Consider the following 57,671-nt stretch of genomic DNA (forward strand, 5'->3'; position numbering starts at 1 on the left):
CCCTACTCCAAAAAGAAATCAAATTAATTAAGGAGGCACTATATGAATAAACCCACCCAAAAAGACCTTTGAAAAGCCAATATGTTGGAGTTTCTCCATAATTGCCATATCGGAATTTCTCACTTAGAATGCTCCAATCCTAACTGTCCCTTAGTTCTCAACTGGGGAAATCTAGAAAGAAAAAACAGTAAAAAAGGCTACGGAGCCTTAGTAAAAGTAACTAAGGATAAATTCTTAACTGTCAGCATCCAATCTTATGAACTAAACGGCTTAGAAGAACCCATCAACTTAACCATCAAATACCGTGACGGCAAAGAAGCCTTAGTGAGAACCAAAGCCGAACAGGAAGAATTAACCAAAAACTTAACCCCCGAAGAAAAAAGCCAATTATCCTTCATTGACCCCTCCGAAGTAGTCTGCTTTTTCAATAATCCCACCCACCGACCCAACCTTGAAGGAGCCGAAGAAATCTACCTTGAAGACCTTTGGGATATTAAAGAGAAAATTAAGTGAGACCGAGATAAGTCTAAAAAGAAAGTCTTTCTCCATGTGGAAAATGACCCTTCCAAAGAAACTCAAGCCCAAGAAATAGATGCTGCTGAAAAGGATTATCTTTTCTATATTGCTGACCCTTCCACCACCAATGAAATCAAGAAAATGGAAATCTACTCCCCTACCAAAGGCACTGAAGAAAGAAAACAACTCCACGAGGATTATTTAAAAGACTTTTCAGAATTAAGGAGAGTATTCGGTATCCGTCATCTCACCTCCAAAAAAGAAGACCGACAAAACAATCCTGAAATAGAACTCAATGAAGCCCAATTCGTAGCTTTGGAGAGGGATAAGTGAAGAGAAAGAATGAAGAGTATTAAAGAAGCCAAAGACAAACAATTCTGTTCCGGAGAACACAAGCTAACTTACGGAGCCTGACAGGAAAGACAAGAAGCTGAAATAGAGCAAGTTAAGGAAATCCAAGAGAACCAAAAAGAACCTGACCCAGCCCAAGAACTAGAACAAAAACTAGCCCAGTTGGAAAAAGAAAAAGGAGGAGGTAAATAATGAATATCGGTTGTTGCCACATTGCCCTAGCTTTGGTGATAGCTCTCGTTTTTGTGGTGGCTATGCTTACTAATCGAACCCTCAAAGCCGAAGCCAGAGTAACCAAACTAGAAAAGAAAAACGGCAGGGAGCAACGGGAAATTAAAGAATTAAAATTAGAGATTGAGAAAATGAAAGGAGGCAAACATGAATAAAACCAAATTACAAGAAGAATTATTAAAGAATGTGAAACCAGGAATTAAACCCTCTGACCTTAAAAAACAGAAAAAGAACAGCCAAACCAACAACCAATTACTAACTCCCCCACCAACACCACCTTTGAAACCAGTAAAAACTAACAATTCACCCTCCCCTATTGTCCAATATCCAACCCCTCCCGACAGCCCCCTCTTAAAACCAACTCAACCTAGCAAACCAGCCAATAATGTGAAAGATTTACAGCAACAGGTTAGTTATTGGAGTAAAACAGCTCAAAATCACCTTTTAAATCTCTCCAAAACCTCTGCTGAGTTATTCAATGCTGAAGAAAGAATAAAAGAACTAGAATCAAAACCAAAGTCCCAAACCCTCAGCCAAGAAGCCGAAAAAGCTTTGGTGGAAGCAAATCAAAGAATAAGAGAATTAGAGGAGAAGTTAAGTAAAACCACAGCCAGCCAAGAAAAGCCAGTAAAACCCGTCCAAAAACCAGAACAAACCATCTTCACCTGCTCCGACTGTAATCAAACCAAATCTCACCAAGAATTAAGCCGACAATTTGCCAATCATTCTTTCTGTCGTTCCTGCTCTGTAAAAGCCAGAAAAGCAGCCGAAAAACAAATCCAAGAACAACCCATCCAATTCACCTGCCACACCTGCCAAAAAAACCACCACCAAGTCCCTACTAAAATGAAACTAGACCAAACCCTCCAAGAATACTTAATCTGCTCTACTTGTCGTCCCAATGTCAAAGAATTTAATGAAGCCGACTTAATCACTGACGAACTTTGGCAAAAATACCCATATTCCTCAGCTAGTGAAATCCTGGAAAAAGAATTTGACCTAAAAAGGAGGAGTGAATAATGACTGAACCAAGAACAGTCCCTAAACAATCCCTAGCAAGATTATTCCCCAATGGCTTTCCAGAATTCTGAGCCAAAACCGAAATGAAACCAAGACTAGAATCCGTAGTCTATGATTTAGTGCCTGCCACTCTCACAGCTGAAGAAACCCGAAAAACCCTCATGAGTGGTTATGGCATGAATGCTGTTTTTATTGCCAAGCATTATTTTCTGAAATACCAATATCGAACTTTCGAACCCTACGAGGATGACTTTATGGCCCAATTCACAGCTGAACTTACTTTTGTGATTGCTGAAATCAGAAGGACAGAATGATTATGGCAAGATGTTTTTAGGAACATTAAGCAATGACTAAAACCTTTGAAACTAACCACGGACACTCGAACTTCCCAAAACTACGATAAAACCCAAACCCAAGGGGGAAGAACTACCACCCAAGGAAATGAAAACCAAAATTGAAGTGATCAAAAACAGAGTAATCAAAAGAACACTCCTACTTTTAGTAACGTAGATTTATCCTCAGGAACTTACGGAGGATTTAGCCGACAACAACAACTATCCACTCAAACCCAAGAGCAAGGACAAGGTAATCGAAACTCTAACCGAAAAAACACTACTGATAAAATCAACCATGTCAATAAAGAACACCACCGAAGCAAAAAAGATGAGAATGTCTCCACAGTAAAGCAAGATGTTTACGAACTAAACAGCCTGAGCCGACTATTAAACAATTTTGCCTTAACTATCCTGGATTTTAGCAAGTATTACCCAAGATTTAACCGGCTTTTTATTAAAATGTTCGGGGTCTCCGTAGTTCCCGTAATCGACCCAGTCACAGGCAGGAGAAAATACATCACAGAAGCTCAATATGAAGAAGAAATGACCGAAGAAACCGGAACCACTAAACCTCCCGAAGGAAATGAGTGAGATGAAACTATTCCATACCTAGAAAGATTAAAGATTTATCACGGCAAGATTGAGAAAGAATTAAAGAAATTGCCCGATACCTCTAATCGGAAGCCCAGAATTAGCAAAAGATTAGAAGTTGCTACGGGAGCTGTGAAAGCTTATGAAAAACTACAAGAAGGATTAGAATTCCCCACGGTAGCTGAATTTTTAGCTCGTTGTCGAGGAGAAAGAGAAGGCTATACTAGAATAATCGGCTATGAGAACATTATTGATATGATTTGTGACTATCTAGAAAGTTGAGAGTTTTACAAAGAATACGGAGGAGACGAACCTGATAATCTAATGCTTTTCTTATTAGGGGAACCAGGACTAGGAAAAAGTTATATCAGCCAAGCCCTAGCCAAAGCATTAGGTCGGCAATTCCATGTTGCTCTAATGAACGGTAAACAACAAGCTTCAATTATCCACGGAACTGGAATTGATAATCCTGGAGCTGAACCAGGAGAAATTGTGAAGGCTATTTCCCGGAGAGAAGATGTTGCTTGTGTGATTTTATTTGACGAGTTAGAGAAAGCTGGAAAAGATGCTAAAAGAGCTTTGGGAAATCCGACTGATAGAACTTTGGCTAAAGTTTTTAAAGATGACTTTTTTGACTTCCCTACTCCGTGTGATAACATTATTTTCATTGGCACAGGAAACTATCCTGAAGACTTACCAGACTTTGCTGAAGATAGATTTAGAGTGATTTTTGTTGAACCATTGAATTATCAGCAAAGGATTGAAGTTTTGAAGAATATTTTAGCTTATAAGTTGAAGAGTTATGAGGGTGCTTTCCAAAAAATCTATGGGAAGGGTTGAGAAGAAATTTATCAGAAGTTCGACCACGAGGAATTATATAAGAAAGCTTTGACTTGAACCATGAGTATTAGAGGAGCCAAGGACAATATTTTAATGAGTTTGATTCCGACTTTGAAAGCTAAATTCTTAGTTCCTAAAAAAGAATTGCCTGAGGATATTGTTAATTATGATTGGAAGTTTGTGAGGAAGGAACAGATTGATAAGGGTGATGCGGATAGAGGAAGAAGGGCTTGTCCGTATAGTGTGAATAGGAATAATGAACATAGAGAAGGTTGTGTTTGTTTTGTGGCTAATATGGGGAAAGTGGAAGGCTGAAGGGAGAATATGGAGGAGTATCATGGTTAGTATTGAACAAACCAATCAAATTCAAGAGATAGATATAAATACCCGAAAGGAATTATGGGACAGTTTATTCTTATTTGTGGATTTTAGCAGAATGAAAGACCAATACCCAAATATGTGGAATAAAGAGTATAAATTATTACCCCTACCCAAACCTTACCAAGAAATTAAGACTAAATTCACTACTTATTGCCAAGAATTAAACGGGAAAGTGGAAGGATTAATTAATTCTTTCTCTCCCTACTTCCAAGAAAATATTTACCCTGTCTTAGAAAGCTCCAAAGGAGACAAAACTCTTTTATTCCGATGTAAAAGACTACTCAACAACAAAATCATTGGTGAAAGCAGCAGTCTTTTCTTAGATTTACTTATTTTTGAAAGAGAATATCTCGGCAAATCCGAAGCCAAGAAAGTTTGAGAAGGATTTAATAATGTAGAATTCTTTGAGAAGGAAAGATTACAAGAATTAATTGAGGCTGATATTGAAAAACTAAAAGAGGGAAGAACTAACCTTAATATCTCTTGGGTGTTTTACCGAAAATGACTTAACCTCATCGAACAAAAAGGCACCGATACAGCCCGAGGCATCTGATTAGCCTTAAAGAAATTTCTTAAAGATTGAGAAGCCGGAAAGTTAGGAACCAGTGAATGAAAAGAAAGCTTAAAGATAATGGAAGAGGCTCGGGATAAATTGTTTGATTTAGGCTCAGAAAGTATTAGTGATGGCTTACCTTTCTTACAGTTAGGATTTATTAAGAAAGATACTCATGAAGGCTTGGAAATAACTTGCCAAAATAGAAAAGGTTTCAATCTTAATAATCCTTATTTATTTTGTGTTTGGTTTCATCAGAAAAGTGTGAAAGTTTATGTTGTGGACGGATTTAATTATTTGAACCCGAGAAACCTTTATGTTAGTGTTTATTTGAGAGAAGATTGAGTTTGGAGAGATTTGCCGTGGATTGTTAATGCTATGGGTAGTTTAGTTAGTGGGAATCATCCTATTTATTGGGGGAGGAATTTAGAATAATATGGAACATTTTACAGTTTGTCCTCATTGCAGAAATAAACATTTACATTACACATTTTGTCAAGATTTAGGCACTAAAAATATTTTTGATATTCCTTGACCAGAAGATGGCAAGATTAGTTTTGCCCTTTTTAAAATCAAACAAGTAATAGATGATGGGATTGGTGGCAGAGATATTCCTGATACAGAAATTTTCATACCAGGATTTTATAAAGTTAAAAAAGTAGGTCAAGACTTTTGAACTGTTCTTACCGAAAAAGAATATCAAACTTTTATTGCTCCTAGTGATTATAATGCTGATGGGGATTTGTTTTATGTTAGAGAAAAGATGCTAAAAATTCCTATTCCTGAAGAAGTTTGAAAACCACATCCACATAATTTGGCACATTCAACATTTCAATTCTATTTTCTTAATAATTCTTTGTTTACGGCTAACTTAGCTCATTTGAGGGTTAACAATGAACACCAAATACAAGTTGACTGAAAAATAAGAGCCACACCATCAGGCACTTATGTCTTTTTCCGTAGTGGTCACATTTTCTTTAAATGGAAAATAGAAGTTAGACAAGGAATAGTTAATATGTCCTTGGTAAAAGTAATGATTGACGGAGCAACAAAATTTATGAGTGGTCTTCAAAAAGCAGCAGGGAGTTTCTTTGGTGTCGATACTAGTGGCACAGATGAAGCAAAGAAAGAAATAGCAGGCAATTTAGTTGGCAAAGATAGAGGTAAGGATTTCATGAAGCGAGAAAAAGATAACCGAAACCAAGAATTACAGACCCAAAGATTATTCCAAAGCACCAGTTATCTTACCAGTGAAGCCATGTTAGAACCTTCTGTTTTTTATGCCAACACAGTGAAATTTCCTTATAATTTGTTTGATTATTGGTTGAGGAATGAATAAAATCCTTTTACTTGCCGTGTATATTGTAGCAATAACCTTTTAAATAACCTCAAACATAATAATAACGAAAATCCTATCACCTACCCTTTAAATATTACTTTCGAAAAATTAGGAAATATTCTCAAACCAGGGTTTTATCAAGGTAAATTAACCCCGGACTATGACCCAGACGGAAGAATGGTCGAATGTTTTGCTCGTGGGGTCACATTTTATGAAGACAAGAAGAAACATTTTGTTAATCCTGATTTGGGAGTTAGGGGAATAATAAGCCAAGTTCAATATTCACGAACAGGAGGCAACTCCTATATCGGACAAGCAATTCCAGGCTCCGAAGAATACATTAATAACATCGATAGAACCAAAGGCACTAACTTCCACCAAAGAGCTCACTTTTTCATAACTTTCGAGGATGGTAGCAAAGACCATTGATTAGTTTTATTCCCTCAAAGTTTCCAAGATAGTGATTTACACGAAGGACACACTCATAGAGGATTTGACTTGAAATTCAACAAACCCGTGAAAGAATTCATAGATGTTTATTCCTGTATCGGCTGTGGAGCCAAAGATCAAGGTTATACTGCTCTCCATTCTGGCTATGATAATGGCAGCAGTGATAGCCTAGATAGAATACATACCGGTTTGCCTTATGAACCCTGATTTACTCAATTCACAGGAGCTACTAAACAAGATGGCAGGTGAATGTGTCCTAATGGGAAATGTTTAGGTGGTTCAGGAGATGTTTGAGAATTCACGGGGCAATATATCCGAGGCAAAGATAACAAATCCTTCACAGAAGCCTATGGGTTTATTCCCCAAGGTGGCACCATAAGGTGAACAACCAAAGGAGGAAGTTCTAGGATAGAATGACAAAAAATCCCTAACCATGATGATTTTGAGGCTTTGGATTGAAGCCCACCAGCAGGCTCTGGTGGAAAGACAGAAATTCCTCTATCTGACCCTGAAATAAATGTTCCCGAACCTGGAGAAGGAGATATCGTCCCTGATAATGACTTTCCCGAAGTTGACCCCTTTGACCCAAGTGGAGGTGAACCAGAAATACCACCAATCGAGCCTGATATTCCTCCGGACATTGACCCAGCTGACCCAGATGATTTTCCAGACATTGACCCACCACCAATCGAACCTGACCCACCAGAGATAGACCCGAATGAACCTGATCCAGGACAAGACCCAGACCCGACAGATATCGACCCTGGTGATGTTGACCCCGGAGGAGATGATGAGGATGGAGATTAATTTTTTGGCATGTCATAATTAAAACTATAATTATCATGAGTGAAGAAATAAAATGTAGTAAAGAAAAATTGTGTAAAGTTTGCCAAAAGGCACTAGAAAAAACTTTGGCTAAACATGAAGATTGAGAAGTAAATTGTAAAAAATATATCGAAAAAAATCAAATGTATACCCATCATGTGGGAGATAGTATAATTCAATATTCTATTACAGGAGGATATAGTTATATTGCTTGTCCTCATAACTGTGGAAAAATGAGTATCAAAAAAAATGATTTTGGAGACCAAACCGAAATAGAGCATGAGTGCCAAACAAAATCTACTCAATTCTCAAATAAAGCAAAAACTAGTTCTAAACAACCTCACTTAACAGGAGAGAGAGAGAGCAATCCAGCCAAGCCAAAGAATTATCTCCCGTGGATTTTAGGAGGAATAGGACTAGTAGTAGTGATAGCAGGCTTAGTGTGATATTTTACGAGAAAGGAAAATAAATAATGACTAATTGAGAAAATATTCATAAGGATTTTGGGTATTCATGATTAAATCTGCAAAAAAACTGAGAAGAACAAAACTTCACTTACCAACAAACTAAATCCTGAATAGAAGTAGGATTAAAACCTGATGAATATAAATTTGCCTCTTACTTAAAACAAAATAATTATCAGCCATCTACAGTTAATTTAGAAAAGGCAAGTAAAGAATACAATCAAAACTGATTAAATATAAACTATCCTAATAAACCAGAAGCTAAAGAAATTACAATAAATTCTTCAGAACAACTTCATGGTTTCCTAACTATCTCTGATTATCCTAATTTAGAATCTATAGATATTGAAAAACAAAAAAACCTAAACCAACTTTATCTAAGTAATTGTCCTAATTTAAGAGGATTATCTGCTAAATTTTCTAAACTAATAAATATAGATTTAACTGAATTACCTAATTTAGAAGAACTTAATCTTTCTGGCAATTCCCTAACTAATTTAGATTTAACTAATAATAAAAAACTGAGAGAATTGGATATTTCTTGAAATGACTTAACCAACTTAAATATTAATCACTTAAAAAAGTTAGAATGATTGAATATTGATGATAATAACCTTATTGAATTAAATATTAAAAATTTAATTAATTTGAAGTGATTTTTTTTCTCTAATAATAATTTTGCTGAACAAGATTTAAGTTGGTTAAGTCATTTGGTTAATTTAAAGAAATTGGAATTAGTAAATTGAAATCAAGAAAAAATTAACCAAGGAATTTATAATCATTTTTATGGTAGTTTAGAGCCTTTAAAAAATATGAATAAATTAGAAGAACTTAATATTAGTAATACTGATATTGATAGTGGTTTAGAACATTTACCAGATAGTTTAAAGTATTTTAAGTGTTCAGCAGATAAAAGACCAGAAGCAAAAGTAAAAGTTCTTGAGAAAGAATTAAAAGAATTTGGTGAAGATTTTCCTAATAATCTAAACCTTTTGAAAAAAAATAAACAAGTCGAAGAAAAAAGAATTTTAAACATTTCTCTAGAAAAATTATATACTACTCGACGTGACTTAGAAAAATTTCTTGATAGATGAAAGAATGGGCTATCAGATTTACAGTGAGTTGAAAGATTTGAGTATGCAATTAAAACCGTTCGATGAGCCAACTGAGGAGTTCTAGTAACTAGTGGAGTTCAATTAATCAGAGGTGATTCGAGTATGAGTGATTGAACAACTTTAATTTCTCCTTTTATAGAGGTAGTTATTTCTAATCTAGAAGCAGGATATGAAAGAAATAAATCAGATAAAATTGCATTTGATGAAGGTTCAGAAAGAATTTGAGATAATTGTGATGAACTAACAAAAATGCTCGAACCTATTGACACATCTTTAATAAGAGATGAATCAACCAGCAGGGTATTCGAAGATTTAAAAAAAAATATTTATGACTTTTGAAAAAGGTATGACTATGACGATAACAACAAAATTAATGATGAAGAATGAAAGAGAGCTAAAGAAGAATTTCCTCAAAACTTACGAAAAAACTGAAAGAATTGAAAAAAGGAATTAGAGGAAATTAAAGAAACTGCTGAAAGATTACGAAAATTAATAATAGTTTATCTTAGTGATAAAGATTTAAAAGATGAGCAAAATGAAAATCAGCGAGAAATAGTAATTGATTTAGATAAATATTTCAAAGAAAAACAGCAAACACCAGCCTCCTCTAAAACTAATCTTTTACCTAAAAAAGAGAATGCTAATGAAGTAATTGAGATGCAAAATCTTGAACAGGAAGCAAAAATAATTCAATTTCCTTACGGAACTCCTGGTTCAAGTAAGAAATAACTTAATCATTCCTTTGTTTTTCCTTAGATTTCCTTATTTTATCAACCCTAAAAATCAATCCCGACTCCGATAATCTCTAAACCTCAACATTCCTTCTTTAAGCAGTTTCACTCATTTCTTAACAATCTCCTCTTTTTTCCTTAACCTACAATTCTTTAACTTACTTTTAGCTACTTCCTCTCAATCAAAGCAAAAGTTAATGAGAGTGCTATCAGTTTGCTTAGTGTTTTTGGTGAAATGCAGCAAAGCATATTTCTTGTGGACTTTCCTTTCTCCTAATTCACAAAAAAAGAAGTCTTGGATGGAGTAAACTATCCGATACTTTTTCATTTGGTCTTCATCAATCATAAAATCATCTCAATTAACTGTGCTAGGGTTGATTTTCTCTTCTAAGGCTCGGGAGTGAGCATCATATTCACCTTCAATTAAGTTGAGATATAACAATCATTCTACTCCTTGCTCGTCTTTGGCAATCTCTAATACTCCGGAGTTATCATTCTTGCTCTTTTTCTCTTCTGCCAACTTCCGTAACTTATGAATATTCTTATTAACCTTGTCTTTGTTTGTGTTTTGGATTAACTTTACAAATAACCCGCAAAACTCCTTTTCGGTGCACAAACTGACAACCTTTTTTACAAATTTTTTCGACGGAACTGCGCACTTTCATATATTTATGTTTTTAAGGATAAAAGACCAACAATTCTTCCTTTTGAGCCTCCTCCCAAAGGAATTTCAACTAGAACTTTGTCTCTTTCCATAATTGTTTTTCACTTTCTGTCCTTGGCTTTTAAGCGGTTGGCAACATCAGCAGTGATTAAAAGATTATTTTTAATTAATTTAACTTGAAAAGAATTAACATTATATTTCTTGACTATTTCTCCCTTTTCTTCTAAAAAAATTGTTTTTTTATTCATTATAATTAGTTAAAACCTCTACTTTTTCTTCGCCCACTCAAATAGTATGTTCAAAATGAGCATTGAGTTGACCTTGAGCAGAAAGTACGGTTCAATTATTTGGAGACAGTTTAATTTCAGCACTGCCAATTTGGACTAATGGTTCTACACAAATAGCAGTATTTTCTCGGATAACTACACTTCGTTCAGAAGAGATTTTATAATTAGGAATAAAAGGGCTTTCGTGCATAAATCTACCAATACCATGTCCACCGTATTCTTTTACTGGATGATAACCCTGGCTTTGAACATATTCTTCAATTATTTTGCCAATATCTTGGGTAGTAGTAATATTAGGCTTGATGTTTTCAATAACTTTTTGGAGAGCATTTTTGGTAATCAAAATTAATTTTTCTTTTTCTTCGCTGTCTTTTTCCTTTCCTTCACTAAGCAAAACAGTCATTGCGGCATCGGCATGGTAAGCAATACCTTTTTCATCCTTGAGATGGCAAGCTACGTCAAATGATATCAAGTCTCCTTCTTTAAATGGACGATGGTCCGGAATTCCGTGAGTTAATTCATTATTTAAAGAAACACAAATTGCAGCAGGGAATCCTAAATAGCCTTTGATTGAAGATTTGACTTTCTTTTCTTTCATTAACTGTTGGGCTCGTTGTGCTAAATCTTGACCGGTCATACCAATTTTTATTTCTTTTTTTAAGGTTTTTAAAATGTCAGCCACCACTTGACCTACTTTTCGCATTTTTAGTAATTCCTGGAGTTCCATTTTATTTAAATTTTATTGATTTGTTCTTGTAAGGATTTTTGGAGAATTTCAGATTCAAAATCGGTCGGGAGCGATAATTCTCGTTGAAATATTTTGTACTTATTTTTTTTGCCATACTCAACTATTTCAACACTTTTTTTTACGTGGTCATCAAGTAATCATTCAGTAAATTCCTCTACTTCTTTTTGGGAAAAAGTTATTTTGTCAAGAGGACAAAGAAAATTTCCGTCCTGGATAGTTGATTCTTTTTTTCAAGATTTTTCGCAGAGAGGGCAAACGATACTTGCGTTTTTCAATTCAACAAAAATTTTTTCCGTTTTTTCCGTAAAATTGACCAAAAGCAAAACTGGTGGACTTTGGTCAGCAAAACGAATTCATTTTTCTAATTCTTGTAAGTTTTCTTTGCTTCGCGGATAGTTAATAAAGATAAGTTTGCTTGCTTGGATTTCTAAAATTTGTTTAAGTTTTTCATTGTTGGCAATTTCTGAATTATTCAGTTTTTCTATGAAAGAAATTAAATCGTCGCTTTTCTGTTCTTTTCAAGCCATTAATTTTTCCCTGCGGTCAACAATAAGTTCATTGAGTGAATAATAATAAATGTTTGGCTCTTCTTTCCAAGTAATATAATTGAATATTGGGTTGATTAATAATAAAACAATTTTACTTTTTTTTCTGGCTAATAATGATTGTTTTTCGGTCATATGGTCTATTTAATTTTTAACTTTTTTTAATTTCTCTGACTATATTTGTATTTAGTTCTGATTTGTCGATAAAGATCAATGCCAATACCGATGCTTCCAAATCAATCTAAAAAGCGGGGGAAAAATTGGCCTGGTTTTTCAGAGGCTCCGGGAATTACTTTGCCTGCTTCTCTTATATTATACACTTCTTTTTTTTCTAAATTGGTAAAAATTTGGTCAAAGACGATATTGAAAAGCAAAATTATACAAAACCAAAAGAAAACCAAGCGGTTAACTATTTTTTTTAATAGTTCTCGGGTTCACTTACCGGAAGCCAGGTGATTAATGTAAACGCCTTTTTTTTTCAAATCATCACTAATTTTTTTGGTTCTTAAATTCATTTTGCGAATGCCAAATCAAACGGCAAGCCAACGAAAAATAATCAATAACAACAGAGCAAAAATGATTACTCCTTTCCAGCCCCCGATTCACTGAAATAAGTTGTCAAATAACCTTTTTTTATTGTTTAAGAGAAAAAAACTTTCACCAATGCCTTCTTTTCCTCCTCGTCAAACTACTGATTGACGACTTAAATTTTGGGGATTACGGTAATCACTACTTACTCACTGTCATTTTTGAACCATTCTAACGAAAAAATTATTACTCGGCTCAGGATGATTTGCTCCTCCTCATCCTCCCATTAGTTTAATAAGAATAAAAAATCAACCTAAGATTTGAGCCAGTTGATAGAGATGCATAAAACTAAAACTCATCCGAAAACCTAACTTAGAACGATGTTTTTTTACCAGCGGGTTATTAGTAAAATGAGTGGCATTGCTTTCAATTGGTACTTCTCATTTTAGGTTAATAATTCAAATAAAAAAAATAGTAATTGCTAAAACTAAGAGCATACAAAATCAAGGCTGTTGCCACAGGCCAGCGTTGGCTCAATTATTATTTTTCCCTTGTAAACTGGGTCAAAGAGTCTCCGAAATTCACTTAGTGGGTAAGAATTCCACAAAAAGTAACAAACTAAATCCGCTACAAACTCCGTATTTGTTCATTCACTGAATTAAAGCGTCAATTAAGCAATTAATTACTAGTAAAATCAGAGTTAATAAAGCAATTTTCCCCATACTGTCGCTGACAGAACTTCAATAACTAGTTAAACCAACAATAACAAAACCCAGAAAAGTAAAAATTTTACTGAGGCGATCTCTTCATTTTTTAATTTTTTCCCCATATTTTTCTTGGTCGAGGAACATAAAAAACATGCCCACAAATCAACTGACAGTTAAATGAATGGAAATTCCCAAAAAAAACAAACTCCGGTTGTCCGTAGCTCCCATTCATTTTTCCGGAAAAGGAATTACTTTCTTACCAATAATATAAAAAGTTAAGCCAAGGAGAGTACAAAGTAAAGCTTTGATAAAAGTAAAGGAGAAAATTTTTTTTCTTTGGCTTATTTTCTTTTTCATGTTTACTTAACTATTTTGATTTGACCATCGGCTTGGATAATTTTCTTTTGTGCGACTTGGGAAAAAGCTGCTGCTTGGATAGTCAAATTCTTAGTGAGTTCTCCGGTTCCCAAAATTTTTACTGGTTTTTTGCTTTGGGAAAAGTCAAGCATTTGCTTAGGCAAAATTTTTTGATCTTTCTCCAAGCGGGCAAGGTTAACGATAATAAATTCTTTTTTTGGGTGAAAAAAAACTCCTTGCTTTGGCACACGGCGATAAATAGGAGTTTGACCTCCTTCAAAACCGGGACGCACTCGACCACTTTTGCGAGCTTTTTGTCCTTTGGTGCCACGTCCGTGAGTTTTGCTCCCTCGTCAACTTTTTTTAGTTTTAGTTTTGATTTTAATTAAATATTCTTTCGTATTCATTATTAATTGTTCCTCCTTCTTGCAATTTTGTTAAGAGCTTTAAAAGTACATTTGACCACGTTTAATTTATTATTAGAGTCAATGATTTTAGCACTTACATCTTTGATACCTAAGTATTTGAAAATCGAATTAATTACTCCACCAGCAATAATTCCGCTTCCTGGCGGAGCAGGACGAAAGAGAATCTTTGTAGCACAGAATTTTACCTTAAAATCGTAAGGAATAGTGCGTGGTGTTTCATTAAAGTGAATGGCTTTGATAACTTTGTCTGTTGCTGCTTTGATAGTAACAAAATGAATGGCTTTGACGGCCTTATCTGTGGCTGCTTTGATAGCAGTAAATACATCCCTACCTCGTGCATAGCCAAAAGCAACGCTTTTTTCTTTTTTTACTAAAACCAGAGCCGTAAATCTTCGTTGTCTTCCTCCTTTGGTTACCTTATCAACTGGATTAACTGCAAGAATCATTTTCTCTACAGGTTCTTTTGGTTCTCTTCTTTGTGTTCGTTTGTAATTTCTGTCTCTCCTTGATATTTGTCGAGTTAAATCATTTTTTTCATTATTCATATTTATCATCTAAAATTCAATTCCTCCTTGTCTCATTATTTCACAAAAAGCGTGAATTTTTCCCTTTTTTTCTTTCTTTTTTCTGAACTTTTTTTCTATATAAGGATAAGGATAGCCATTACGGTCAAAAACAATTTTTTTGATTCCTTTTTCTTTTAATTTATTGGCCATTTCTTGTCCTAGTTTTTTTGCTCACTCTTGATTCTTGCGACATTGAGCCTCTTTTGCTTTCTCACTTAAGTAGGCAGTGCTGCAGTAAATCAGCGTGCGTCCTTTTTCATCATTAATTACTTGAGCGATTAAATAACGATTAGTTTTAGACAACACTACTCGGAGCCTTGTTAAGTTTCCTTTTATTAGCCCACTTCTAAATTTTCTTTGTTTTCTTTTTTTTTGTCTATTAATTAGTTTCATAGTTTAAATTCCTTTTAGTGACGTTTTAATCATTAAAGCATCCATAATATTAATTTTACTTATTAATGCCTGCTTTTCCTTCTTTCAATTTAACTTTTTCTTCTTTGTAGTAAACTCCTTTTAATTTGTAAGGACGGTGGGAACGGAGTTTTCTCATTTGAGCCGCAAACTGACCGACTTTTTCTTTGTTTATTCCTTGAATAATTATTTGAGTATTATCAGGACAATTTACTTCTAAACCCTCAGGAATAACTAATTCATCAGTATGAGATTTGCCTAAGGAAAACTCTAATTTTTTTGCCTTTGTCAGCACTTTGTAGCCTACTCCTTTGATAACTAATGGTTCAGAATGTCCATTTTTTACTCCTTCTAAAGCATTATAAAGTAAAGAATTCATAGTCCCGGTTAGAGCATATGCCTTTCTCACTATTGAATTTCTTTTGGTGTCTATTTTCTTAGTAAAAATTTTGTTTCCTTCTTGAACTACTTTTACTTCTGGAAACATTTTCAATTCCAATTTACCCCGGGGACCACTAACTTCAATTTTTTGCTCTTTTTCTTTAATAATTACCTGAACATTTTCGGGAATAACTAAAATACGATTAACAATTGTCATAATTAACTAATAAAACCAATCAATTCTCCTCCAATTTTTTTAGCCAGGGCTTCGTGGTGAGTTAATAAACCTTGGGAAGTGGAGATCAAATAAGTTCTTCTCCCTAAGCATTTTTTTTTAACTTGGGATAAACTTAGATAAATTTGCTGAGAAGGCTTGGAAACTCTTTTAACTTCGTGAAGTAAACTATCCTTATTAAAATATTTAATTTTTACTTTAATTACTCTTTTATTTTCATCTGCTCAATGCTCGGTTAAATAATTGTTTTCTTCTAATTTTTTACAAATGTCTAGTTTAAAGCGAGAATAGGGAAAACTAACAGCACGTTTTTGCCGCAAGTTAGCGTTTCGTAAACAAGTGAACATATCAGCAATAGGATCAGTCAACATAATTTTATCTACCAAGAAATTTTTGCAAAGCCTGGTATTAAACCATTGTAAATTCAATTGCGAATACTACGTCCACAAAGATTAAATTTTTTGTAAGAGACAAGCCCTCGTGCTCTACCACACGAGAAGCAACGATTACGCTTCCTTGTCTTAAACTTTGGTGTTTTTTTTGCTTTTTGAATTTGTGCTTCTGTAGCCATAATATATTTTTAATGATAAGTCAATAACAACCTAATTTCTAATGGCTCTATTTATTTCAAAATTTCTTTTTAATATTTGGTCGTTTTCTTTCTCTCCAAAAAATAATGCTAAAAGTTTCTTTTATAAAAAGATTAATAAATCCTAATTAAAACCAACGAACAAATTTCAAATCGTATTACTAACTGTAACAATAAATCACTAATTTAACTAATATATAGAAAAACAGACTTTACAAAGACCAATTAGCAACTAAATATCCTACTAATAAAAACTGGTGGACTTATATGATTATTTCCTCAGCAGTCGTTTTTTTCCTGATTAGTTATCTAACTAAAACACAATTTTTAATTAAAATTATTATTATAAAGAATAGATTGTTTTTTTAAGTGCTATGTATGTAGGAACAAATGAAAAATTAAAAAGAAAAATCCAAGAATTTAATAGCAATAACCCCGACTGGTTTATTTTTAGCCAAGGAGATTTAGAACCAGACTATAACGACATTTCAGAAAAAAGATATAACATTTCTTCGGCAGAATTACGGCAAAAATTAGGAGAAATTATTTCTCAACGAAAAACTGCTAATGACAATATCTATTCTTCTCTAAGTATCATTGAGATAGAAAACCATACTAGGTCAAAGCCCGGTCCTTGAAATTACTAATGGTGGTTGGTAGTCAAAAAAGAATATATTTACCAACAAGCCCGCCAAAGTGGGGGGAACATCATATCTCTCACTAACGACAGTCGAAAAAACCATTGAAAAGATGAAACTATCAAAGGATTAGCATACATTTTCGCCGACCGTAATTATTATTATTCGTCCGAGTGAGAGAAAGTTGTTGAAGAGGAAGAAAAAGAAATTGAAAAGTTAAAAGAAGTTATGACTTTTGCCTATCAAGAAATACGAGAAAGAGCAAAAAGAGGAAATATTGATTTAGAAGAAGCCTTGGAAAGTATGGAATATCTTCAATTACAACCCGACTACTGTTTTTGCAGCGGTGGTTCTCCGGAGGAACAAAGAGAGTATTATTTTTACCATATAGTTACGTGCCTTGGAACAGAGGAAAAAATCAACCAATTTAAAAACAAGATAATCGAAATCATTGAAAAAAGTATAGCCAATTTTAACCAACAAAAAAAGGAAATTATAGAAAAAACCGAGCAGGAAATTCAAACCAAAGGCATACGATTTTATGATTGAGGCTGATGAAAAAATTGAATTCGCAAAGAAAAAACTAAACTAGGATTGGAACAATGTAAAAATGGAATACAAAACCTAATTCAAAAACTTGCTAATTTATCCGAAGAACAAAGGAAAAATGAAGAAAAATTAGCCCAAGAGGAAATTGAAAATTTACAAAAAAACCAAGAACCAAAAAAAAAAGAGAAAACCGAAGAAAAATTTGAAGAAAACATTCGCGAAAAAATAGAAAAATCACAGAAAGAGCAAGAAGAAAAAATAAGAAGTGAAGATCACGAACTTTTACAAAAAAAAGCAGAAATAGATAAAAAAATAGATGACTTAAAAAATGACTTACAAAAACACTTTCAAGATAGTGAAAAGAGCAAAGATAAAGAAAAGGTAAACATTGATAATTCTTCGACAAAAAAATTAATAAAAGAATTAGAAGGTAAACTTGAAAAATGAAAAAAAGATAATTCTGCTAAAAAACCTTCTTCTGAAACTAATAATAATTCTTCAAACGCCGAAAAAAGTAAAAACCAGGAGAGTGAAAGCAATAATTCTCAACCGAAAGAGGAAAATACTTCTTCTAATTTTCAAAACACTCAAACTAGTCGTTCATCTTCTTATTTTAATTGAAAAGGAGCGGGAATTGTTTTAGGAGTAATTATTGTTATTTTATTATTAATTTTGATTGTAATTAATATTAGCCGCAAAAAAGAAAAATAGCGAAATTAATTTGCTGTTTTTATCTCTGATTTTCTAGTCTCATTTGAATAAATTCTTTGTCAATTTCTTCCAAAAAAGAGGAGCAACTATCTTTCTTGCTACTGATTAAAAATAATAGTCTTTTTGCTCGGGTAATACCAACATAAAAAAGACGCTTTTCTTCTGTTAAGTCTTTATTTTCTTTGTAGGGCAAGGTTCCTTCATCCAAATAAACAAAAAAAACAATCTCAAATTCTAATCCTTTGGCTTGATGAATAGATGAAAGAATAAGATTATTACGAGTCTTAATTAATTTTTTGTCTTCAAAAGCAATTAAAAAGTATTGTAAAAAAGCACTCAATATTTCCGTTAGATTATTATCAATAGTTCGGCGTCTTTTTTCCCAAGTTTGAGTCACGTTAAGGAATTGTTGAATATTTTTTTCTCTTTCACGAGGATTATTAGTTTTGGTCTCTAAATGCTTTCAATAAGCAAAGGCTTCCAAAATTTCTGAAATAAAAGGGGTTAAGGGCTTTCTTTGGTTAAGAGCATTTTTAAAATTATTGATTTTCAGCACAAACTCGCAAATTTTAGCGGTTTGTTTCGGGCTAAGTTTTAATTGTTGGATTTCTGTGTCATCTTTTTCATTATCCCCTGAGGAAAGGTTAATAATATTTTGGTAATTATTTAAATACTGATAAATGCTTGTTCCCTGCTTTTGGCTATTAACTTCAATTTTTTCAATGGTGCGGGCTCCGATACCCTCCATTAAACTTAAAACTCTTAACAAAGAAAGATTATCCTGATAAAGAATAGTCCGCAAAAAAGCCAAAACATCTTTAATTTCTCCTCTTTCAATAAATTTAAAGGCTCCCAGGATTTCATAAGGAATTTTTTGGGAAATTAATTCTTGTTCGATACGCATCGAAAGATAATTGTTTCGGTAAAGAAAAGCAATATCGCTAAATTGTAGTTTTTCTCTGGTTAACAATAAACGAAGGCGACGAATAATCAATTTTAAGGGAAAATAACTAAACTGGGTAATTTTGGCCCCTTCTTCTTTGGTGGGAACTAATAAATTTTTAATTAACAAGCCATTGTTTTTTTTGACAAAAGAATTAGCCAAGGAAAGAATATTATTTGTTGAACGGTAATTAATATTTAGGTAAACCACGGTTCATTCCTTATTTTCGGCCAAAGAAGAAATTAAATGCGGACTGGCTCCTTGAAAGCCATAAATAGCTTGGTTCGGGTCGCCGACTAGAAATAAATTTTGTTTTTTACTAGTTAACTGTTGAACGATTTCTCACTGAATATCATTAACATCTTGAAACTCATCAACGAGAACATGAAGAAACTGTTTTTGGTATTCTTTCTTTATTTCTGGGTGTAAATGAAAAAGTTTAATGGTATAAATTAGTAAGTCATTAAAATCCAAAGCTTGATTTTCTTGTAAATATTTTTGATATTCTTGATAAATTTGGTATCTTGGACGGTCAACTTCTGTTAAATCCAAGGGGTCAACACCAAAGTTATTTTTTCACTTGCTGATTAAAGAAAGAATGGTGCTAATTTCCTTTTTTTCAGCACTATAATTAAGTTCATAAATAATTTTTTTGATAATATTTTCTTGGTCGTGACGGTCATAAACAGGAAATTTGTTTTCGGGAAACCCTAATAAATAAACATGTTTACTTAAAAGAGCATAGCAAAATGAATGAAAATTATAAATATTTAACTCTGATTTTTGAGTGGGGTCAATATAAGGATAAATCCTTTTTTTAATCTCTTTAATGGCTTTTTTGGCAAAGGTTAAAACTAAAATTTGCCGAGACTCAATTTTTTTTGCGGCTAACAAATGAATAACTCGACTAATTAAAGTTTTGGTTTTTCCACAACCGGGTCCCGCAATCACACAAATTAATTTATGCTCTTCTAAAACGGCTTTTTTTTGCTGAGGATTTAACTCTTGTAAATATTCCATTACTATAAGAATTTTTGGTTTATTATTTCTCTTTTAGGAAAAAGTTGTATTTTGTTTATTATAATATAATGATAAAAAAATATCATAAAAATTAAAAAGTTGTTAACAATATATATATATATATGAAATTATGACAAAAACAGATATTAAGTTTACAGTAAAAAAAGTTTGACGAAGATTAGATGATTATTTCACTTTTACTTCGGAAGAACCTATTGAAATAAAAGGAAGACAAATAGAAAATCCTACTCTTGATATTCAAATTTCCGAAGCCATGACTGAAAGAAGATTTCAAGTTATCAAACCTGGAGACATTATAAATATTTTTGGATTAGATGAAGACAGAGTAGAAATAATAGGGATGAATAATAGTGATATAGTTATAAAATCTCGTGCTTATTACGATAAGATTACTATTCCTTCCAAGCAAGACAAAGTTTTATCTTGAATAAATGGTTCAGACGGTTTTTTGTTATGTGCTGCTTTTAATCACGAAAATATGCGGTTGGAATTTATCAATAGTCTTAGTGGAGAAGCCATCGGCATAAATGAAGTAGACCCCAATAATATTTTAGACGAATTAGAAAAATTTATTCGGCAAAGGAGAGGAGAATTTCACTTAAATGAATATAAGCACCAAAATATTGATAACGGAGGAGAATATTTTAATGGATTTAACCGCGGTGGTCGTTGGCAGGAAAGTTGGTGAAACTATATGACCGAGAAATAAAGTATGTTGAAGGAAATACTCTGCATCCAGCTATTTTCCTGAATGAAGAAAGATACCAACGAATATACGACTTATTGGTTAATAATTTTAGTGCTGAAGAGTATGTTAGAATTGATGATAATGATGAAACCAAGAACTATGATAATAATGCTCCTGCTTACTATCGAAGGCAAATTTGATACGGGCACAAAAGAACTCCTTTTAGGGATAGCCCTGAATGAGAAAAAGGAATGACCCAAGGAATAAGTGAAGAAAGAAATCGCATTTTAGTAATCAATCCACAATCGCTAGCAAACCATAATCAAAACATTGTTGAACGTTATAATAGAGTTAATAGTTCGAAAATAGGGAGAACTAATGCTTTATTTTTAGAATACTGAAATCGAATAAATGACCAACGAGAAAAAATACCACCTAGCAAACAAAAATTATTAGCCAAAATAGAAAGAAAAAGCCAGCAAAAATTAATTCAAGACGAAGAAATCACCGTTTTTACTGAATTACAAGAATTAACTTTGCTTAACCCTAATGCCGAAGCAGAGCAAATAATTCAGCAAGCCGAGCAGAATTTTAGGCAAATAGAATTAAATCAAATACTTTACGAGGCAAAATGACGACTAATTTGATTAATGGTTCAATTACTTAATGAAGAAAAGCCTGTTGCTCCGGAACAAGAACAAACTAAGGAACTATCTCTACCTGAACCAGAAAAAGAGCCAGAAAGCGAAGACAATGAAGAAAAAAATAAAGATGATGATAAGATTGCTGAAAAAAACGTTCCTGAAAAACCTCTAATAAATATAACCAATGTTAAAGTTAAAGAAAAAAAAGACAACAACCTATTTGAAGCCAAAAAATCGGCTCGGCAAAAAATCAAACAATTATTAAAAAAATTCTCCTTGACTGACCAAGATTTACCCTCAGAATGCCAAAATTGACGTGAACAACTCAACAATTTAAATTCTGAGCAAGCCCTTAACCAGTTTCTCCGACAAATGGAAGAAATTATTAATAAAAAAGCCCAATCTCTTAACCAAACTACTCCTCATTCCCAAGGCGGCAACAAAGATTATCATTTACTTTTTCTTGGCTTAGGAATAATTATTCTCTGTTTAGGAGGATTAATTATTTTGCTTATTTCTTCCTTACGAAAAAAGAAAGATTAATAATAAATTACAAAAGAAAAGCAGATAAAATTAGGCTGAAACTCTAATTCCTGGTCCCATGGTAGTAGAAAGAGTGGAATTGCGAATGTAATCACCTTTTCAGTTAGTTGGTTTTAAAGAAATGATAGTTTTATAAGCGTTTTCATAATTCTTTTCTAACTGCTCCAAAGAGAAAGAAGTTTTGCCTAATAAAAAGTGAATATTGCCCTGTTTATCAGTTTTGATTTCTACTTTGCCGGCTTGGATTTCTTTTACTGCTTTTTCTAAGTCATCAGTTAAAGTGCCATTTTTGCTATTCGGAAACAGCCCTTTTGGTCCCAAAACTTTGGCTAAGGGTTTAATTTTGTCCTGATAAGAAACATGAGCCAGCACTTTTATTTTTTTTTCCTTATTAACTAATTGAGGGATTTTTTCGGCACTTACCAGTTCTATTCTTTCCTTATTTTGAAGAGTTGGGGGTAACTCTTCACCAATGATAATAATTTTTTCTTGCTTTTTAAGAGGATAAGGCAAACTCAACTGAGTTCGAAGTGGCACTTTTTTCTCGTTTCAGTGTAACGACACAGCCATTTCAATGTTTTCTGACTTTTCTGGGTTGTTTTCTTGGAGAAATTTTAAAGCCTCGGTGAGAGAATAATGCTTATTTGGTTCGATTTTTTGGGAAATTTCTCGATAACGCTTAGAATTTTCTACTTTGCTCATATATAATTAATTTTTTAATAATCAGAATTTTTTTGCTGCTCCTTTTGTCTGTGTGAAAAAATCATGAACAAACATGTAAAAAAAACTAAAAACTTTTTAACTGATTTCAACCAAGAAACTACAAAATCAAATCATAGTAAATAAAATTGTATTATAAATAATGAAAAATGACAAAAAAAAAAAACAATATTTAGTTGTAGGTTTAATCGCACTAACTTTTTTACTGGCAGGATTTTTCTTTTTTTTGAAAAGTAAAGAAAAAGAAAAACAAATAGTTCGCAACTCTAGTAGTTTAAATTCAGAAAGACACTGCTTTAACTGTAAAAAGGAAGTCCTTGAAAGTGGTGATTTTTGTCAACATTGTGGCGAACGTTTGCAGAATTTTCAGAATAAACAAAACAAGACTTCACGTTGTCCAACAAAAACAATAAAAATTCAAAAAACAACTTCAGGAAAATATTTTGTAAATTGGTCGTTTTTTAAAAACGAAGGCGACAATCATAGTTTCTTTGAAGAAGGAAAAAATTGTTTTTCAGCAGAAGAAATGCCGAAAATTCTTACTAAATATCAAGAATGTTGAGAAAATAGTGACTGAACTGGATGAGAAAAAGAATTAAAAGATAATTACTTGCTAGTAAAAGAAAGAAAACAAGGAGGAGACAGCCAATTTCATCGCCGAACCGATTACGAATTTCACCCCATAAGTGAAGCCAACCGAGAAGAAAAAGAAGCAGAACAAAGAAAAGAGAAACACAAAAATGAATGAAGAACTTGCCACAAGTGCGGTAAAAACTTTTGCCTAGGAACCGAAGGAAGTATTAAAAAAACCTGACCTAATTGTGACTGAGACAACCCACCAAAAGTAGAGTATTTTTGCGGTAATTGTACTAAAAGATAAAATTAATCCTTGTTTGTTGCTCCTTTTTGTAAATCCAAAATTAAATCCCGGTATTCAGCCGCTTTGTCAAAATCGAATTCTTGAGCCGCTTTTTTCATTTTTCGTTGGAGAGAGCGAATTTCTTTGCCTAATTTTTTTTTGCTTCAATTTTTTTCTTGTTTTTCTTTACGCAAAGCCGTTAAGCGAGGGTCGAGGAAAAATATCTCTTTTTGGATAGTCTGCGGAGTGATTTGATTTTTTTGATTGTGGGCTTCTTGGATGTTGCGACGCCTTTGGGTTTCGGCCATTGCTTCTCGCATGTTAGTAGTAATGGCATCTCCATAAAGAATTACCCGTCCATTTTGGTGGCGAGCCACTCGACCGATAATTTGAATGAGCGAACGAGTATCCCGTAAAAATCCTGGTTTATCAGCATCTAAAATACAAATTAAGGAAACTTCGGGCATATCCAAGCCTTCGCGTAAAAGATTAATACCAACTATTACATCATAAACTCCTCTTCTTAAACTGGTTATTGCTTGATTGCGGGCAAAAATATCTAATTTGCTGTGTAAAAAAATTGCTTTAATATCTCGTTGGTTCAGAAAATAAGCGATATCCTCGGCCATTTTGATGGTTAAAGCATAAATAATCGTTTTTTCTTTTTTATCAATTTGGTGTTGGATTAATTGAATAATATCCTCAATTTGGTTTTTAGTAGGACGAACTTCCACTTGGGGATCCAAAAGTCCAGTAGGGCGAATAATTTGTTCGACTACTTGCTGGTTAGTTTGCTCTCGTTCATAAGGTCCGGGGGTGGCAGAAGTATAAACGATAAAAGACAATTTGCTTTTGAACTCCGTAAAATTCAAAGGTCGATTATCCAGAGCAGAAGGCAAACGAAAACCATATTGAACCAAAGTTTTTTTGCGGCTATGGTCAGTGTTATACATAGCCTTAATTTGGGGAACTGCTAAATGGGATTCATCAACAATAGTTAAATAATCTTTTTCAAAATAATCTAGTAAAGCATAAGGGCATTCTCCTGGCTTGCGACCATCAAAATAACGAGCATAATTTTCAATCATGGGACAATAGCCAGTTTCTCCCAAATTAATTAAATCTTCACTAATCTTTTCTTCAAGGCGTCGGGCTTCCACAATTTTTCCTTCTTGGTGAAACTTATCTGCTTGCTCTTTTAATTCTTGCTTAATTTCAGTTAAAATTTCGGTCATGCTTTTACTCTCCTCTTCGGTGAGATAGATATATTCTCTGGTCGGAGGGATAAGGATATTTGTTTTAGTTTCAGTTTTTTTATCTTTTACTGAATATTTTTCTATTTTCTCCAAAATATCATTTTTAACTTCTAATTGTCAATAATGATTTTCTTCTCAAACTATTTTTAAAACAATGCTGTTTTCTTTAACAAAAAAGCAACCTTCTTCTAGTTCTAAAGCATGAGGATTATAGCCAAGTCTAGTGAGCCAAGTAGCGATTTTTTTTTTACTGATTTTTTGACCTTGATGTAATTCTAAAATGGCTTTGCGATAAGACTTTGGGTCAAAACAACCGTAAATTGCTGCCACCGAAGCAATTACAATTACATTTTTTTCAGTCACTAAACTATTTAAAGTTTTCAAACGCATTCGTTGAATATTCACATTAACTTGGGTTCTTTTGCTAATATAAGTGTCCGAATGTGGTTTATATGCTTCCGGTTGATAATAATCAAAATAAGAAACATAATATTCAACTTTATTTTGGGGAAAGAAATTCTGCATTTCTTGGTAAATTTGCAGAGCAAGAGTTTTATTAGGGGCAAGAATTAAAGTAGGTTTTTGGATTTGGGCAATAACATTTGCCATAGTGAAAGTTTTGCCTGTTCCGGTAGCTCCAAGGAGAACTTGTTGTTTTTTGCCTTGCTGAATATTTTTAACTAATTGCTGAATGGCTTTTTCTTGGTCTCCTTGGGGATTAAGGTCAGTGATGAGACGAAACATGAGTTATAGTATTTTTTACTTGTTTCGTTTAGTCTAAGGAAAATGAAAAATCTTTTGGTCTCTAAAAATGCTAAAAAGAGGAAGTTTTGTAAAACTTTTTATATGGCAAAAAGCAATTCACCAAGCAAAAAAGGCAAATTAACCATCATTACTGGTCCCATGTTTGCAGGAAAAACCGAAGAATTATTACGACAAATTCGGCGGGCTCAATATGCACAAAAAAAAATCGTGATTTTTAAGCCTTCTTTGGATAATCGCTATTCAGAAACGGAAATAACTTCTCACATAAATAATAAAATAACCGCTATAGTGATTAACAAAGGCGAAGAAACAGAAATACGCACTTATCTAAAAAAGAAGCCAGAAACTGAAATTATTTTTCTTGATGAACTACATTTTTTTGACCAAGAAATTGTCAAAATTTTAAACAAACTGGTTAAGCAAGGTCATCAAGTAATAGCGGCAGGTTTAGACCAAGACTTTCGAGGCAGACCATTTAAAAGTACTGCCTTTTTGTTAGCCTTAGCAGAAAAAATTGTTAAATTAACTGCGATTTGCCGAGTTTGCAATGAAGAAGCCACCATGAGCCAAAGATTAATTAGCAGTCGGCCAGCGTTGGCTACTGATCCGGTTATTTTACCAGGAGGAGAAAAGATTTATGAAGCCCGTTGTCGTTCGTGTCATGTAGTTAATAAGTTAATTGCCTCAGTAGGAGAAAAAATTAATTGGTCTTAATTTTTAGTAAGAAACTCAAATAAAGTTAAAAATTAGAGTAAAAAAAATCATTATGACAAGACAGCGTAATTGTCGAGATTGTAAAAAAGAACTAACAGACAAATATTATATTATTACCTGTGTTGGCGCTTATGAAGCAAGTCGAGCAAATTTTTGCTTCTTGTGCTGTGAGAAGAAGAAAAATATTCGACTTATAAAAAAATTAATAGAGGAAGGATTAGAAAAAGTAATTGAAAAAAAAGTAGGCGATAAGCTTTATGACGATATAAGCGATTTTGAGGATAAGTGAGAAAAAAATACTAATTTAGGAATAACTAAAAAAATTTTGCCTGATAATAAAACTCTCTTAAATTCAATTCGCCAGGCTCGCCAAGAACTAGAACCTTATTTATACAAATCTGAAATTGTGGAAAAAGCTTGATTAAAGGAATATGTTGATTATATTGACATGAGTTTTTATTATTTATTTGCCAAAAGTGCTCGTGAAAAAAATTATAAACAAAAAGTAGTCCAACCCATAGTAGAGAAAATTTTGGGCGAAAAATTGGACGAGGAAATTAATACTGCTACCAAAGGCGGGGTTCCCGGCGACTCAAGTGTTCCCGGTCGAGCGGACGGAGATTTTATAATCAACGGAAAATTAATTGGTAAATATAATTGAGTAGACCATGAGGACGATTGCCGTCGTTTGGGTCTCTCATTTTGAGAGGATAATAGTTTAGCCCTACGAGCCTTTTTAAAAAGTTTAGATATTAAGGAAAAAGAATTAATGAAAATTACAGAACTACAAAATCCTGAAAATCCAAATATTCTTCATCAAAAAACAATCCACTCTGGTAATCAGCCACAAAAATCAAGCAATCATTCTAACTCCACTAAACCTACTAATTGAGTTTTGATAATTGGCCTAACCATTAGCGGAGTTATAATTTTTTTTGGAATAGTAATTTTTCTGATAAAAACAAGAAAGAAAAAGTAAAAAATAAATTAAACAATGAACGCTAACGAACAAAAGGGCAATTATTATATTATCGCCGACCATCTTCGCACCACTATTTTTGCTTTGGCAGATGGGGCTGCTTTTGCCCCTAAGGGTCGAGGTTATATTTTGAAAAAACTGGTTAAAAGAGCAGTTTTGTTAAGTTTTTTTCTTAATTTTTCTCCTGAGGATTTACTGGCGTTTAGTCAAAAATTGATTGAAATTAACGGTTCTTTTTACATTCACTTAAAAGAAAAAGAAAGTTCGATCTTTGATAGTTTAAAAAAAGAAATTAATCACAACTTCAATTTTATTCAAAACTCTTCTCAAAAAATTGATAGATATTGTCAAAAGAATTCGCAAAAATTAGTTCCTGCTGAGAAAATTTTCTTTTGGTATGATACAGATGGTATACCTTTGGAATTGATTGAATATTGTTTAAAACAAAAAGGGTATGATTTTTCACAAAAAGAATTTAATGAATTGCTGGAAAAACAAAAAAAACGTGGCAAAGAAGATCGTGAAAAGAGAGGAATAGCAGCATTTTAATTGCAAAAGTGTAGGAAATATAATATTATCCTTTAAAAAGAAAACTTAAAAAAATATATATGAACCAGCAAATAATCAATTATATCAAAATTAGAGAAGCATGAAAAGATGCTTTAAGAGAAAAAAATCGAGCCATGGGAGAAATTTGGAGTGGTCTGAGAGCCTTTTCTTTGTTCCTAATTTATTGAGCCATTGAAAAATTTCTCCTTGACTATGATAAAATTTATAAGCAAATGCCTAATTTCAAGTATGTTTTTTATGTTTCCCTAGCCATTGGAGTTTTTGGCTTAATAACTAGCCTGTGAGGCTTAATTCAGTATTTTCAAGCCAGTAAAACAGCCGAACAATTTCAAAGACAAGTTGAACAATTAGAAAGAGAAATAACATAAAATATATATATATATATATATATGAAATTCCTAACAATAAAGATAAACAACAATGCTATCAAGTACCAATTCACCAAGCCGGATAACAGTAAACTAACCTGAAATGATTTTATTAATTTATTAAAAACAGGAGGTCAAGAATTAACAAATGCCTTGAAAGATGCTAATTCTCAACTTAAAAGTGCTTATTTTTGGGAGTGTCTGCCAATTTCCAAGGATACTTTGAATAGACCCTTTGAATTTGTGGTAATCAAGAATGAAAAGTTAAATAACATTAATCAAAACTACTCGTCTTTTAAAGAGTATATTGATAAAAATGAAAAATCTTTCATCAGTAGAAGAGGAGCCACTTTAATTATTCCTCTGCCTGAAAAAAATAAAGACAATGAAGAATTAGACTACAAAAACTTGGCTAGTTTTATCCAAAATGTTCCTGATAATAGTGAACAACAAAAAACTCTTTGGCAAGAAGTTGCTCGGCAATTAGAGACAAATTTAGAAGACAAAAATCCCCGTTGGTTATCTGCTCATGGTTTAGGAGTTCCTTATTTACATGTCAGGATTGACAAGCAACCCATATATTATTCTTGGAGTGAATATAAGGAATTTACAGAAGATGATGCCGAAGATAGCCAAAATGACAAAAACGATCAATTGCCGATTCCAAATAATAATCAACCAACACCAGAAAATCAAGACAATAAGCCAAATCCTCCAACTGAGGAAAATCCCCCGCTTTCAATTGATAATAGTTTTCAACCGTCAACTAATTACGATAATGAAAAACCAAATGATGAAAATAATTCTAGTACTCAACAAAACCAAGAAGTTAAGCAAAATAATTCTGATAGTTCTAAGTCCACTAACCCGAATAATTTGCCGTGAATTATAGGAATTAGCGGAGGAGCATTAATATTAATTAGTTTAGGTGTTTTCCTCTGATTGAGAAAGAAAAAATAAATAGCCGACTTTTTTTAATAAACAGTTTAAGTGAAATTTCATAATTTTGCTTTAAGGTTAAAATTAATTATAATAAAAACTCGCAACTTTAAATTTAGAAAATAATGAATATTAAATTTTTACTTTTTCAAGGTAATTGGGAAAATGAAGGCAATCTTTGTGCTTTGGAAACAGAACAAAGTATTTTACTTTTATCAGCCGGAGAAAATGCCCCTTTTTTAAATCACCAAGAAACAATCAACTACGACTATCTAACTAAAAATAAAGCCAAAATCAAGGCTATTATTTTACCGAATGTCCTTCCTAAGAACTGTGCTTTTTTACCTCATCTTTACCAAGAATTAAATTTACAGTGTCCCATTTATGGCAGCCAGCACACTTTTTTAATTTTTGATTATTTGTTTCCATCGCAGCCAAAAATCAAAGATAAATTTGTTCCAATTGAGCCGAATAAAAATTTACAAGTGGACGAATTTATTTTACGATTTTTACCCTTAAATAGTTATGTTTTAGGAAACTTAGCAGTGATGATTAATTATCAAGATTACACTTTTTATTACTTACAAGATTTTATTTTAAATAATTTGCTAAACAATAATTACTTATCTGATACTACTTTTTTTACCCAATTAAAGGATTTGCTTACTCACCAAAAAAAAACTACTTATTTAATTACTTCTTGTCCCAATTTGGCTTGAAACAGACAAAATTCTTTGCTTTTAACTGCTCGCAGTTGAGCCAAGGAGAAAAATTATTTTTTCTTGCTTTATGATTATGACTGATTGCATATTTTTGAACTATGCGAATTAGCCCAACAATGACAAAAAAAAATTCAAGTTTTAGACCCGAAGTTTTTAGCACTTTTAAAAAAAATATTAAAAAATGATAAACTAAAAGAAGTTCTAATTGAAGAAGGAAAACCCTCAACGGAAAATACTATTTATTTACTAGTTGGTTCTCCCCAAAATATTGAAGAACAATTAAAAAACACTTTGGCACAAAAGCACTTTGGCAAGAATGAAATTATTACTTTTATGGCAGGAATTACCTCTGCTCATGGTGGTGAAAGCAAAACAGCCAGTATTGTGGATTATCTTTACCAAAAAAAAGGCGAGGTTCACAATTTTAGCCGTAATGAAACATTTTCCTTAGGCACTAGTTTTACCGACCTAAAATTGCTTTTAGAAGTAGTTCAACCTCAATTTACTATTACTCTCCAAAACAGCTATAAGCAAAAGAATTATCTTTCTTATTTGAAAAAGAGCCATTTTTTAACCTGCTCTAATCAAAGTTATTTACCGCTTCCTACCCGAAAAGTTCATCCTTTTCCTCGCGGAGAGTGAGAAACAGAAAAAATTTTACTTGCTCAAAGGCAAAATTTATTTCAAAGTGGTTTTTTAGTTGTTTTTCTCATGCTTAAATGGGAACAAAAGATTTTGAAAATTAAAAGTTTACAACTGGAAACTGCTGCCATTTCCTCAACAGTTAATTGGAAAAAATTAGAAGAAAAAATTAGGCATTGATGAGACAAAAAAATCAGCCCTGATTTAACTGAAAAGCAAAACAATGAAAAAAATATTAGCTTATCTGACAAGACAAATCCTCAAGAAATGCCTAGAAATTGAAGAAAAAGAATTGAGCGATACCTAGAAACTTGCATTGAAAGATATCTAAATTTTGAGCATGATATTGACCTAAAATCACCCACTATTTTATTATTTTTGGAAAACCAAAGATAGTGATTTATCAGAATAATTTTACCTTTTTTTTAATAAAGTTAGTCGTTTTCTTATTTGGCTAAGTAAATTTTTGTTGCTTCCTTTCGTTACTTTGCTTCGGCTAATTTTCGTGGTCTTATCAGGCTTCCTAATATTCAGTTTATCTTTTTTGTTCGTTAATTTTTTAGCATCGGCATTATTTATCGTTTCCTACCAAGTATTTTATTAAAGTAATCAATAACAGAAAAATCGCTATTCCGCTAATTACTCAAAAGAATATTTTGGCTTCTCGGTTGTAGCAATTTTCACATTTATTAGTGTATTTAACTGGTTTCTCTATTTCTCTGCCACAGGACGAACAAATTATTTTTCTGCTTCCAGTTACTTCTATTTTAGGCATTGTTCTTCCTCACGTTCCAATCATTACATTTTCTCCTTTTCATTTAGTATTTCCTAAAAATTAAGAAATCACACTAATTCTAATAATATTTTTTGGCATTTTTAACTTTCTAGGATTATTTAACTTCATAGTTTTAATAAATTTTTTGTCACCGATTCATTTAGCGATTAAGAACCCTTAAAAACTTGTAAAGGAAGAAAAAAACAAAACTTTAAAAATAATTAACAGGTATTCAAGTTCACTTATCTATAGCCAAATAGATATGAAAGAACAAATTATCAAAAACAACGGGGTGTTGGCCGACCACGACCCTCAACGGCTAAATCAAACTATCACAGGAACCCTAACCTCCCGAATAGAAAAAAGAGAAAAAGATAATGAAACCTACTATTACGGCTTTTTCAGCATAGAAAACCAAACCCAAGAAATCCCCGTAGTATTCAAAGGTCGGCCTCGGGGATATGGAAATGATAACGACTATAAGCCAAATATCCCCAAAGGAAGCCAAGTCCAACTAAAAGGAAATTGAGCCAACAGCAACAGTAGCCGACCCAGTTTCACCTGCCACCATTACCAAATCCTTTCCAACCCACCCCCACTCACCACCAAATCCCTCCAAAAACAAATCCAACCTCTCCTTTCCATAGCTTGAGAACAGCGGAAGAGTTGAACCCAAACTACCGAATTCTTAACTAAAAAGCAAGAGCAACTTAGAGAATTAGAAAGATACCAAAAATATCCTTCTTTACTCCAAGCCTATTTAGACTTAAAAGCTTTTTATTACTCGAATGAATACTATAAGCAAAAATTAGTCTGAGATGGCCCAACTACTTTCTTGGAAAAAATTGCTTCTGAATTAGAAGACACAGAGAGAAGAATTAAAGCAATCCAAGCCCAAGACAAGGCTAACCAAAGAATAAGAGAACTCGAACAAAAAATATCTGACCTAGAAAAACAAAACCAAGACTTAGATTATTTGCTAACCAGTGGCAAAAACAGTGAAATTATTAAGAAACTACAAACTAAAATCCAAGAACTGAATAAAAAAACTGATGAAATTGAAAAGGAGGTCAACCAATAATGGGAGCCTCCACCAACTACCGAGACATAAATATCCATAACTACCTAAGGGAATTAGATTGTTCCCAATGTAGTCAACCCTTCACAGAACAAGACCTCAAAGAAGACAACTTCTCCTTTTGGTGGGACACCTCCAATGACATAGAATTCAAACCCCTCAAAAAAAACTGACACTGATTAGGAGTAATTGTTAGAGACATCACTCACAAACTAATCACCAGTGAAACAATTAATGATTACTATAATTGTCCTGATTTAGAACCTGACGACTACACAGAAGAACTCAAAGAAATGCCCGAAACTAAGGAGGTTCACCATGAATAATCTTTGAACTAAACTAACCAACTGATTTAAACCTAAACCAATAATTAAAAAACCAAAAATCGAAGTAATTAAGTTAGAAATCATCAATCCAACAACCAAATTCAAAAGAATTAACTACAAAAGATATCAAAGAATAATTCACCAACTCTTAAAGGAAATCAAACAAAACGAGCAAAAAAGGAGGTCAACATGTTAATCCTTACCCTAACTATCCTCAACACTCTCGGCTTATTTTGCTTAACTTACTGGCTCTTTAATAAAGATTGCTGAAAGTGTAAAAAAGAAAAGCCCCTCAAAAGGATATTTAAAAACCTCTGTCCATCTTGCGAAAGGAGAGAAAATTAATGGCTAAAAGACAACAATACCTCTATGAACTCATTGGCACTATCCAAGAAAAAAGAACAAAAAAACCTAGCCAAGAAGCTAAACAAAAAGCCCAAGAAAGAAGTCAAAGATTAGATGAATTTTTTTATAAATTAGAAATTACTTGTGAAAATAAACCCCAAGTAAACAAAATATTTGTCTTCAAAAATTCCCTAACCAGTGAACATGTTTGAAAAGACTTAGAAGAAAGCAATTATTACGACAAAAGATATCTCTTTTTTTGCCATAATTATAAAGGACTTTATCGATTAGTAAATTGAAAAGAATTGAAACTCAAGGAGGTAATCCATGACTAAATGTCAAACTCCTAATTGCCAAAATAAAGCTGAATTTCAACACATTCTTAAATTAGGTTTCGTAAATATTGCTAAACAATGAGTTTGTAGCAACTGTAAAGAAGAATTAGAAAAACGGGAGACAAAGAAATAACATGAACCTAACTCCATACCAACTCTGACTACAAAATCAGCATATTTCCCTTGAAACTATCCGTAATTATACTTGAACTATTAAGCAATATGACAACCAACTAACCACTGAACAAATCATCCAATTTCTCCAAGCAAATCAAAAAAAATACGAACCTTCTACTTTAAGAAATCAGAAAATTGCTTTAGCTAGTTATGCTAAATTTCAAAAAAAAGAGATAGAATGAAAGAAGATTTGTCGAGTTATTCCTACTGTGCAAAAGAAATTCTACACTACCATCAACGAGAAAGAACTCCAAAAACTCAAAGCAGTTCGTTTTGAAAAGCACGAATGACAATACCAAAGAAATAACCTTATACTAGACTTTCTCTTTTATTCAGGTTTAAGAGTAAAAGAATTAACCAATATCCAACACCACCACTGACAAGAAAATTCTTTAAGAATTCACGGAAAAGGTAATAAAGTCCGTTATGTATTCTTACCCAATTTTCTAATTAAATATTTTCAACCTTATTCAAAAGATTATCTTTTCTTAACTTCCCGTAATAAGAAATTCACCGAAACTTGAATTAGAATAATGATTAAAAGAAAGGTAGAGAAAGCAGGAATTATTAAGAATATTACTCCTCATACATTCAGGAGAAGTTTAGCTACTAATCTTTATAATAAAGGTGGAAGATTAGAAACAATCCAAAAACAATTAGGTCATAGTAGTTCAGATACTACCATGGGTTATATTCATAATGACCATGAAACACTTTATCAGGATTATAGTAGAATATTTGAAGAAAGTCCGAGGCATTTTAGTAAATCCTTAAAAGATTATTCTACGAAAGAATTATTGACCGAGATAAGCAGGAGAGTAGGAGGTCAGTATGCTTAAATTTAAATTTGACTACCTAAATAACACTCTTGCTTATCAGAAAGGAAAATATTGATATGAAATAATTGAAGAATTTCAAGGAAGCTTTGGCAGTCAAGGCTTTCAGTTAGATAATGGTTGAATATCTTTCACTCTCTATGAAAAGCAAATAAAAATCTTTGCTAAGAAAGAAAGTTTAGAGGGAAATGACTTTTTAAATCCTGAACCTGCTATTTATTATCGAAAATATTTACCTAAGCAACGTCCCCTAATCTTCACTTTTGAAGACAAAGACCAGGTAGAGAAAATTAACGGAAGGTGAGGTAAGAAACATGCTTAAACAATACCGAACTATTAAAGGAACTAAATATCTTTATTGAAATAAATATTACTGATTACCTCTCAAAGAGTTTAAGTGTGGCTGTGGACGAAAGCTAACCAAATATAAAAAGTTTAGAAAATGAAAAGGAGAATTAAAGGAGGTGAGGCAAGGAAATAGTATTTGTCCTAGTTGCCAAGTAAGTTATTAGTTATGCCATACAGCAAAGAACAATTAAAGGCTTATTATGAAGCCAACAAAGCCAAGTTAAATCAACAAAGAAGCAAAAGACGTCGATTGAGTAGGTTAGGACAAGTGGAGGTTGAGACACCTGAACGGGTTGAGACAACCAAATTAGAAAATATTGGGTTGAGACAGGTTGAGGCAAAAGAAAAGGTTGAGACAGAAAAAGAAATGTCCCAACCCAAAAGTGAGGTTGAGACAATTAAACTCTGAACTGATTATTATACAGCTAAGAAACCCTACTGCTATTCTTGTATCCAGAAAGGAATTAAAGAAACCGACTATGCTTTTTGTAGTGAAAAACAAATAGCCCTCAATAATTATGTCTGTCTAGTAAAACACTGAACCATCTACCAAGGACAAAATAAAATCATCCGAACCCAACAACCACCTTAATAAAAATCTTTACTTCGTAAAAAACAAAAAAACCAACTAACTTCCGACCCTTCACCTTTCTCGCTTTACTCTGGCAATTTTCTTTTTCTTGCTTCTTGGACTTCTTTTAATGGGGATTAAGAAGAAATCACCTAATAAATTTGCTTAACGAATTTCTAGTCTTTGACTAAAATTCTAGTTTCAAATTTAAATAGTGGTTTTAAATTAACCCATGCTAAAAAGAAAACAAGAAGTCCCATTAAAGAAACTACAACCAAGAATTATAAGGAGAAAGGGAGAGGGCAGAAAATCCCCAAATAAACAACATGAAAAACAATAAACCTATGAAAATACTAGCATTAGACCCTAGTGGCACCTCTACAACAGGCATATTTCTCTTTGAGAACTGAACTAACTGAAAAATCATTAGCTACACGGACAAAAACTATCTAAACCAAGCTAAAAACATTCAAGAATTAGCCAAAAAAGAGCAAGTTAACTTAATTGTCTGTGAAGTCTCTTCTTTATGGGAAAAATCAAGACATAATTATCATTTTTTAGACTTGATTAAGTTAACAGGAATAATTGAATGGATAAGTCAAGAGTTAGGAATTGAATTTGTTCCCATCAGTAATCAGTATATGAACAGGTGAAAAGCAGAGGCTAAGGAGAGAAAGATTGCTGGATTATCTTTTAAGCAAATTCAAGGTAAAACAGGAAGACCCAAAGGAGTATGATATTTTAAAGATAGAGAACTTAATGACCATGAAAAAGATGCTTTACTAATCTTCTGAATTTATTGAGTGAAGTTTAAGAAAAGAGAATGACCATTTACTAACTAATGGGAGAAATTGGGCTAAACCCAAAAACTCCCACCAATTCCCGTTATTCTTAGAATAACAAGCCATCTATTTTTAGCAGGGAATTCCTTGAATAACTAAGGTAATGCCGTTAGTTCTTTGGCAATCCAACAGATGAGGAAAACCAAAGACTAATTAAAAGTAAGCAGGCTTAGTGAAGGGATGATTACCAGGAACTTGACTCACCTCAACCAACTGGATTAACGAAAAAGACTTCACCCCATTATGATTAGTTAGGCAAGATTTTACCAAGAGTAGAATAGTTTAAAATCTTGCTGGAAAGATACAGGGAGAGAATAATTTTGTTATTGATTGTATACTGTGCTGTATACTGAACTAGACTAATGACACTTATTTATAAAATAAATAAAAATCTTTTTAGGTCAGCCATTTTCTCCTTTTTCTTTTATTTAATTTTCTTTTTATAAGAGTGAGTTCTTTATAATAAGCATAGTAAGGTTTACCTTACGAAGCGTAATATTAATAGAGTTCCTAAGAAGAAAAGAAAGAGGGAAATGAGAAAGAAGTATCAGAGAACAAAAACTAACCCTTCAAAGCCAAAGTAAGATGTAAACACTTTTCTACAGTCATAAGTTCTTTTTCGGTTAAAGAAGTAATTCTCCTTTTGACATATACTTTATCAATAGTAGTAATCTGGTCAATAAGAATTTTACTAGGTTTTTTTAATTGGATAAGAACTTCAAAAGGATAAGCCTTATCTAATTGGGAAGTAATCGGCAAGACAGTGATTACCGAACTGAATTGATTTTGCTTATCATTAGAGATAATGATTGCTGGATGTTCTTCTTGAATAGTGTGAATTTCTTTCCCTAATTCTTTTTTAGGAAATTCTACTCAATGGATATCACCACGTCGAAAGACTAATTGAGCCATTACTTATTTTCTTTATTTTCTCTTTTCTTTCAACTATCCAAAGCTAACTCTTCTCATTTTTTAAATTCAGCCATTCGTTGAGGATTACTTCAAGCTTCTCGATAAGCTGTTTCTAGTTCTTGGTCAGTAATTTCAGTTTGGTTTTCTTGGTAGTGGATTTCATAAGGACAGTGTTTTTGGTCTAATATTTGTTTGATTTTAGGAATATTTTCTTTGATGATAATTATTTCTTTCATAATGATTAATTTTATGGTTTAGTGATTGTATACTAAAATTATTATTATATGAACAAAAATGATAATGATGACAACATAGAGAGAGAGAGAGAGAGAGAGAGAGAGAGAATAATTTCCGACCTTGTCCAAAATGTAACAAAACAGAGTGTCCAATAGGCATTATGAAAATTGTCAATAAAAAAACTAAAGAGGAAATCGGCAAAGACTGATGTTCTTTATGTGTTAATAATGAACATTTTAGATTATGCCAAAGAGATGGCAATGGTATTTGAGATTGAGTTAGCAATGACCCAAAAATAAAAAATAAAGTTGAAAAGGAAATTAAAGAAGGTCAGCAAAAATGTTTAAATTGTGGGGTTATTAGTCATGTTTCCGAAGATGAATTTTGTAGTTCCTGTGGAAGTAAAAATGTTGAAGCTAAATATAAAAACATTCATTTTACTGTTGAAGAGTGTGAAGGTTGTCGAAAGGTAGCTGATGTTAAATATCACAATCTTTCAGTTGAAGCTGGTGAAAAGCAGAGAAAAATATCTAAAAAAATTTTTCAAGAAGCTAATGCTTGATGTGATTGTTCTTTAAATAGAGAAAGGGAAAATCAAAGAAACTTCGAACAAAACGAAATCAAGCAGTATTTAAAAGACAACAAAATTAAATCTATTGAACTTAATGGTGATGACTTATTAATCACTTATAATGACAATCAAACTAAAACTATTTCAGCTAATAGTAAAGAATTAAAACAAATTAAATCTTACTTACAAAGTCAAGGTAAAAAGTCTGTTAGTTTGACAGAATTAAACCAAATTCAATCAAAAAAAAACTACTGACCTTGAATTATTGGCAGTGGAATAATTTTAGCAGGAATTATTGGTCTAGTGATTTGATTAGTAATGAGAAAAAAGAAAGAAGATAAATAAAGCTTTTTAGTTATTTATTTCCTTTCATAGAGATATTTAAAGAACCTACAAGTGAGCTTTTTCTGTTCCTAAAAAAGAACTTGGTAAATTATCTTTTAGTAATTTTACCCTTTTCCATAAACTCCATTATCACCTCTCTGCTCCCATCAGCACAGAAAAATAACTTACCACTTTCTCACCAATACAGTAAATCCTCTTTCAAACAATCTTCCTCCACAGGAACTTTATAAACTTGCTTACTTTTTAATCTCCCTTCATTATTGACATATCATTCAGGGATATTTTTGATTTCTTCTTTATTGCTGATTTCTTTATTTTCTTTATGGCAAAAGAATAAAAAACCTTTCTTGGCTTGGTAAAGAATACAATTCATAAAAACATACTTAGGAATAGAACCATTGATAAACTCGGTAATCTTTAAATCTTCTTCTTTGGCAAAAAAACCATTCCAAACTTCTACACAATTTTCATCTATACATTTACACTCATTTTCTTTTTGGCAAGAAGTGGGTTTATAGAGTGATAATAATTCTCCTTGTTCATTTTCCAAGTTTACCACTTCATTAGAAAATACTCTTTTCTTTAAGGTAGTTAGTTGTTTACGAATGACTGGCAAAAAACTAGCCATAAAAGGACGAAATCTCTCATAAGGATTAGCAATATAAGTTAATTTGGGTGCTGGTTGGCTTCTATCTCTTCATGCTGAGCCAATTAACTCTTTTATTTTTCCCTCTTCATCATCTAAATAACTTTCTCCAGTTTTGGGATTAATTATGGCTTCATCAAAGATTATTTCAGAGATGGTTTGGGTGTAGTTTTCTCTACTCTTATAAGAAGAGAATAGTTCAACCATAAAACATTTCATGGTGTTTTTATATTTCACTCCTCGGGTGATAGCATCTCAAACTAATTCAATATCTTTTTCTGGAACTTTGTTATCTAAGCAATAATTAGCAATTACTCTTTTTCAGCTTTCTAGGGAACCTGTTCTAATACTATCAAACTGTCTCCGTAATCAGATGAATTCTTTTTGTTGGTTTTCTATTTCAGTTAAGGCTCGGTATTTAGTAGAGTAGGATTTGCCTGATGCTCTACCTCAGATAATTATTTTAGTTTTAGCTAGATGATTAAAGACGGGTTGTAATCTTTGATATCTTTTATCTTGTTTATTCATAGTCTTTTATAAGAGATTTTGTTCTCTTTCAATGCTGTTTTTGCTTATATACCTTATCGTGTCATGTTTATTTGTTAAGCCTGCTAGGTCTTGTAAAACACGAGACTTAGAGAGGTGTTTTCTAACTGGAACGCTAAGAACAAAAACCTTACCCAATGCTCTCATAATAACAATCCTCACAATAACTTCCTTTTGGGATGATAATTAAGTTTTCTTCATCAAATCACTTGCTACATTTTAAACAATTTAACTTACTCATAAATTAACTCCTTGGTTTATTTTTATCCAATAAATTCCTCTCTCTCTCTCTCTCTCTCTCTCTCTCTCTCTCTCTCTCTCTCTCTCTCTCTTTTTCTATTAAATTCCAACAATTCATTATAAGTTAAATCTACTCCTATAAATTCCCTATTAATTTCTTGGCAAACTTCTAGGACGATAAATGAGCCAGCACAAGGATCAACAATTAAATCTCCTTCTTGGGTGGTGGCTTCCACCAAAGCCTTAATTAATCCTTTGGGCTTCTGGTGAGGATGTTTTCTTTTGTTACTAGAAATAATGTCTTCTCCTCAAACATTACCAAAAGACCTGTTTTTAAATAATTTGCTATTCAAAGGATATTTCTGTAAAAGAAAAGCAAACTCGGCTTGGCTTCTTAATCAACTTCCTAATCCCAAACTATTTTGCTTATATCACACCAAAACATCAACTATTTTAAGATTAGGAGTCTTGAGTAATCATAAAGGAACTCGGTCGTTTCCTAATAGAGTTTTATTTACTCACAGCAAGCAAAACCCAGATGGCTTTAATACTCTCTCAACTTGTTCTAATATTCTTAAAACTTGGTAATCAGAAGTATAAAAAAGAGGATAATCTAACTTTAAAACTGTGCCAACTTTTTCGTATTGGGGATCAAGGAAAATTAAACTAGAACTATTTTCAGGCAAACTAGTTAATAACTCCAACCCCTCTCCTCTTTGTTTAGTATTAGGTAAATATTGACTCATTTATTTAAATTTTTCAGAGACTAATTAATCTCAATCAAATTTCCCCTTATAGTTAACTACAAACATATATCTTAGTTTACTATATTGTATACTCTAAGCTTTGATTAAAGAGAAAATAACAACTTTGCTAAAATAAATAATAATATGACAGAAAATCAAGAACAACCAATCAAAGACCCATTACAAGTAGACTTTGAAGAAGCCATTGCTGAAAAAAACAAAACCATCTATAAATTAGAACAAGAGAAAAAAAGTGCCTTATCAGCTCGTGCCAAAGCTGAAACGGAAATTGACAACCTAAAAGCCGACAAGCAATCAGCCCTCGACCGAGCTGAAAGAGCCGAAGCTAGATATTTAAGAAACACGGAATTAAAAACTAAGTCTAACCAACAAGAACAAAATCTCTTACAAACACTTTTTAGTGATTAATCCTTGGCACAGTTTTACCGCTCAAACTGTTTACTGTGCCTTATAAATTAAAAAACATTGAGAACTTAAATTTAGGTAAAAAAAACAGTTTGAGCATAAAAATAATAATAAATAGTTCGAGCATAAACAGTTGAGCAAACACTTAACTAACTATGACTATCGAAAAAAATGCTTACTTAAAAGCCCTAGAAAATAAAGTAGTATACGACAAAACCTTTCGTATGCTTGAAACCAACGAGGATGCCCTCTGAACTCGTTTCTTCCGTCAATCCAATATAGAAGTCGACGGCAGAGCAGTCCGTTTCCTCTTAACCTGACCTAAAAATGGACCAGATTGAAAACCTGACCTTTCCATCCATAAAGGAAATGACTTCAAAAGAGAAGTAAATGCTATTCCTTTCCACTTACCTCGTCTCTTAGACACAGTAGAATATGAAATCACTAATGAAGAAAGATTTGAAGAAGCCCTAGAAAGTGAAACAGCAGTCAAAGATTTCACTAAAACTCTCTTAGAACAAACAGCTGAAAATATCGAACTTAGACTAGAAGAAAAAATACCTCAACTAATCTGCTCCGATGATAACTTTATCAAATGAAATGACACCACTAAAAAAGGTAATTTAAAAGAAATGGAAGACACTTTCTGAGAAGACCCCATCCAAATCTTAAAAGAACTTTTTGATGGCTCCTCTGCCCTAAAAAAAAGGTCAAAAGAATTCAATAAAGGCTACCAAAAAGATCCTGACGACAAAACCAAAGGCTATGAACCCATGGAAACTAAAATCAGGTCTTATAAAAGAATGATTTGTCTTTTAGACAGCTCGGTTAAAAACACTATCGACATTGGAGGCTATAAAGAAAATGTTAATTTCCAAGCCCTAGACCTAGAAAAAAGATTTGGTTCAGAGAACATTATGGAAGACACTTTACCTAATGGCTACGGCATGCTAGTCTTTGACGAAAGATGTTTACAGCTTTACCGAAGAAGAAAAAACAACAAAGGCTTTCGTTTTAAAGAAGAACCTGAAAATGGTAATCAATGATTTTTCTTAAACCCCGTAATCCATGGAGGCTTCATAACTGCTTTCAATGTTTTGGCTTGAAAGAAAAAGCCCTAGGAGGTATGACTAAATGAACTATGACCCAAATTTTGCTAATGACTGGCTAAATAAAGCCAGAGAGTATAACCAAGTTCTTACTAAGCCAACTTATACTAAACACTTAGAAAAAAGAATTAAAGTTTTAGAAGCAGGCAAAGGCAAACCTCATAAAGATTTAGAAGATAAATTAAAAGAAGCCCAAGATACTTTAGCAACTTTATATGATTTTTTTAATGAATGTGGTTTTGATGATTTTGCTCAGGCTAGAACTATTCTAAATGGCAAAACAGTTAAAGAGATAGTCAAAAAAAGCCACAAAAAAGACCTTAAAATAAATGACTTACAAACGGAAATAAACGAATTAGAACAAGAAAAAACTGACTTAATTCAGCAAGCCAATAACTTACTAGCCGAAAAAGAAAATCAAAAAAACCACATTAAGCAACAATTCATTCAAGGTAAAGCCACAGGAACCACCCACTGAATTTACTGAAAAAATTGAGCTGAAACAGAAATAAAAAAAGCCCAGCAAGAAAAAGCTAAATTAGAAAAAGCTGAAGTTAACTTTCTCAAAAAAGTAGGTTTTGACACTTATCCTAATTTAGAAAAAGGAGTAAAAGAAATGAAAGAATTATTAAGTATTTACCAAAAAACTGATGCTTTAAGTTTTTTTGAAACTCCTTCTGAACAGGCTTTAAAAGTGATTAAACAACACCAAACTAAACTTTATTATTTATTCTATTCGGTAGGAGAAAATAAACAAGAATTAGATTTATCAGGATTATCTACCAAGTTTGATGATACCTGTTTGTTTTTTGGAGTGTTTGGTAAAGGAAGATTAGCTGTGAACTTCAATGCCCAACAAAAAGCTGTGGTAGATTTAAGAACGAAAAGAAAACCACAAGAATTATTGGGAGCTACTAAGGGAAAGTGATTTGTTTCAGATGAAGTCTTAGTGAAAGGAGAAGGTAAGTAATGAACCAAGTAAATAAAAAAGTCTTACAAACTACTAATGAGAATAAAATATCACCAAAGGATATTTTCACCCGTTCTAAACATTGAGAGAAACCCATCATTGAAAAACCTGATAAAGGAGGAACAATTACCAAAGAAATTAATTCCAACTACCGAAATCTAGTTATTTATTCTAAATGGAAATGATGACAACCTAACTATAAGTTCTTACCTACTCCTGATAAATTTATCGAAATCAAAAAAGAATTCTTGGAAGAAACTTGAAGCACTCTAGAAAGTATTCCTCATTACATATTAAGAAACAAGAACAATCAAATGACTATCATCTTCCAAAACCGAGGACAATATGACTTTTCTGACCCTCGAATAGTCCTTTTCTATGGTCGGAATACTCTATCTGAAGATACCAAAAAAAGAAATGAAAAAGCTAATCGAAAAGGAATAGAATACCCTAATCTTTACTGAATAACTAGCTGAGATTACATTGATAATCGGAGTTTGCTTTGCCAACTCACTGTCACCAAAGACCCTATCTGAGCTAATTACGGAGATATGATGAATTCCAAAGGTCAAGCTCAGATTACTACTTCTCAAATTAACAACGACCATTTGAATAAAGAAGGTAAAATAATCAAAGACCGAACTGAACACTGACCTCAAGACGAAGACTGAAAAGATGAAACAGGAGACGAAAATACTCCTGCTTATCAGTGTCCAGCTTGTAATAATTGTTATGATTTCTGTGGAGATTTACGAGAAAAAAGAGCTGTGTCGGTTGGTTATCAAACCCAAGGCAAACCAGCCCAATGACAACCTGATTTTAAGTTGCTTTATACCGTTTTTCCTCTTTCTTATGAAAAATTATTGAAACCTGACAAGCAAGATATAACTGTCGTTACTATTACTGCTGATGAATGTAAAGCTTGTAAAAACAAAAATTCTGATTGTCAAGCAGGAGAGAAAGGAGGACACGATTATCCCTTAGTTTGTGCCGTGCCTTCCAACTTAAAGCTAAAGAAATGAAAAAAAGGAGATAGCCAAGACATGTTAACCAATGCTAAGGTGCCATCTTTGCTTTTTATTGTCGATGTTAACCATGAAGCTAAAAACGAAAGTGGACAGTTGGTTGAAGGTATCGCTTGTGCTTCTCCAAGGAGATTTCCTGAAAGTAATCAAAACTACTTTTGAGAAGAAATTCCTAAATGTTATCACGAACAACCTCATTTATTAAATCATTCCTCAGGACAGTTTTATTTTCAGAAGAAGTTATTATTTACAGCTAACTTAAAGCATTTATTAGTGAAAAGAAAAGGTTCAGGATTTCAATTAGGTTATCGAATACTAATTAGAAGTAGCATTAGTGGTATTCTCTATTGTTTTGAAAGTGGGGACATTTTCTACAAATGAGAGTTGAAAGTAAAAGGTTCTATTCAAGATATTTCTTTGCTTAATTCAGTAGTAGGTTCGATTGTTGGAGATACTTTAAAAAAAGGAGCTAGGTGATTGGGTAAAATGGGAGGCAAAGCTATTAAAGGTTTAGCTAGAGGAGCAATGGCTTTCTTTACTGGAGGAAGCAGTGAAGCCACAGGAGCAGGAAAAGCTTTCACTGATGATAGTGGTGATAAGATACCTGAAGCCTTAGAAAAAATTGAGCAAGCTATAAAAGATATGGGAAAAGGTGAAGGAGGAGCTTCTATTGGAGGATTAATTACAGCCGACAAATATGCTGATGCTTTAAATATCAATCCTGAAGGAGGCAGGCAACAGAACGATGACAAACCAGAAAAAGAAGCTCAAACTGACCGAAAGAAAAAAAGCACGGGAAGAAAAGGACAAGATTTTGTTTTAGACCCTTCAATTTTCTATGCTAGCACTGTTGATTTTTCTTATGACTTTTGAGAGTTTGCTAATCGATGTGTAGCTAATCCGTTTATGATTAGGTTCGAACACTCCGAAGTGTTATATAATAATCTTGCCAATAACAATAACAAATCGCCCATCCAAAACATTCAGTGCCGATTTAGTGCTTTTAAACAATGTATAAAAGTAGGAGAATGGCAAGGTAATGTTGATTTAATGTATGATATCAATAATGCTTTAACTAATGCTTGTGGAGCAGGAACTTTCTTTTATGACGACTTAGAAGAAATATTTAAGCCATGAAGACCTAAATATAAAGGTTTACAATCTTTCACTCACGGAGATACTTTTAATTCAGGAACTATACCAGGGCAAGAAGATGTTGAGTATGTGCCAGGTGAAGAAAAGAAAGAAAAAGATAGAGAAATTCCTGCTAATTCGGCTACTTGAGTGTGTAGTATGATTGGAGCTCCTAATTGAGGTGCTACTAGAATAACCGAACACAGTAGCAGAGGATATAAGTGATATGGAAGTTCAGGACATATGGGAATTTTTCCTATGAATGACCCAAATAAAGATTACTTTTCTGAATTGTGTGCTGATGATATGAATGCTAATTCTACTAATGGAGGAATGACTGCTTCTACTTCCACAGGTTGAGATTTAAAGTCGGGATTGTCATTTGAAAAAGATTATGATATTCCCCGAGGAAAGTATAATATTTACTGACATTGTAAAGGACTACAAGCTTTCCCTGATGAGGGAAAAGAAATTAATGGCTTTACTTTAATTTTAGGAGATGCTACTACTAACCTTATTACTTGACTTAAAGAAAGCACTGACGGAACTTATAATCGACGATTTGTTATTGAAGGAATAGTTGCCGAAAGAGAAAAGGAATATAAGGAAAGAGAGTTTGAAGAACCCGAATGAACTGATGATAATACTCAATTTAACTCTAATATTGGTGAAACTGATCCTGAACAAGCTGAAAAATTAAAAGAATTTGACCAAGAACTTGAAGAAAAAGATTGAGAGGATAAAGAAACTGATATTAAAGAAAGCCAAGGTGAAGCCGAAAAAGAATTTGAAAAAGAAAAAGAACGGCAAGCCAAGAGAGAAAAAGAGCAAGAAAAGGAAAGAGAACTTGAACGGGAACTCGAAAGAGAAAAAGAACGGGAACGAGAGCAAGAGAAAGAAACTGAAAAGGAAAAACAACGAGAACGAGAATTACAGGCTGAAAAAGAAAAGAAACAACGAGACCAACAATGAGAAAAAGACAAGAAAGAACGAGATAGGAAAGAAAGAGAAGCCAGAGTTAGAGAAAAAGAAAAGGCAAGGAAAGAAGCCAAAGAGAAACAAAAACAAAAAGATAAAGAAAGGAAAGAGAGGGAATAATTATGAATGACTGAAACGGAACTATCACTAAACAAATGTTTGATTTATCACAGGTGGAGAGTAATTACGAAACCTTTGCCAACCTAACCAAAAAATACCTCCTAAATTGCTTAGTAGGTAATGCTCATTTGACTGGTGAGGGAGCTTTATTGGAGTATTTTGACGAAATAATTGAAGAAGCCATTGAAAGAGGAGAAATTGCCATTATCGAAGTAGGCAAGCAAAAACTATTAGCCATTCCTAAACTCATCCAACAAACTCTCTTAAAAGAAAAAGTAGAGGGAGAAAAAGGCAGTGAACCAATTGAACCTGTTGTTTCTTATGAGTTTACTTTACTGGAAAACTCTAATCTAACCTACCAAAGCAAAGACCTAACTAAATGAGTAATCTTTAAGTTTAACAAAGAAGCCACCCCCATCCTAAAAGGCTTAGACTTCTGAACCAAAAGACTAGTAAATATCCTAACCCAAATGGAAAAAGAAATCTTTATGAATGAAAAAGGTATCATGGTCACTCTTCCTCAATGACCTGATGATGCTGATGTTAGTCTTATCATGAAATCATTTAGCAAGAAACCATTCTTTTTTATGTGTTTACCTAAATCACAAGAGGGAGATAAAGGAAAATTAGGAATAGCTCCTCACCAAATCAAAACTGAATTCTATGAACCTAAGGAGTTTCATGAAGAGAAATATCGAAGTCAGTTTGCTTTTGTGTGAACTAATATGGAAAGAGCTTATGGGATTAGGCATGATACTTTGGAAAATAAAGAGGAAAGAGCAAGTGTTAGTGAAGTATTCAGCTCACAAGCCAACTTTGATGCCCAAGAAAAGAAAATCTACCGACTGTTATGGAAGTCTATTAGAGAGTATAATCGAGTTTTTGAAGAAGGAAAAGGCAACTATAACTTTAAATTTGGAAGGATAGGAGGTTAGTATGAATAATTGTATGCCTTTATTTTATCTTTGCTTGGCTTTATGTGGAGTTTTGCTGGCTATGTTAGCCATGTTTTTCAACTATTCCCTAAAACTCAAAGAGAAGTCAATTGAATTAAGCAAAAGAACCACTGTATTAGAGAAAAAGAACGGTAAAGAATTAGCTGAAATTGAAAGGCTAAAAGAGGAAATTGGAAAGTTAGAAAAGAAGCTAGGAGGTAAATATGACTAAGCAACAATTAGCTGAGGAATTAAAAAAGAAGGTAAAGTTGGGAGTGAAGCCTAGTGATTTGAAAAAACAGAAAAAGGATAGCCAATTCAACCAACAATTAGCAACTCCTCCAGACAGTCCCGTGTTGGGACCAGTCCAAACTAATCAATTACTAACTCCACCTCCAACACCTCCTTTGAAACCAGTAAAAACTAACAATTCACCCTCCCCTATTGTCCAATATCCAACTCCTCCAGATAGTCCTCTCTTAAAACCAACCCAGCCAAGTAAACCAGCCAATAATCTAAAAGAATTACAGCAACAAGTAAATTACTGGAGCAAAACAGCTCAAAATCACCTTTTAAATCTCTCCAAAACCTCTGCTGAATTATTCAATGCTGAAGAAAGAATAAAAGAACTAGAATCAAAACCAAAGTCCCAAACCCTCAGCCAAGAAGCCGAAAAAGCCCTAATTGAAGCCAACCAAAGAATAAGAGAATTAGAAAAACAAAACCAACTCCTAAAAAAAGCAAAATCCCTAAATCAACCAGAAACAAAAACCTTCACTTGCTCTGACTGCCAACAAGAATGAAATCAAGAATTCATAAGACTAATTGACAAGCAAGGAAATAAATATTGTCCTGACTGTGTAGAAGAAATGCTTAAAGAAACTAGCCAAGCCACAGGTAAAGAATTAACTATCGAAACCCAAGAAGAAACCAAACCTGAACCAACTAAACCTTGCCAATTTTGCCATCAACTCAAGCCTGAAACTTCTTTAAAACCTCGTCATATCAAAAACCTTCCTAATCATGACCCAAGAGAAATCTCCTTAATCTGCCAAGACTGCTTAACTTACCGAGCCATCAAAGCTGACTACTATTGCCCTCTTACCAGTGAAGGAAGAGACACCTACGAAGGCAATGAATTTGATTGTTATTGTCCCACTAACCAAAGGAGGAAAATATGGTAGAACAAGAATTAGATATCCAACAAAAAACCATCTACCACCAATTCCCCACTTTCGAGGAATTCCACCAAGAAGCCTTAAATTGTGTGGAAAAGATACTATCCAGCAATGAAGATGACACCAATTTCTCCTTCTACTCCTACTGTGTTTATGATAGATGAAAACTAAACCCTCATTACAATCAACCCGAGGTATTTTTCAGTAAATTATGAAGTGGCATGGCAACCAAATTCTTTACTTTTAAAAAAAGAGAAAGACTTTGAAACAACATTTTCGAACACCTCAAACTAGAAATGAGCAAGTTAATAGATATCAAAACTACTGAATACACTCAAGATGATAGAACTAAATGATATGATGCCAATAGGTCTTTGACAGGAGATTGAGACCGAACTACTACTCATAACACCTTCGACCGAGAAGATAGAAGAGACAGTCAAAGAATAACTAACAAAGAAAAGCCTTACAGCACAATTGACCTTATCCACGGAGACTATGGACATATCCAAGACCGAGCCGATTGACTAGGTGTAGAAGCTAATATTGATACAGGCTACATAGCTACTGAGAAAGATAAAGAAGGCAACCCAATCTTAGGTGAAGATGGAAAACCCAACAAAATCATTAACCCTAACTGAACTAAAAGAACAGGTCGAGGAAGAAATAAAGATACTTCTCATAAAACCGACAAAACCAAAGAAGACAGCAAAAACACTGAATACGGCAAAATAGATAAAACCATTACCACCCAAGAGCAACCTGTTTTTTACCAACAATTAGCAAGAATTATGCCTTCTTTCTCACTAGTAGAAACTAATCTAGATGACTTAACTGATTTTTCTTATCTTTTCCACTCTATCTACTTGCCCCAAGGAGAATTTAGGTTTAACTCTAACACCTTTCAATATGATTACATTACCCGACAGCAACTAATCGAAGAAACTGAACCCAAGAAAAAAAAAGAAAAACCCCAAAAAGACCCCGACCAAGATATTTCTGAAGATGAATGAAATGAACTCTGAAGAGAAAAAGAAAAGCCTTGTATGCCTACTTGGTATTTAGAGCAAATCTACCGAAATAAGAAAAGAATTGAAAAAAAGCCCAATAAAGATGAGACTGACCAAGCCCGTTTAGAACTTTGTGAAACTCTTTTAGATGCTTTTTACCGAAGTCCTTATGTTCCTGCCGTGAGTGTTTTTGAAAGTATTATGGGAAGCCCTGATTATGACTGAAAAGAATATGTAGTCGATGCTGAAAATATCGAGATAGCCAAAGCCAACAAAAAAAGAATGGACATAAACATTGGAGACACCTTAGAAGCCGAAGTAATCGGATTTAAAGAATTCAAGTCTCAAATGTGAGAAAACTTAAAGGTCTTTCACCGAGAAAGAAGTTTAGGCATTGTTCCTTTTCAAGTCTTTCCTTACTTGCTAGGACCACCTGGAACAGGTAAATCAGAAATCACTCGAAATCTAGCCAAAGCTTACAAAAGACCTATCCAAATGATAAATGTAGGAGGTATGGATGATGGAGGAGAATTAGAAGGCAAACGAGCTACTTTACAATCTGCCAACTACGGAAAAGTTATGGAAGCTTTTGTAGAAAGAAGTATCTTAGCTGAAATTACTATCCAAGACTTACAACTAGAAATCCAAGAAATAAAAACCTATGTAGATGAGAACGGCAATCGACAAGAACGACCCGAAACTAATATAACAGAATGAGAAGAAGAAAGGATAGAAAAATTAGAAGAAGATATTAAAGATTGAGAAGAAGAAAATGAAGAGAGGCAAAAAGCAGGCAAAGAACCCAAACTAACCAAAAATAAACCTCAAAGAAGTCGAGCCCCTATTATCTTATTAGATGAATTTGAAAAGTGTTCCCGAGAAGATGTGATGAATGTTATCGGTAAAATGACCGATAGAGAAATGAACTTTTCTTTTATGGATAAATACTTTAATTTTAGGTTAGATTTAAGTCAGTGTCAGATGTTATTGACTGCTAACTATTTAGATAAAGTGCCTCAATTCGTTCGAGATAGAGGATTACCAATCAATATTGAACTTTTAACTTGGGAACAAAGAAAAGGCATTTTAAGAAGCAGATTTAAGAAAGAATTGAGAAGGTTTAAGTTAGAACACTTGCTAAATAAAATCACTGATAGATTTATTGAAATGTGTATAACTGAAACTTGGGGGATTAGAGGAGGGATTAATAATGTGGCTGCTACTGTGAGATTTTTAGAGGTTTTGGAAGTAGATAAACAAACAGGTTATTTAGAGAAATTAGAAGAGTATGACGATTTATACGAAACTCCCTTAGAAAAATATTTGAAAGATGAAAATGGAGTTATCCGACTATCTTATAATCTAAATGGCAAAACAAGAACTTTAACCCTTACTAAAAGAATTGGGATTGAAGAAAGAACTGTTAAAGATGAATTTGGTCAAGAAAAGAAGGTTAAAGAAATTATCACAGGAACGAATGCTGACACAGGTGATTATTTTGTTAATGATTGACCTGATGAGTATTGATGGGGTAGTAAGCCTGTGAGAAATTTAGGAGGAAACTATGAGAATTTATAAAAAGTGTAATCATTGTGGTAAAATGATATTTTTAGTTTTAGAAATGGAAGTGGGGAGTGATTTTAGTGATTGAGAGAGTTTTAATGAATGATTACAGGCTTTGAAGTGAAAACATGACCAAGTATTTTTAGGAGTTAGTGAAAAGGAAGAGAGGAAGTTGCCTGAGGAAGTGAAAGAAATGATTATGAATTGAAAAGAAGGCTATAAAGGTAAAGATACTGAAGATTAGTCTTCATAGGGGTCAAATAATAAATCACTTTCTTCTAAACTATATTCAGGGTGTTTTTTATAATAATTTTTTAAGTATTTAACATTAGGATTTGGCTGGTTAATTCAAGAGCCAAACCTATTATTCAACTTGCCAACAAATTTTTCAGTCTGTTTTTCATGACGAGGACCATGAGCTATGTCTTCATCCCAAGTTAGAATGTGAGCCGATTCATGAGCCGTGGTATCAACAATTATTTTCCTTGACATATAAAGAGTATTTCGAGGAATAGAAATAGTATTAGTAGAAATCCCTCCGCTAATTATATTACAACTTCAACCTGCATTGCTTTCGTTAGTTATGGGATTTATACTGCTTTCGGGAAAGTCTACTAATGGTGTGCCAGTAGGTATTAAATATTTGACCATTTCTTTTACTTTGCTTTGAGTTTCTTGTTCTGTTTTGTTTTTATCAATATATTGAGTATGCCCACACTGATAACATTTAGGATAAGGAGTATATAAAGGATTGATTTCTTGACATTTGGGACACTTGATATAGCCTAACATTTTAATACTTCGTTTTTTTCTTCTCGTTTTAATATAGTTTGACAAGCTAACAGAGATAATTGTCGGTTATATTCTGCTTCTTCTTGGGGCATTCTATTTAAACCTTCTTTTAAATATTCTAATAGTTTTTTTTGTCGAATATCAAAGCATTTTAAAGTATAGAGTTCTTCATATTTTTTTAGACAATTTGTCCTTAAATGGCTGTAATATTGAATGTGAGAAGTAGCACAAAAAGGATATTTTTGAGAAATAGGGGCTTCTTTCTCTAATAACTCAATCATTTTTTTTAATGTTTTTCTAACCATTTCTTTTTTAGGTAGATTATGTTGTTCTTGTTTTTCTTCTCTTAAATTTTCACTAACTCTCATAATACTTAATTTTTAAAATCATTCTTCAAAAGATTTCTCTTTAATAATTCCTTCTGAAGCCATTCCTGCTCAATCACACTTATTACATTCTACTTTCATTTCTTTTAAAGTTTCTTTATTTTTACTAGAAAGAGGAGTTTCTGTTTCACACTTAGGGCAAGAAACAGCAAAGATTTTAGTCATGATTATTTTGTTCCAACTCTTTTAATCTTTTTTCTAAAATTATTTTGTTTGGTTTAGCTAAATTAGGATTATTTAATATTTCTTTAATTCGGTTTATTTCTTGATCATTACTATTCATAATTATTTATTTTTAAATAAAAAGAGGTAATGGAAACAAAAAAATAAATAGTTTAGAGAGTGTATACTAAAATTATTATATAGGCTTGCTGATGCTGATTTAGGAAGTTGTGTTATTTAATGCAAACACAACTACAAGTTTAAAAAAATCAAATTGAAAAGATCCAAAAATCCTCATGGACGCATTAACTAAAATCAAGCAAGTATCTAAAGAAGACCTCCACCGCTTCCTCCAAAGCGACCACAGAGATTTCAATGTCCTTACCCTCTCTTTTAAGCAAATAGAAAGCACCCAAAGAACCTTTATCACTCTCTCCAAGAATTCAGCCAAATCTTTCTATTTAAAAGATAAATCTAAGCCAGATAAACCCCAGCAAACCAAGCCAACTCCACTAACAGATTGCCGAAAAGACACCCAAAACTGCCACTACTTTGCCCTATTCTCCAGCAAAGAAAAGCGTCTCCACACCATTTTTAAAGATAAAATAGAAGCCAACTTTGAAGGCACCACAGAAAACAGACCACTTTTATTCTTAACTCTCACTTTCAACACTACCCAAGAGAACTTGTATTCTTTCACTACTAACTGAAGCCAAAAAGACCCTTGCTGAGAGCCACTTCAAAACAAGCTCCCTTGATTAACCAAATGAGCCAGAACCTTGGACCCTAAAGCCGAACCCTTAAAAGTAAAAATCCTCAAAACCTCCCCAGAAATAGCCAGTAATTGGCACTCTGCTAGCAAAGTTTTAAGCCAATTCCTCCGTAAAGTTCGTCACACCTTCAAACCTCAACACTGAAAATGAGTAGTAATTGCGGAATTACAAAAAAATGGCCACTGACACTTTCACTTTTTAAGCACTCCAATTGTGCCATACAGCCACAACTGCACTCTAAGCAAAAACTTTAAATCTTGCTGGAACTGTCGGGCTTATATCTCTAAACTCTGACCCTGAGGCAGAGTAGAAAGTCGCTCTACTGGACGCAAAACTATCAGCCAATATTTAGCCAAATATCTCTCTAAATCTTTCCATCTCCGTAATCTTTACCAGCAACACGGTCTCCAAAACAAGAATAAAACCTATCGTTTCTTCAAAAACCTCTATGAGTATGAAACCCGAGAAGCCATTCTAATCAACGACTCTAAATATGACCAAGAAACAGGCAAATACTTAGCCCATAATCAACACATTTTCCGTCGCCAAAATAACACTTATTACTATCGCACTAATGAAACCCTAATTGGACACTCTCTTAAACCCCTCATAATCAAGCGAAGTTATCGTTTATATTATCACTCCTTAAACACGCAACCAATCTTAAATCTCTCCCGCCAAACTGAGCTTAGAAAACAGCTAGCTATATCTAAAAATACTTCTAGCCAGCTAGTAGTAATTGATAAGGCTCAAGATTTCCAAGAATACCTAATAACCAGTCTCCTCTTACTGAGTAAAAAAGCCACTTTCGCTAATTTACCCTTAGAACAACCAAAAGTTCCTCAAAATGGCTCCAAATGTGACCAATTAGATTACAACCATTTCCAAAAAAAACCCGTTCTCCACTTCCAATTCAGCAAAGAAACTGCCCCTCTAATCAAAGAATTTGTCCTCAACCTTGATAACCAAGCTCAAGAGTTTCTTGATATTGAAGAAAGACAACACTTCCAAGATAGCCGTTTTACCGACCCAATAAACTCAAGAAATGCTTATCTTAACCATTGACTAATTTCTTACCACGTTCCTTGAAGGCGTGAACAAGGAGGAGCTATGCTATAAAGCACATTTTATCCCCGGTGAGTTTAAGGATGAAGCTACTGGTTAGGCGTTTCTGACTAGCCAGAGTAATCTGCCCCCTCCTGGTTGCCTGCTTACCTGGAATATTGCTTAATAGCTATGAAGGCAACCAACAGTTCTGGCACAACTGCTAAAATGTGCCAACCAAAGCAAATAAATATGAAAGAAATAGAACAAGAAATAAACCAAAACGGGGTGTTGGCCGACCACGAACCTCAACGGCTAAATATGAAAGGGAGGCAAAAAATGCCTAAAAGAATAAAAAAAATATGCACTGCTTGTGACGATAGTTTCACTTGCTACCAAAAGGATAATTATGATTATTGCCCTAATTGCCCTCTAAACAACAGCAGATACGCACAAAACCAATGCCCAGAATGCGGTGATGGCAGTGGCTGAATTAAATTCCCTAATCAACCCCTAAGAGCCTGTAAACTCTGCTCTTTACAGCCAAAGATAATCCAAAAGGAGGTTCACCATGGCTAACCTTACTCTTAATATCTACCAAAAACTCCAACAAATCCAAAGCCAAACAGGGAAAATCAGCAAAACTGAATTAAATAAATACCAAAACTATCGCTATTTCACTGAACAGCAAGCCTTAAATATCCTCAAACCCTTACTCCAAGAGCAGAAGTTAACCCTTACTTTTGATGATATCTATGAACCCGTTAACTTTGATGAAGTAGGCGGTAGTTTCACCCAACAAAAGCCAGAAAAAGAATGAATAATCCGCTACTGTAAAAGAGCAATTCTCACCAACTCAGAAAACCCCGAACAACAACTAATCTTCCACTACTGAGCCATTGGTAGCAACACTGACCCCGCTAAAGCCAAAGGCTGTGCGGAAACTTATGCCATCAAATACTTCCTAACCAAGTTTTTCCTCATCCCTACCACCGATGAACTAGACCCTGATGTCACTAAATTCCATGAACACCTAAACCGTAAAGCTGACGACACCAAAGAAACTATTGAAGAAATCAAAGCCCGTCATGAAGACCGAGAACATAAGAAAATAGCCGAATTAAAGCTCAAATACGGAACTGATTGAAAACTCTCCACTGAATATAAGCAATGAAAAGGTAATTATAAGGAGGCTAACCAGTAATGGGAGCCTCCACTAACTACCGTGACATAAATATCCACAACCACTTACTTAATTTGGCTTGTGGTCAATGTGGTCAGAAATTCACTGGACAAGACATTAGTGAAGATAACTTTTCCCTCTGATGGGACACTTCTAATGACATAGAATTCAAGCCCTTAACTAACGGCTGACACTGATTAGGAGTTTGAGTTAGAGATATCACCCATAAACTAATCACTAGTGAAAGATATGGAGCTTATGATTGTCCTGATATTGAACATTGTCAAAGATGCTTTGAAAAGTTCTTGACTGAAGATTTAACTTTAATCAAAGATGGACATTATTGTTCCAAATGTGTTAAGGAGGTCTCCCATGTCTAAAAAACTCCAAAGACAAATCGAGAAGAAACTCAATAAACTAAGCCAACTGCTAGATAAAATTGATGAAGCCCGAATCCTCAATTCTGATGAGCCGGAAAACTGAAACAGTGACACCCTTTATAGTCTCGCTGAAGAATTAAAAGAAACTCTCCAGCTCTTAGAAGACAAAACCGGAAAGCAACTTGACGAATTTGGCGACCCAATTGTCCTAGAACCGGGCTTGTGTTCGCTAATGGATGACTGAGAAAGCCAAGAAGAGGAGGATTATGACTAACTTTTTAACCTTAATTAAAGGCTTATTTAAACCAAAACCAAAGAAAAAGCCTCTTCAATCAGCACCATTTAACCTAGAAAGAAAACACCAAAACCAGTTAAAAGCTCTAGAAACACAGCTTGATAATATTCCCGTTAAACAGCAAAATTCTCGTAATTTAGCTCTTAACCACAAACGCTATAAAAAACTTATCAAAAAGCTCACTAAGCAAGCCTTAATTATCCAGAGAAACAGAACCATTGAAAGGAAACAATTGTAATGGAAACCAACCAAAGCCCTTTTAGTTTTTTAGCTATCAAAACCATAAGAACTAAAAAGCCTGTTTCCGAAGGTTGTGGCCGAGCATGAATAGATAATCAGTTTCACCTCAATGGCAACAATTATTTCATTTACACTTGCCATTCTTGCCAGCAAAAGCAAGTAAAGAAAGGCAAGATGCCTTTAAACTGAGGAGGTAAATATGTATAACCACTGTCCCAAATGCCACCAATGATTAGGCTGAAAGAACTTCTTTCAACCTTGAAAATCAAATAAACCCTGCTCTAATTGTGAGGAGGAACAACTATAATGACTAAAAACCTCTCCGAACTAATCGGCAAAATCATCTCTAAACAACCTAAAGAAGTTCGTGATAAACGCATTCCTTTTTACGGCAATCTTTACTATCGGCTGAAAGTCTTAGCGGAAAATGAAGAAACTCACATTTTTTTTGTTTACTCTAATTTAGTGAACCAAACTCTTTGGAGAGCTATCACTAATAGCCACTATGCTGATAAGCGTTATTTATTCCGAGCTGAAAAGAAGAAAAATGGTTTTATTTTACACAACTGGCAAGAGTTAAAGGAGGAAAATGCTTAAATTCAAGTTTAATTATCTCGAAAACATCTTAGCTTACCAAAAGGGAGAATATTGAAATGAAATAGATGAAACCAGAACCTTCACAGGCAGCTTTGGAAGTCAAGGCTTTAAGTTAGAGCAGGGTTGAATATCTTTTACCATCTATGAAACAAAAATACGGGCATTCTATAAAGACCAAGAGTCCCCTTGATTTACTTATTACCGCAAAGATTTACCCCGAGAATACCCTCTAATCTTCACTTTCACAGCAAAAGATGAAGTGGAAAAGATTAATGGAAAGTGGAGGAACAAGCATGAATAAAAAACAATGCTTAGTCTGTCAAAACCTAAAAGTCAAGCCTCCAGTAAATGAATGAATTGAGGAAAAACATTACCAAGGTTCCCACAATATAGTGAAAGAAATTTTTGTCGGAATAAACAACCCACCTAATAATGCCCAAAAGTATGGTCGTCAATATGCTGGTAGTGTTTACTATTGCTCTTGAGACTGTTTTAACCAACAACTAGAACAAGAAGAAGAACAAGATTTTGCTAAAGGTTTCTGTTCAACTTGCGGGGAATATTTAGTAGTGCTTAATGAGCAGTGTAAAGATGAAAAGCATAAACAAGAAGCTCATTATTACCGCTTGAAAGGAGGAAATAATGACTAAATACTACACTCTTGAAATCAAACGTCCTCTTATTGAACTTGAAATTAATCAAGGAGAATGTTCTCAATGCTGAAATAAAAAGAAAATTTTAGTTTATCGCAAGCCAATTGAAGCCATTATCCAAGGAGAGAAAATAGAATTAGGAAAAAAGATTTTACTTTGTTTAGAATGTTTATGCTTGATTTGAAAAGCAGTAAGTAAAGGAGGAGAGAAGTAATGTCTAATCTCAGAATTGAATGCCAAATCTGTCGTGATTTTTGGCAAATAATTGGTACCAAAGACCACCTAAAAGGACGCTTATTAATCAATCCTCTAGGAGCTATTTGTTATCTTTGTGCGGGCAAAAAAACTCCTCCTTTAATAACT

76 protein-coding genes (1 of these 76 only partly in view) are annotated in these 57,671 nt (G+C 33.3%); 52 read left to right on the forward strand and 24 right to left on the reverse strand.

Annotated elements, in window-relative coordinates; translation table 4 throughout:
- Positions 1-42: 42 nt before the first annotated feature.
- From GvMRE_RS03200 to GvMRE_RS03240, 9 genes are all read left to right on the forward strand, one after another.
- Positions 43-1,059 (forward strand): hypothetical protein, encoded by a 1,017-nt coding sequence (locus GvMRE_RS03200; protein WP_147409385.1) that lies wholly within the window; start codon positions 43-45, stop codon positions 1,057-1,059.
- Positions 1,059-1,253 carry a hypothetical protein gene (locus GvMRE_RS03205; RefSeq protein ID WP_147409201.1) on the forward strand — a complete coding sequence of 65 codons (195 nt, stop codon included), beginning with the start codon at positions 1,059-1,061 and terminating at the stop codon, positions 1,251-1,253. The genes GvMRE_RS03200 and GvMRE_RS03205 overlap by 1 nt, the downstream gene beginning before the upstream one ends.
- The gene (locus GvMRE_RS03210) at positions 1,246-2,118 is read left to right on the forward strand and encodes a hypothetical protein (RefSeq protein WP_147409203.1); all 873 of its coding nucleotides are present in this window, start codon (positions 1,246-1,248) and stop codon (positions 2,116-2,118) included. The genes GvMRE_RS03205 and GvMRE_RS03210 overlap by 8 nt, the downstream gene beginning before the upstream one ends.
- Positions 2,118-4,229: an AAA family ATPase gene (locus tag GvMRE_RS03215; RefSeq protein WP_147409829.1), complete on the forward strand. Its 2,112-nt coding sequence runs from the start codon at positions 2,118-2,120 to the stop codon at positions 4,227-4,229. The genes GvMRE_RS03210 and GvMRE_RS03215 overlap by 1 nt, the downstream gene beginning before the upstream one ends.
- Positions 4,222-5,253, forward strand: coding sequence for a hypothetical protein (locus tag GvMRE_RS03220; RefSeq protein WP_147409830.1), 1,032 nt, complete (start codon positions 4,222-4,224; stop codon positions 5,251-5,253). Before GvMRE_RS03215 ends, GvMRE_RS03220 begins: the two co-directional genes overlap by 8 nt.
- A gap of 1 nt (position 5,254) precedes the next feature.
- Positions 5,255-6,157, forward strand: a complete 903-nt coding sequence (locus GvMRE_RS03225) for a hypothetical protein (RefSeq protein ID WP_147409831.1) — start codon at positions 5,255-5,257, stop codon at positions 6,155-6,157.
- A gap of 177 nt (positions 6,158-6,334) precedes the next feature.
- Positions 6,335-7,414, forward strand: a complete 1,080-nt coding sequence (locus GvMRE_RS03230; RefSeq protein ID WP_147409832.1) for a hypothetical protein — start codon at positions 6,335-6,337, stop codon at positions 7,412-7,414.
- 35 nt (positions 7,415-7,449) lie between these two features.
- The gene (locus tag GvMRE_RS03235; protein WP_147409833.1) at positions 7,450-7,905 is read left to right on the forward strand and encodes a hypothetical protein; all 456 of its coding nucleotides are present in this window, start codon (positions 7,450-7,452) and stop codon (positions 7,903-7,905) included.
- A complete protein-coding gene (locus GvMRE_RS03240; protein WP_147409834.1) occupies positions 7,905-9,740 on the forward strand; it encodes a leucine-rich repeat domain-containing protein in 1,836 nt (611 codons plus the stop codon). Before GvMRE_RS03235 ends, GvMRE_RS03240 begins: the two co-directional genes overlap by 1 nt.
- A 33-nt stretch (positions 9,741-9,773) precedes the next feature.
- On the opposite strand, the gene GvMRE_RS03245 is transcribed toward GvMRE_RS03240, so the two are convergent.
- The 12 genes from GvMRE_RS03245 to rpsN are packed head-to-tail and all read right to left on the reverse strand — an operon-like array spanning position 9,774 to position 16,170.
- Complete coding sequence (locus GvMRE_RS03245) at positions 9,774-10,262, reverse strand: hypothetical protein (protein WP_147409835.1); 489 nt, start codon at positions 10,260-10,262, stop codon at positions 9,774-9,776.
- Between the two features lie 25 nt (positions 10,263-10,287).
- The gene (gene rpmJ, locus GvMRE_RS03250; RefSeq protein WP_147409836.1) at positions 10,288-10,407 is read right to left on the reverse strand and encodes a 50S ribosomal protein L36; all 120 of its coding nucleotides are present in this window, start codon (positions 10,405-10,407) and stop codon (positions 10,288-10,290) included.
- A gap of 4 nt (positions 10,408-10,411) precedes the next feature.
- Positions 10,412-10,654 carry a hypothetical protein gene (locus GvMRE_RS03255; protein WP_147409837.1) on the reverse strand — a complete coding sequence of 81 codons (243 nt, stop codon included), beginning with the start codon at positions 10,652-10,654 and terminating at the stop codon, positions 10,412-10,414.
- Positions 10,647-11,420: a type I methionyl aminopeptidase gene (gene map, locus GvMRE_RS03260; protein WP_147409838.1), complete on the reverse strand. Its 774-nt coding sequence runs from the start codon at positions 11,418-11,420 to the stop codon at positions 10,647-10,649. The genes GvMRE_RS03255 and map overlap by 8 nt, the downstream gene beginning before the upstream one ends.
- A gap of 5 nt (positions 11,421-11,425) precedes the next feature.
- Entirely contained in the window at positions 11,426-12,121 is a 696-nt protein-coding gene (locus tag GvMRE_RS03265) for a hypothetical protein (protein ID WP_147409839.1), read from the reverse strand.
- A 26-nt stretch (positions 12,122-12,147) separates the two neighbouring features.
- Positions 12,148-13,578 carry a hypothetical protein gene (locus GvMRE_RS03270; protein ID WP_147409840.1) on the reverse strand — a complete coding sequence of 477 codons (1,431 nt, stop codon included), beginning with the start codon at positions 13,576-13,578 and terminating at the stop codon, positions 12,148-12,150.
- A gap of 2 nt (positions 13,579-13,580) precedes the next feature.
- The gene (gene rplO, locus GvMRE_RS03275; RefSeq protein ID WP_147409841.1) at positions 13,581-13,985 is read right to left on the reverse strand and encodes a 50S ribosomal protein L15; all 405 of its coding nucleotides are present in this window, start codon (positions 13,983-13,985) and stop codon (positions 13,581-13,583) included.
- A 2-nt stretch (positions 13,986-13,987) separates the two neighbouring features.
- Entirely contained in the window at positions 13,988-14,551 is a 564-nt protein-coding gene (locus GvMRE_RS03280) for an uS5 family small ribosomal subunit protein (RefSeq protein WP_172575231.1), read from the reverse strand.
- 9 nt (positions 14,552-14,560) lie between these two features.
- A complete protein-coding gene (locus tag GvMRE_RS03285) occupies positions 14,561-14,965 on the reverse strand; it encodes a 50S ribosomal protein L18 (RefSeq protein WP_147409843.1) in 405 nt (134 codons plus the stop codon).
- A gap of 55 nt (positions 14,966-15,020) precedes the next feature.
- Positions 15,021-15,581, reverse strand: coding sequence for a 50S ribosomal protein L6 (gene rplF, locus GvMRE_RS03290; RefSeq protein ID WP_147409844.1), 561 nt, complete (start codon positions 15,579-15,581; stop codon positions 15,021-15,023).
- Positions 15,582-15,583: 2 nt separating this feature from the next.
- Positions 15,584-15,985 carry an uS8 family ribosomal protein gene (locus tag GvMRE_RS03295; protein ID WP_245939627.1) on the reverse strand — a complete coding sequence of 134 codons (402 nt, stop codon included), beginning with the start codon at positions 15,983-15,985 and terminating at the stop codon, positions 15,584-15,586.
- Positions 15,979-16,170: a 30S ribosomal protein S14 gene (rpsN, locus tag GvMRE_RS14465; protein WP_147409846.1), complete on the reverse strand. Its 192-nt coding sequence runs from the start codon at positions 16,168-16,170 to the stop codon at positions 15,979-15,981. The genes GvMRE_RS03295 and rpsN overlap by 7 nt, the downstream gene beginning before the upstream one ends.
- A 392-nt stretch (positions 16,171-16,562) precedes the next feature.
- On the opposite strand from rpsN, the gene GvMRE_RS03305 reads away from it, so the two are divergent.
- A complete protein-coding gene (locus tag GvMRE_RS03305) occupies positions 16,563-16,835 on the forward strand; it encodes a hypothetical protein (RefSeq protein ID WP_147409847.1) in 273 nt (90 codons plus the stop codon).
- Positions 16,836-16,841: 6 nt separating this feature from the next.
- Positions 16,842-18,086 (forward strand): hypothetical protein, encoded by a 1,245-nt coding sequence (locus GvMRE_RS03310; RefSeq protein WP_147409848.1) that lies wholly within the window; start codon positions 16,842-16,844, stop codon positions 18,084-18,086.
- Positions 18,087-18,105: 19 nt separating this feature from the next.
- On the opposite strand, the gene GvMRE_RS03315 is transcribed toward GvMRE_RS03310, so the two are convergent.
- Positions 18,106-20,049: an ATP-dependent helicase gene (locus GvMRE_RS03315; RefSeq protein WP_147409849.1), complete on the reverse strand. Its 1,944-nt coding sequence runs from the start codon at positions 20,047-20,049 to the stop codon at positions 18,106-18,108.
- A 130-nt stretch (positions 20,050-20,179) separates the two neighbouring features.
- On the opposite strand from GvMRE_RS03315, the gene GvMRE_RS03320 reads away from it, so the two are divergent.
- On the forward strand, positions 20,180-20,779 hold the full coding sequence (locus GvMRE_RS03320) for a hypothetical protein (RefSeq protein WP_147409850.1): 600 nt from the start codon (positions 20,180-20,182) through the stop codon (positions 20,777-20,779).
- Positions 20,755-21,945 carry a hypothetical protein gene (locus tag GvMRE_RS03325; protein WP_147409851.1) on the forward strand — a complete coding sequence of 397 codons (1,191 nt, stop codon included), beginning with the start codon at positions 20,755-20,757 and terminating at the stop codon, positions 21,943-21,945. Before GvMRE_RS03320 ends, GvMRE_RS03325 begins: the two co-directional genes overlap by 25 nt.
- Positions 21,946-21,975: 30 nt before the next feature.
- Here GvMRE_RS03325 and GvMRE_RS03330 read toward each other — a convergent pair whose 3' ends face one another.
- Entirely contained in the window at positions 21,976-22,647 is a 672-nt protein-coding gene (locus GvMRE_RS03330; RefSeq protein ID WP_147409852.1) for a hypothetical protein, read from the reverse strand.
- 160 nt (positions 22,648-22,807) lie between these two features.
- On the opposite strand from GvMRE_RS03330, the gene GvMRE_RS03335 reads away from it, so the two are divergent.
- A complete protein-coding gene (locus GvMRE_RS03335; protein ID WP_147409853.1) occupies positions 22,808-23,545 on the forward strand; it encodes a hypothetical protein in 738 nt (245 codons plus the stop codon).
- Positions 23,546-23,547: 2 nt separating this feature from the next.
- Here GvMRE_RS03335 and uvrB read toward each other — a convergent pair whose 3' ends face one another.
- Entirely contained in the window at positions 23,548-25,524 is a 1,977-nt protein-coding gene (gene uvrB / locus GvMRE_RS03340; protein ID WP_147409854.1) for an excinuclease ABC subunit UvrB, read from the reverse strand.
- A 102-nt stretch (positions 25,525-25,626) separates the two neighbouring features.
- Here uvrB and GvMRE_RS03345 point away from each other — a divergent pair, with 102 nt between their 5' ends.
- The 6 genes from GvMRE_RS03345 (at position 25,627) to GvMRE_RS03370 (ending at position 30,875) form a co-directional block, all read left to right on the forward strand.
- A complete protein-coding gene (locus GvMRE_RS03345) occupies positions 25,627-26,259 on the forward strand; it encodes a thymidine kinase (RefSeq protein WP_147409855.1) in 633 nt (210 codons plus the stop codon).
- A 52-nt stretch (positions 26,260-26,311) separates the two neighbouring features.
- Entirely contained in the window at positions 26,312-27,238 is a 927-nt protein-coding gene (locus tag GvMRE_RS03350) for a hypothetical protein (protein WP_147409856.1), read from the forward strand.
- A gap of 15 nt (positions 27,239-27,253) precedes the next feature.
- Positions 27,254-27,787, forward strand: a complete 534-nt coding sequence (locus GvMRE_RS03355; RefSeq protein WP_147409857.1) for an alanine--tRNA ligase-related protein — start codon at positions 27,254-27,256, stop codon at positions 27,785-27,787.
- Positions 27,788-27,846: 59 nt separating this feature from the next.
- Positions 27,847-28,176 carry a hypothetical protein gene (locus GvMRE_RS03360; RefSeq protein WP_147409858.1) on the forward strand — a complete coding sequence of 110 codons (330 nt, stop codon included), beginning with the start codon at positions 27,847-27,849 and terminating at the stop codon, positions 28,174-28,176.
- A 21-nt stretch (positions 28,177-28,197) separates the two neighbouring features.
- Positions 28,198-29,136: a DUF6940 family protein gene (locus tag GvMRE_RS03365; RefSeq protein WP_147409859.1), complete on the forward strand. Its 939-nt coding sequence runs from the start codon at positions 28,198-28,200 to the stop codon at positions 29,134-29,136.
- Positions 29,137-29,240: 104 nt separating this feature from the next.
- Complete coding sequence (locus GvMRE_RS03370) at positions 29,241-30,875, forward strand: MBL fold metallo-hydrolase (RefSeq protein WP_147409860.1); 1,635 nt, start codon at positions 29,241-29,243, stop codon at positions 30,873-30,875.
- 175 nt (positions 30,876-31,050) lie between these two features.
- On the opposite strand, the gene GvMRE_RS03375 is transcribed toward GvMRE_RS03370, so the two are convergent.
- Positions 31,051-31,254 (reverse strand): hypothetical protein, encoded by a 204-nt coding sequence (locus GvMRE_RS03375; RefSeq protein ID WP_216361605.1) that lies wholly within the window; start codon positions 31,252-31,254, stop codon positions 31,051-31,053.
- 262 nt (positions 31,255-31,516) lie between these two features.
- Here GvMRE_RS03375 and GvMRE_RS03380 point away from each other — a divergent pair, with 262 nt between their 5' ends.
- The 10 genes from GvMRE_RS03380 (at position 31,517) to GvMRE_RS03420 (ending at position 36,112) form a co-directional block, all read left to right on the forward strand.
- Positions 31,517-32,335, forward strand: a complete 819-nt coding sequence (locus GvMRE_RS03380) for a coiled-coil domain-containing protein (protein WP_147409682.1) — start codon at positions 31,517-31,519, stop codon at positions 32,333-32,335.
- Complete coding sequence (locus tag GvMRE_RS03385) at positions 32,335-32,658, forward strand: hypothetical protein (RefSeq protein ID WP_147409862.1); 324 nt, start codon at positions 32,335-32,337, stop codon at positions 32,656-32,658. Before GvMRE_RS03380 ends, GvMRE_RS03385 begins: the two co-directional genes overlap by 1 nt.
- Positions 32,651-32,854 carry a hypothetical protein gene (locus tag GvMRE_RS03390; RefSeq protein WP_147409863.1) on the forward strand — a complete coding sequence of 68 codons (204 nt, stop codon included), beginning with the start codon at positions 32,651-32,653 and terminating at the stop codon, positions 32,852-32,854. Before GvMRE_RS03385 ends, GvMRE_RS03390 begins: the two co-directional genes overlap by 8 nt.
- Positions 32,855-33,002: 148 nt before the next feature.
- Positions 33,003-33,338 carry a hypothetical protein gene (locus GvMRE_RS03395; RefSeq protein WP_147409864.1) on the forward strand — a complete coding sequence of 112 codons (336 nt, stop codon included), beginning with the start codon at positions 33,003-33,005 and terminating at the stop codon, positions 33,336-33,338.
- A complete protein-coding gene (locus GvMRE_RS13450) occupies positions 33,331-33,471 on the forward strand; it encodes a hypothetical protein (protein WP_172575232.1) in 141 nt (46 codons plus the stop codon). The genes GvMRE_RS03395 and GvMRE_RS13450 overlap by 8 nt, the downstream gene beginning before the upstream one ends.
- A 1-nt stretch (position 33,472) precedes the next feature.
- Positions 33,473-34,354, forward strand: coding sequence for a tyrosine-type recombinase/integrase (locus tag GvMRE_RS03400; RefSeq protein ID WP_147409865.1), 882 nt, complete (start codon positions 33,473-33,475; stop codon positions 34,352-34,354).
- A complete protein-coding gene (locus GvMRE_RS03405; protein ID WP_147409866.1) occupies positions 34,347-34,673 on the forward strand; it encodes a hypothetical protein in 327 nt (108 codons plus the stop codon). Before GvMRE_RS03400 ends, GvMRE_RS03405 begins: the two co-directional genes overlap by 8 nt.
- Positions 34,666-34,863, forward strand: coding sequence for a hypothetical protein (locus GvMRE_RS03410; RefSeq protein ID WP_147409867.1), 198 nt, complete (start codon positions 34,666-34,668; stop codon positions 34,861-34,863). Before GvMRE_RS03405 ends, GvMRE_RS03410 begins: the two co-directional genes overlap by 8 nt.
- Positions 34,864-34,865: 2 nt before the next feature.
- A complete protein-coding gene (locus GvMRE_RS03415) occupies positions 34,866-35,291 on the forward strand; it encodes a hypothetical protein (protein WP_147409868.1) in 426 nt (141 codons plus the stop codon).
- A 305-nt stretch (positions 35,292-35,596) separates the two neighbouring features.
- Positions 35,597-36,112: a hypothetical protein gene (locus GvMRE_RS03420; protein ID WP_216361606.1), complete on the forward strand. Its 516-nt coding sequence runs from the start codon at positions 35,597-35,599 to the stop codon at positions 36,110-36,112.
- A gap of 561 nt (positions 36,113-36,673) precedes the next feature.
- On the opposite strand, the gene GvMRE_RS03425 is transcribed toward GvMRE_RS03420, so the two are convergent.
- Together GvMRE_RS03425 and GvMRE_RS03430 are read right to left on the reverse strand one after the other, a co-directional pair.
- Positions 36,674-37,024, reverse strand: coding sequence for a type II toxin-antitoxin system PemK/MazF family toxin (locus tag GvMRE_RS03425; protein WP_147409870.1), 351 nt, complete (start codon positions 37,022-37,024; stop codon positions 36,674-36,676).
- The gene (locus GvMRE_RS03430; RefSeq protein WP_147409871.1) at positions 37,024-37,260 is read right to left on the reverse strand and encodes a hypothetical protein; all 237 of its coding nucleotides are present in this window, start codon (positions 37,258-37,260) and stop codon (positions 37,024-37,026) included. The genes GvMRE_RS03425 and GvMRE_RS03430 overlap by 1 nt, the downstream gene beginning before the upstream one ends.
- Before the next feature lie 161 nt (positions 37,261-37,421).
- Between GvMRE_RS03430 and GvMRE_RS03435 the strand changes: the two genes are divergently transcribed.
- The gene (locus tag GvMRE_RS03435; RefSeq protein WP_147409872.1) at positions 37,422-38,177 is read left to right on the forward strand and encodes a toprim domain-containing protein; all 756 of its coding nucleotides are present in this window, start codon (positions 37,422-37,424) and stop codon (positions 38,175-38,177) included.
- A gap of 88 nt (positions 38,178-38,265) precedes the next feature.
- Here GvMRE_RS03435 and GvMRE_RS03440 read toward each other — a convergent pair whose 3' ends face one another.
- Both GvMRE_RS03440 and GvMRE_RS03445 read right to left on the reverse strand, forming a co-directional pair.
- Positions 38,266-39,351, reverse strand: a complete 1,086-nt coding sequence (locus GvMRE_RS03440) for a phage DNA encapsidation protein (RefSeq protein ID WP_147409873.1) — start codon at positions 39,349-39,351, stop codon at positions 38,266-38,268.
- Positions 39,352-39,632: 281 nt separating this feature from the next.
- On the reverse strand, positions 39,633-40,355 hold the full coding sequence (locus tag GvMRE_RS03445; protein WP_147409874.1) for a DNA-methyltransferase: 723 nt from the start codon (positions 40,353-40,355) through the stop codon (positions 39,633-39,635).
- Between the two features lie 144 nt (positions 40,356-40,499).
- Between GvMRE_RS03445 and GvMRE_RS03450 the strand changes: the two genes are divergently transcribed.
- The 9 genes from GvMRE_RS03450 to GvMRE_RS03490 all read left to right on the forward strand — a co-directional run bounded on the left by GvMRE_RS03450 (position 40,500) and on the right by GvMRE_RS03490 (position 51,047).
- Positions 40,500-40,784 carry a hypothetical protein gene (locus tag GvMRE_RS03450; RefSeq protein ID WP_147409875.1) on the forward strand — a complete coding sequence of 95 codons (285 nt, stop codon included), beginning with the start codon at positions 40,500-40,502 and terminating at the stop codon, positions 40,782-40,784.
- 152 nt (positions 40,785-40,936) lie between these two features.
- A complete protein-coding gene (locus GvMRE_RS03455) occupies positions 40,937-41,902 on the forward strand; it encodes a hypothetical protein (protein WP_147409876.1) in 966 nt (321 codons plus the stop codon).
- A gap of 13 nt (positions 41,903-41,915) precedes the next feature.
- Positions 41,916-42,860, forward strand: a complete 945-nt coding sequence (locus GvMRE_RS03460; RefSeq protein ID WP_147409877.1) for a kinetochore Spc7 family protein — start codon at positions 41,916-41,918, stop codon at positions 42,858-42,860.
- Complete coding sequence (locus tag GvMRE_RS13455; protein WP_172575233.1) at positions 42,860-46,117, forward strand: hypothetical protein; 3,258 nt, start codon at positions 42,860-42,862, stop codon at positions 46,115-46,117. The genes GvMRE_RS03460 and GvMRE_RS13455 overlap by 1 nt, the downstream gene beginning before the upstream one ends.
- 2 nt (positions 46,118-46,119) lie before the next feature.
- Positions 46,120-47,052 (forward strand): hypothetical protein, encoded by a 933-nt coding sequence (locus tag GvMRE_RS03470; RefSeq protein WP_147409878.1) that lies wholly within the window; start codon positions 46,120-46,122, stop codon positions 47,050-47,052.
- Between the two features lies 1 nt (position 47,053).
- Positions 47,054-47,284 (forward strand): hypothetical protein, encoded by a 231-nt coding sequence (locus GvMRE_RS03475; RefSeq protein ID WP_147409879.1) that lies wholly within the window; start codon positions 47,054-47,056, stop codon positions 47,282-47,284.
- Positions 47,277-48,236 (forward strand): hypothetical protein, encoded by a 960-nt coding sequence (locus GvMRE_RS03480; RefSeq protein ID WP_147409880.1) that lies wholly within the window; start codon positions 47,277-47,279, stop codon positions 48,234-48,236. Before GvMRE_RS03475 ends, GvMRE_RS03480 begins: the two co-directional genes overlap by 8 nt.
- Positions 48,230-50,818: an AAA family ATPase gene (locus GvMRE_RS03485; RefSeq protein WP_147409881.1), complete on the forward strand. Its 2,589-nt coding sequence runs from the start codon at positions 48,230-48,232 to the stop codon at positions 50,816-50,818. The genes GvMRE_RS03480 and GvMRE_RS03485 overlap by 7 nt, the downstream gene beginning before the upstream one ends.
- Positions 50,805-51,047, forward strand: a complete 243-nt coding sequence (locus tag GvMRE_RS03490) for a hypothetical protein (protein ID WP_147409882.1) — start codon at positions 50,805-50,807, stop codon at positions 51,045-51,047. The genes GvMRE_RS03485 and GvMRE_RS03490 overlap by 14 nt, the downstream gene beginning before the upstream one ends.
- On the opposite strand, the gene GvMRE_RS03495 is transcribed toward GvMRE_RS03490, so the two are convergent.
- From GvMRE_RS03495 to GvMRE_RS14325, 4 genes are read right to left on the reverse strand one after another with little or no spacing between them, the layout of a single operon-like run.
- Entirely contained in the window at positions 51,044-51,595 is a 552-nt protein-coding gene (locus GvMRE_RS03495; protein WP_147409883.1) for a hypothetical protein, read from the reverse strand. The two genes, GvMRE_RS03490 and GvMRE_RS03495, sit on opposite strands and share 4 nt — an antisense overlap.
- Entirely contained in the window at positions 51,589-51,963 is a 375-nt protein-coding gene (locus tag GvMRE_RS03500) for a hypothetical protein (RefSeq protein ID WP_147409884.1), read from the reverse strand. The genes GvMRE_RS03495 and GvMRE_RS03500 overlap by 7 nt, the downstream gene beginning before the upstream one ends.
- A gap of 12 nt (positions 51,964-51,975) precedes the next feature.
- On the reverse strand, positions 51,976-52,146 hold the full coding sequence (locus GvMRE_RS13460; RefSeq protein ID WP_172575234.1) for a hypothetical protein: 171 nt from the start codon (positions 52,144-52,146) through the stop codon (positions 51,976-51,978).
- On the reverse strand, positions 52,139-52,264 hold the full coding sequence (locus tag GvMRE_RS14325) for a hypothetical protein (protein ID WP_281267943.1): 126 nt from the start codon (positions 52,262-52,264) through the stop codon (positions 52,139-52,141). Before GvMRE_RS14325 ends, GvMRE_RS13460 begins: the two co-directional genes overlap by 8 nt.
- Before the next feature lie 175 nt (positions 52,265-52,439).
- Between GvMRE_RS14325 and GvMRE_RS03505 the strand changes: the two genes are divergently transcribed.
- The 12 genes from GvMRE_RS03505 to GvMRE_RS03560 form a co-directional block, all read left to right on the forward strand.
- Positions 52,440-54,035 carry a rolling circle replication-associated protein gene (locus GvMRE_RS03505; protein WP_147409885.1) on the forward strand — a complete coding sequence of 532 codons (1,596 nt, stop codon included), beginning with the start codon at positions 52,440-52,442 and terminating at the stop codon, positions 54,033-54,035.
- Between the two features lie 117 nt (positions 54,036-54,152).
- Positions 54,153-54,539, forward strand: a complete 387-nt coding sequence (locus tag GvMRE_RS03510; protein ID WP_147409886.1) for a hypothetical protein — start codon at positions 54,153-54,155, stop codon at positions 54,537-54,539.
- Positions 54,532-55,164 carry an ERF family protein gene (locus tag GvMRE_RS03515; RefSeq protein ID WP_147409887.1) on the forward strand — a complete coding sequence of 211 codons (633 nt, stop codon included), beginning with the start codon at positions 54,532-54,534 and terminating at the stop codon, positions 55,162-55,164. Before GvMRE_RS03510 ends, GvMRE_RS03515 begins: the two co-directional genes overlap by 8 nt.
- A complete protein-coding gene (locus GvMRE_RS03520; RefSeq protein WP_147409888.1) occupies positions 55,164-55,523 on the forward strand; it encodes a hypothetical protein in 360 nt (119 codons plus the stop codon). Before GvMRE_RS03515 ends, GvMRE_RS03520 begins: the two co-directional genes overlap by 1 nt.
- Complete coding sequence (locus tag GvMRE_RS03525) at positions 55,516-55,797, forward strand: hypothetical protein (RefSeq protein WP_147409889.1); 282 nt, start codon at positions 55,516-55,518, stop codon at positions 55,795-55,797. The genes GvMRE_RS03520 and GvMRE_RS03525 overlap by 8 nt, the downstream gene beginning before the upstream one ends.
- On the forward strand, positions 55,790-56,056 hold the full coding sequence (locus tag GvMRE_RS03530) for a hypothetical protein (RefSeq protein ID WP_147409890.1): 267 nt from the start codon (positions 55,790-55,792) through the stop codon (positions 56,054-56,056). Before GvMRE_RS03525 ends, GvMRE_RS03530 begins: the two co-directional genes overlap by 8 nt.
- A complete protein-coding gene (locus GvMRE_RS03535) occupies positions 56,056-56,265 on the forward strand; it encodes a hypothetical protein (RefSeq protein WP_147409891.1) in 210 nt (69 codons plus the stop codon). The genes GvMRE_RS03530 and GvMRE_RS03535 overlap by 1 nt, the downstream gene beginning before the upstream one ends.
- A gap of 99 nt (positions 56,266-56,364) precedes the next feature.
- A complete protein-coding gene (locus GvMRE_RS03540; RefSeq protein ID WP_147409892.1) occupies positions 56,365-56,655 on the forward strand; it encodes a hypothetical protein in 291 nt (96 codons plus the stop codon).
- On the forward strand, positions 56,648-56,956 hold the full coding sequence (locus tag GvMRE_RS03545) for a hypothetical protein (RefSeq protein ID WP_147409893.1): 309 nt from the start codon (positions 56,648-56,650) through the stop codon (positions 56,954-56,956). Before GvMRE_RS03540 ends, GvMRE_RS03545 begins: the two co-directional genes overlap by 8 nt.
- On the forward strand, positions 56,949-57,305 hold the full coding sequence (locus GvMRE_RS03550; protein WP_147409894.1) for a hypothetical protein: 357 nt from the start codon (positions 56,949-56,951) through the stop codon (positions 57,303-57,305). The genes GvMRE_RS03545 and GvMRE_RS03550 overlap by 8 nt, the downstream gene beginning before the upstream one ends.
- The gene (locus GvMRE_RS03555; RefSeq protein ID WP_147409895.1) at positions 57,298-57,522 is read left to right on the forward strand and encodes a hypothetical protein; all 225 of its coding nucleotides are present in this window, start codon (positions 57,298-57,300) and stop codon (positions 57,520-57,522) included. The genes GvMRE_RS03550 and GvMRE_RS03555 overlap by 8 nt, the downstream gene beginning before the upstream one ends.
- On the forward strand, positions 57,522-57,671 hold the 5' portion of the coding sequence (locus GvMRE_RS03560) for a hypothetical protein (RefSeq protein WP_147409896.1). The gene runs 63 nt beyond the window's last position; only the first 150 of its 213 coding nucleotides appear in the window; the start codon lies at positions 57,522-57,524; the stop codon falls past the right edge of the window. The genes GvMRE_RS03555 and GvMRE_RS03560 overlap by 1 nt, the downstream gene beginning before the upstream one ends.

The sequence above is a fragment of the endosymbiont GvMRE of Glomus versiforme genome, from assembly GCF_003546845.1.